A 57,671-nucleotide genomic window follows, 5' to 3' on the forward strand; every position below is an offset into this window, starting at 1 on the left:
CAAGATGAGATTTCCCAACTAGTAAGACCCCTTGAAGACGACGAGGTTGATAGGCTGGGGGTGGAAGTGCAGCAATGCATGGAGCTGACCAGTACTAATCGGTCGAGGGCTTATCCTAAATGTACCCCACAAAGTGACGTCAAGTCTAGGAAGCATATTCCGAGTACTTTGCGGGGACCCCAGTAACCACTGGGTAAACAAACATCGATCGCACGATGAATCAAGCTTTCATATCCAGTTTTGAGGGTGCAAGCCTTCTAGTTTACCGTTGATCTGTGAATGAGATCAAGGATGTTGGTTGACGTTCCCTGATAGCTCAGTCGGTAGAGCACTCGACTGTTAATCGAGTTGTCACAGGTTCGAGTCCTGTTCGGGGAGCCATTGCTCTCATAGCTCAGTCGGTAGAGTGCATCCATGGTAAGGATGAGGTCACCGGTTCGATCCCGGTTGAGAGCTCCATTTACAACATGGTTGGACAAGCAAATTTGTATGTGGCCCGTTGGTCAAGGGGTTAAGACACCTCCCTTTCACGGAGGTAACAGGGGTTCGAATCCCCTACGGGTCACCAAAATCCTTTTAATGATTATTCCAAAACCTTTTCGGAGAAACTATCCCTTATGGAGGATTAGCTCAGCTGGGAGAGCATCTGCCTTACAAGCAGAGGGTCGGCGGTTCGATCCCGTCATCCTCCACCATGCAGACTAATGGGGATTAGCCAAGCGGTAAGGCAACGGACTTTGACTCCGTCATTCCAAGGTTCGAATCCTTGATCCCCAGCCATTTTTCTCTTATGAGAGCCATTAGCTCAGTTGGTAGAGCACCTGACTTTTAATCAGGGTGTCGAAGGTTCGAGTCCTTCATGGCTCACCAGTTTTTTATTAAGATGCGCGTGTGGCGGAATTGGCAGACGCACTAGACTTAGGATCTAGCGGGCGACCGTGGGGGTTCAAGTCCCTCCACGCGCACCAGTTTTATTTCAAGCAACGAAATGATACATATAACCTACAAGTCCTTAGCCTTCGATGGCTAAGGACTTTTTTTTATTTACTTTACTTATCGTTAAGATATTTGTTCATCATTCGTGTTGACATTTATAAATGCTGCTATATAATTTAACTATCCTTTTTTACAAATATGAGAAAAATTTTCATTACGTATATAAATATATTTATTTATGTAAACGTTTTCTGTTTATTTATTATTTATTCTTTTTTAATCCATGCCGAATACAAATTAAATGAAGAATAAAAATATGATGAGGGATAGCTATGCTCAAACTGATGATAGTTGACGATGAGTTGTTAATGCGTATCGGAATTCGCTCCATGATCAATTGGGAGTGTTATGGCTTTCAAATTGCATCAGAAGCAGCAAATGGGAAAGAGGCTCTTGAAGCGGCAATAAACGTTCAGCCGGATGTTATTATTACAGATATAAAAATGCCTGTAATGGATGGGTTGCAGCTTATCCGTGAAGCTTCAAATATATTACCGTCCTGCAAGTATGTAATCGTAAGCAATTTTGATGAATTTGGGTACGTAAAGGAAGCGTTGCGGCTCGGTGCAGTTGATTATTTAATTAAAAGCGAAATTACGCCTGACACACTCATTGAGCTGCTTACAACGATTCGTTCAAAAAGTGAAGAACAACATACAGCGCTCTATCCTCCAATGCTGCAAGCAGATTTATCGCAAAGTCTTTCGCATTTGAAGGAAAGCTTCTTTAAAGACTTAATAAGCGGTTTATTAGACGAGAAGGATGCGATTGCGAAAAGCAAGCAATTACAGATCGCTGTTCGTTCAGAACGGTTGGCGATTATTAAATTACGGATCGATCAGTTCATTGCTGTAAGAAAAAAATATGTGGAAAAGGATGAACGATTGCTGCGCTTTTCAGTAGTAAATATATTGGAAGAAATTATTCCACGAAAATGGAGTAAAGAGATCGTTGTCGAAAGCTCCTCAGAGTATTTATTAATCATGAATATCCCCACAGATAACAACGAAGCAACGGCTGCAGATATAAGCAAGCTATGCAGCAATATACAACGAACGATGAGAGACTTCATGAATATATCAATTTCAATTGGAATCAGCACCTTTGCAGATGGCTTTCGTGCTATAAGAAATGCATATCATGAAGCGGACAAGGCCATGCACCACAGCTTTTTTGCAGGCAGTGGACATATTTTGTTTTATCAGGACATTACAGAGAACAAGGCTAGTGAAGCTAATGCAGCTAACATCATGAATGAGATTCAGCTATCGTATGCATTCGACAGCAATAATAAAGAATTGCTAACGGCTTGCTTTGAAAGCTTTCGCTTGGAGCTGCAGCAGAGGCAGGCTAATGAAAGGATGATTCGTGAGGCTTACATTCGTCTTACTGAACATATCAGCACGCATTTGCCGGCAAGCTATCAGCAAAGCGCGGCTCTGCCCTATGAAGCGCTGTTTGCAGCAGAGACCTGGGATACTGTCCATCATATCGTGTTGGATTATGCCCAAAAGTGTCTGCTTGCGGAATACAAAACGTCGGAGCAGCGCAGCTATACGGAATTAGCCGTAGATATGATTAACCGTTATTATGCAGAAAGTATTTCACTTCAAAGTGTAGCCAATCAAATTAACGTAAACCCTTCTTATCTTAGCCGGCTCTTCAAGCAGGAAACAGGGGAGAATTTTGTATCGTATTTGACCAGGGTTCGAATAGAGCGCGCTAAATCATTTCTCGAGAACAGTCAGTATAAAATATATGAGGTTGCCGATAAAGTCGGATATCATAACTACACGTATTTCAGCAAAATTTTTAAGAAAGTAGTCGGAGTCAGTCCAGAAGAGTACAGAGGCTAGCGCTATTTACCATAACAATGGGAGAAATGTGGATGGAGAATATAGTGAAGCGCAAGCGGTTTTCTTTTATAAGCATTAAAACGAAAATTTTAATCATTTGTTTAATCGTTGTTATTTTGCCGATATTCGTCATGACAGTTAACTCCTATCTCTCTTCCCAGCGATTATTAGAGCAAAAATATACGGAGCTGCTCATGGACATTGCCAATCAAACGAATGTAAGGATTGATGAATATTTAAAGGAGATTGAAAAAATTTCGCTAGTAGCCAGCTTTGGAATGAATAGCGGCGTAAAGGTGGAGAAAGAGGACAATTACCCATTGCAAAACTATTTGCGCAATGACAATGAAGAAAATAAAAATGCAGCGTACGCGATGCTGATGAATTATATGATGATGAAGGATCGAGAGATTTCATTCTACGTCTACAATTTGAACGGCGGCAAGGATCTATTTGTCGGCTCTGATCTTCCTTATGATTATAGCTATAATGCCAAGGAGGAAGAGTGGTTTAAGTTTTTCCAGGTGTCCAACAGCAAAATGATGACATTGGATACGCATGTCGATCAGCAAACGATGAGCAAAAAGCTTGCCATTGCCCACGCCAGAAAAATATTGGATGTAGATAGCGGAACGGTGCTGGGGATTATGGTTGTCCGAATTGATCTAGGTGTAATTGATGTCGTAAACAGCAGACTTCAGCAGGCTTTGCGTTCCCGCTTTACGATTGTTGATGAAGTGGACAATATTATTTACAATTCCGATACTAGCTTGATTGGGCTAAAATTTTCATCGATTCGCCCTGATCATAACACGAATATTATTGTCGAAAGCTCGTTTGAGCGGCAGCGCTGGACCACATACCTTTATATGCCGATGAGCGAGCTGTCGGCGGAAGGCGATATTTTGCGCAATAATGTGTATGTATTGGCGCTTCTCATGCTGTTGTTTCTCGTTATTATTTCTGCGTTTTTATCCAATATGATGACAAGACCGATTAAAAAACTGATGAGTAATATCCTTCAAGTAGAAAAGGGGCAATTCGAACAAGTCGAGGATATCGCCTCGCGTGACGAAATCGGATTACTTTCCACACGCTTTAACCGAATGTCTCATGAATTGAAAAGATTGGTCACGCAAATTCAGCAGGAGGAAAAGGAAAAAGCGGCTGCGGAGATTCGAGCACTGCAATCTCAAATTAACCCCCATTTCCTTTATAATACATTAGGCTCTGTAAAATGGATTGCCTCGATGCAGCGCGCCGATGCTATTGTAGAAATTACAGAAGCATTAATCGCAATGCTGCGTTATGCAGCTCGTGCCGAGGGAGCGATGGTGTCTGTTAGAGAAGAGCTTGATAATTTGAAAAACTATATGACGATTCAGCAGGTCCGCTACTACAATCGGATTAGAATGGATGTAATGGCCGATGAAGAGCTGCTTGACCAGTCAATGCCCAAGCTGATTTTGCAGCCGCTTGTTGAAAATGCGATCTTTCATGGCCTTGCTGAAATCGAAGAGGATGGTGTCGTGACAATTCGTGTGGCATGGGAAGCGAATAAGAGTGATGGATTTGTTATAGAGGTGCATGACAACGGAGTTGGGATGGATGAAGAGACGTATTTGCTAATAGAGGAGCTAATTTCAGGTGAGTCCAATTCTGGCAGCAGCATAGGCTTGTATAATGTGAAACGAAGAATCGAACTGCATTATGGCAGCAGATACGGCGTTGAATTTGAAAGTATCGAGGGTAAGGGCACTGCATTTCGAATTCATTTGCCAAGTGGAGAAAGAAGTAAAGGTGAAATAGTTTGATGATTAGAAGAGAGTGCTATTACCTGCTATATAGATGAACAGGCATAGCCTCTTTTTTTATTGTACTTTTTTATCAGCGAAGGGCATTATTTTTACTTTCATTTGGCGGATTTATATACCGGGTGAACATTTATCAAAAAAGGACAATTAACTAGTCAATTGCGTTAATTTATTCAAGGAACAGTATTTCTTATAATGAAGTCGTGGCAAGCAAACCATTGATAAATAGGGGGATTGACATGAATAAAAAGGGTATCGCAGTTTTGGTGACATTGATGATGGTTTTGTTGACAGCATGCTCAGGCAACGCAACTGGAACAGAAAATAAAACAAATGCCAATGGAGACAAGCCAGCACAGGCCGTTAATGAGAATGGTGAAATTGACTATGCATTTGGAGCTTATGATGAAACGGTGACGATTCATACAGTTCGGGCGGAGTACTCCTCAGCACAGTTCCCGAGCGGCGACGACATGTCGAATAATGTGTGGACCCGAGCGTATAAAGAAAGATTAAATATTGAGGTTGTAACCGACTGGGTTACGGATGAATATGACACTAAGCTCAATCTGGCGATTTCGTCAAATGAGCTGCCTGATGTCTTTCATGTAAATGCAACCCAATTGCAGCAATTGATTGATGCGGATATGATTATGGATTTGACAGAAATTTTCGACACGTATGCTTCAGATCGAGTAAAGGGATATATGGAAGCAGATACGGCCAGCTATGAATCAGGCAAAAGAGATGGCAAGCTTTATGGCATTCCACAAATGCACTGGGGATTTATTGATCAGCCTGACTTTATCTGGATTCGCAACGATTGGAAGGAAGAGCTGGGGCTGGAAGACCCGAAAACGATGGATGATATTAAAAACATTGCGCTTAAGTTTAAAGAAGCATACGGCGGCTACGGCATTGCAGTTGATCAGACCTTGGACTATTTGAATTTGCTCGCTATTGGCTGGGGAGCGCACCCTGATGTGTGGCTGCCAGGCGAGGATGGCAAGCTGGTATACGGCTCTGTGCAGCCAGAAATGAAGGATGCTTTGGCGGCATGGGCAGAATGGTTCAAGCTGGGCATCATCGATCCGGAGTTCCCGATTAAAGATTTCAGTGCGATGAATGCCGGTATCGTATCCGGCAAGGCAGGCGTGCAGCCTTACTATCAATGGTGGGGCTACAATCCTGGCGTAGACACGGTAACGAATCAAGGCACAGATGCAGTATTCTATCCATATTTAATTCCGACAGTAGATGGCGACATCGCTACCCAATCAGTCTTTTTTGCCAACGGAGCCTATACGGTCGTAAACAAAAAAGCTAAACATCCGGAGGCCGCAATTAAGCTGCTCAACTTCTATGCTTATATTTTGGATGAAGGTGCTGAAAATGAATCCGCCGAAACATTATCGGCAATGCTCGATAAAGATATCGCCCATGTAACAGGTGCTTTCAAAATTATTAATCCAATGACGGATTATGAGCAATTTGAACGAGTGAGCGAAGCGCTGCAGACCAATGACACGAGCAAATTTACAACGAGCGGCATGTGGCAGAAATATAATAACAGCGTTGAATTTATGAAAAATGGCACTCCTGCTGCAGTCGGTGATTATTTGCAGCAAGGATCGCCAAAGCCGGCATACGGGCAGGCAAAAACGATTCTCGACAACGAGCAATATATTAAAACGGCAATGTGGGGCGCGCCGCCTAAGGAGCTTGTTAAGTACGGCTCTACACTGGATGATATTTTAACGGAAGGATTTACGAAAATAATTATGGGCGCAGAGGACATTGATTATTTCGACGAGCTGGTGCAGAACTGGCATTTGGCTGGCGGAGAAGAAGCAACGGCAGCGGTTAATGCGATGTACGGTCAACAATAAGCCCAACGAGCAGGAAGCGGGTTGTCGCTCGCTTCCTTTGCTTTAATTTACAAACGGAAAAACGGAGGAACAGAGCATGTTAAAAAAACTGAAGCAACAAAAGGCGTTTCATTTGATGCTCATTCCAAGTATCGTTCTAGTGTTTATTTATAGTTATTTGCCGCTATACGGAATGATAATTGCATTTCAAGATTACAATCCTGGACTTGGCTTCAGCTCGCCGTGGGTTGGCATGGAAAACTTTGAGCATGTATTTAGACAGCCCAACTTTATCCGAACCATATGGAACACTCTATATATGTCCTTCTTCAAATTAATTGGCGGTGTCGTTGTGCCTGTTATTTTCGCGCTGCTGCTCAATGAAGTAGGCAGAACGCTTATGAAGCGAACGTTTCAAACGCTCGTATATATCCCGAACTTTCTTTCGTGGGTCATTATGGCCGGAATAATGGTAGATATTCTGAGCGCGGAAGGGATCGTCAATTCATTTTTAGGGCTGCTTGGCATGGAGCCGATTTCGTTTTTAGGTAATCCATCACTATTTCCGTGGACAATGATTATAAGCGATATTTGGAAGGGCTTCGGTTTTGGAACGGTTGTATATTTGGCAGCGCTGACAAGTATTGATCCCGGATTATATGAGGCCGCCTTAATTGATGGTGCGAAGCGCTGGAAGCAGACGATTTATATTACACTGCCGCTGCTTGCGCCAACGATCATTTTAATGACGGTTTTGGCGTTGGGCAATATTTTGAATGCCGGCTTTGATCAAATTTACAATTTGTACTCACCGGTTGTATACGAGACAGGAGATATTATCGATACGTATGTGTACCGGCTAGGAATTCAACAAGCACAATATTCTGTAGGGGCAGCCGTTGGATTTTTCAAATCAATCGTATCCTGCATACTTGTCATTTTGTCTTATGTGCTTGCTTATCGTGTCGCTGGCTATCGTATCTTTTAAGGAGGATTGCTATGATCCAAGACAAAAGCTTAGGGAGAAAGCTATTTAACATTCTCAATTTCTTAATATTATTGCTTACATCGCTGTTATGTGTGCTGCCGTTCGTTAATTTGCTGGCTGTCTCCTTTAGCAGCAGCGCGGCAGTATCAGCGGGGGAGGTTGCATTTTTCCCAGTAGGCTTTAATACGAAGGCTTACGAATTTGCCCTGGAAGGCGGAGAGTTTTTTCGTTCCATGTGGATCTCGGTACAGCGTGTTATACTCGGCACACTGGTGAATTTGGTTCTAATCGTGCTTACCGCATATCCGTTGTCCAAAACAAAAGATAAGGTGATGGGACGCGGCATCTATATGAGTTTCTTCGTGTTTACGATGCTATTTAACGGCGGTTTAATTCCAACCTACTTAATTGTCGTAAAGACTGGGCTAATCGACTCTATCTGGTCGTTAATTTTACCAGGAGCTCTGCCCGTATTCAGCATGATTATTTTAATGAACTTTTTGCGCGGCTTGCCTGAAGAGATTGAAGAGTCTGCCACGATTGATGGTGCCGGACCGATGCAAATTTTGCTGCGGATTATTTTGCCGCTATTAAAGCCGGCACTCGCTACAGTTGGTTTGTTCAGCATCGTAGGTCATTGGAATTCATGGTTTGACGGTATTATTTATATGAATGATACAGCGAATTATCCTTTGCAAAGCTACCTTCAGACGCTGTTGCTAAGCTTTGAGCAAATTATGCAACGGGCAAGCAATGACTATAATCAATTGCTGGCAATGATGAATGTGCGAACCGGCCGAGCTGCTCAAATGTTTTTAGGAGCAATTCCGATTTTGCTTATCTATCCGTTCTTGCAAAAATATTTTACAACAGGGCTTGTACTCGGAAGTGTCAAGGGCTAGGGAAGCGGGATAGTCCAGCAAGCACTGAAGCATTGCAGGAAGGCGAATATTAGGAGAAGCAACAGGGAAGGAGCAAAGCATTCCGAAAAACGCAAGTTGAGGAGAGCTTTGCTCCAAGCGCTGCAGAAGAATAGGCTCAGATTTGATTTAATAATAGGCTTGACTTTTTAAAATGCATCATGTATTCTATAAAGGTACTCAATTTTTTGGCGTGCGCGTGTGGCGGAATTGGCAGACGCACTAGACTTAGGATCTAGCGGGCGACCGTGGGGGTTCAAGTCCCTCCACGCGCACCAGTTATAAATTTGAGGACAAGCTAATCATGATTTGCAATGTGCGCGTGTGGCGGAATTGGCAGACGCACTAGACTTAGGATCTAGCGGGCGACCGTGGGGGTTCAAGTCCCTCCACGCGCACCAGTTACAAATTTGAGAACAGCTTAATCATGATTGCAATATGCGCGTGTGGCGGAATTGGCAGACGCACTAGACTTAGGATCTAGCGGGCGACCGTGGGGGTTCAAGTCCCTCCACGCGCACCAGTTACATAAATTCAAGTCATCAGTCGAACTGGTGGCTTTTTTTGCTATAGGGCGTAATGTTCAGTTATAATAGTGGTGATGAACATCATATAGTAAGGGAGAGAAAACGGATGTATGACGTTGCAGTAATCGGAGCAGGACCAGCAGGAGCAAGTGCTGCACTTTTTACGGCTAAGGCAGGTAAAAAGACGATTGTCATTGATAGCGACAAAGGAATGACGAAGCGCGCATGGTTTGAAAATCTCTATGGTGTGATGGAAGTATCTGGCCCTGAGCTTGTGGAGACAGGCATTAAGCAATTTCAGAAGTTTGGAGCAGAGTATAAAACGGATACGGTGAGCGATATCGAGTCCGTTGATGGCGGCTTGCAGCTAGCAACAGAAGCAGGAGAAAGCATTGTTGCCAAGCATGTTATTATTGCTTCAGGCATTCATGTTGACTTGGCCGAGAAGCTTGGCATTCCGACGAAGCCAGGCACAGAGCCGCGCATCAAGACCGTGCTTGATGTAGATGCGCAAGGGAAAACGAATATTCCAGGAGTGTGGGCCGCAGGAACCTGCACAGGCGTGAGCGTGCATGCGATCATTACAGCAGGTGACGGAGCTAAAGTTGCGATCAATGTCATTAGTGAGCTTAATGGCGAGCGCTATGTGGATCATGATATTCTAAAATAAAAAAGAAAATAAAGGAATTAAAAAAATATTTAAAAACCACTTGCATTTTGTTTTTAATAGTGTTATATTATTACTTGTCGCCGCGACAAATTGTGTCGCAGGACTGATGTAATTAAGTTTGCGGAAGTGGCTCAGCGGTAGAGCATCGCCTTGCCAAGGCGAGGGTCGCGGGTTCGATTCCCGTCTTCCGCTCCATTATTTGCGGCCTTAGCTCAGCTGGATAGAGCGTTTGACTACGAATCAAAAGGTCAGGAGTTCGAATCTCTTAGGCCGCGCCACTTAATTACTGCTATAACGGGATGTAGCTCAGCTTGGTAGAGCACCTGGTTTGGGACCAGGGGGTCGCATGTTCAAATCGTGTCATCCCGACCATTTTATATGCGGGCGTAGTTCAATGGTAGAACTTTAGCCTTCCAAGCTAATAGCGTGGGTTCGATTCCCATCGCCCGCTCCATAATGAATTGACGGACTTCGGCAGATCGAAGTCTTTTTTTGTATTTTCTGCACAAATGGGGCAAGCAAGAATTTGCACTTTCCTGCGCTGCCAATTTTTAGAGCGATATGCAGGGTGGCTTATATTTATACCTCTCCCATTTTCACTCTTTGACGCATCGTTTTTCCTTATTCGTTCAACAGCATGCAGCCGTCGCGCGATGAAATTGTTCAAATGAATTTACAGTATTCGTTGCATATAGATGGCGTGAATCCATACAACAGCTAAGCTTGTTATGTGCGAATACTAACAATATTGCCGATTGGCGAAGGGTTAGTTGTGAATTGAACACAATTCAATATGAATGTAATTATTTGTACTTATTTACATATCAGAAAGTTTCCTTTTTAAGCGTTTTCGATCTAAAAATGATGTAAATATCAGCGAAATTTTAGATTAATTATGTTTATAAGGCTTCTATGATGTTGCATTTTGTTGTATAATGGGTGAAGTGATTTTATGCGAATAACTGAGAGTAATCTTGCGAATATGATTTATAGCTTCTATTATTAAGCATGGTTTGTGAGTTTGCTGTACAGATCTGTAGGAGGAAGGGTATGTCGGATCAAACTGTAACATCAACAGCGACAAATCGGACGAATTCTAATAATTTACTTAGACGAGATGTCCGTTACCTGGGCAATATACTCGGAGAAGTGCTTGTACATCAAGGTGGTCGCGAGCTATTAGAGCTTGTAGAGCAAATTAGAGAGCAAAGCAAAGCGCTTCGTGCCCAATTTGACCCTGAATTGTTTGCCGAGCTTAAAGCTACGATTTCATCGCTAAGCTCAGAGCAGCGTCATCAGGTCATTCGTGCGTTCGCCATTTATTTTCAATTGGTTAACATTGCTGAGCAAAATCATCGGATTAGAAGAAAGCGTGACTACGAGTTTCTTGCTGGTGAAGAAGTGCAAAATGGCTCAATTGAAAGTGCGATCAAAGTTCTAAAGGATCATAATATCGCACAAGAGGACATTGAAGAGATGCTAGCGGGCATTTCCCTCGAATTGGTTATGACTGCACATCCAACAGAGGCAACTCGTCGTGCTGTTCTGGACATCCACAAGCGCATTGCTGAAGATGTCATGGAGCTGGACAATCCAACGTTGACCTATCGTGAACGTGAAAAGCTGAAAGAAAAGCTGATGAACGAGGTCCTTATTTTATGGCAGACAGATGAGCTGCGTGATCGTAAGCCGACTGTTATTGACGAGGTCAAGAACGGGCTGTTCTACTTCGATGAAACGTTGTTTGACGCGCTGCCAAATGTGTATGAGGAGCTTGAAAGATGCTTGACTAAATATTATCCGGACAAAAAGTGGCATGTGCCTAGCTACCTGCGCTTTGGCTCCTGGATTGGCGGCGACCGTGATGGCAATCCATCTGTAACCTCTGATGTAACGTGGCAGGCACTTACGCTGCACCGTCAGTTGGTCGTTCGCAAATACAAAGAGCAGCTTCGCGAAATGATGAAGATGCTAAGCTTCAGCACTAACCTTGTAACTGTTACGGATGAGCTGCTTGCTTCGATTGAGCAAGACCGTAAAACCGTCCAAATAAAAAATGCAGAGCGTTGGAGAAATTCAACTGAGCCTTATCGCATCAAGCTTGGGTATATGCTTGCAAAGCTTGCTAATACGCTTGAGACGAACGTTGCTTCAGAGCAAGTCGGCTATAACAGCCCGGCAGAGCTGATGGAGGATTTGCGTATTATTGACCGCAGCTTGCGCAGCCACTTTGCAGATTACTATGCCGATACGTACTTGGCTAAGCTTATGCGTCAGGTTGAGCTGTTTGGCTTCCATCTAATGACACTCGATATTCGTCAGCACAGCCAAGAGCATGAGAATACGATGACTGAGGTGCTTCATAAGCTGGGCATCGTTGACAATTACGGCGCATTGTCTGAAGAGGAAAAGATTCCAGTGCTAGTGAAGCTGCTGGAGGATCAGCGTCCGCTTACTTCCCATCATATTGAATATTCAGATTCAACTCGTGAATGTCTGAATGTTTATGAGGTTGTAGCGAAGGCGCAAAAAGAGTTCGGCGTTAACTGTATTTCAAGCTACTTAATTAGTATGACTGAAGCTGCCAGCGATATGCTTGAGGTTATGGTGTTTGCCAAGGAAGTCGGCCTTCTGCGTATTGACGAAAACGGCGAAGTCATCTGTACGATTCAAGCAGTTCCGCTGTTTGAAACAATTGACGACTTGCACGCTGCACCAGATATTATGAGACAGCTGTTCGCGATTCCGGTGTACCGCAAGGCAGTTGCTGCACGCGGCAATATGCATGAAATTATGCTTGGCTACTCAGACAGCAATAAGGATGGCGGCGCTGTTACTGCTAACTGGGAGCTGCGAATTGCGCTTAACAGCATTACAGAGGCAGGCAAAGAGCATAACGTTAAGCTTAAGTTCTTCCATGGCCGCGGAGGCTCGCTAGGTCGCGGAGGCATGCCGCTTAACCGCAGCATTCTTGCGCAGCCGCCTCATACGGTTGGTGCAGGCATTAAAATTACCGAGCAGGGCGAGGTGCTTTCCTCACGCTATTCGCTAGAAGGCATCGCGTATCGCTCGCTTGAGCAAGCGACCTGGGCGCTTATTACTTCGGCTCGTCTTGCCAGATATCCTGAGCAAGCACCGCAAGTGGAAAAGGAATGGGAAGACATTGCTTCGGCGATTTCAGAGGCGGCGCAGAAAAAGTATCAGGATCTTATTTTCCGTGATCCAGACTTCTTGACCTTCTTTAAGGAATCAACGCCGCTGAATGAGGTAGGCGAGCTAAATATCGGCTCACGCCCGTCCAAGCGCAAAAACAGTGATCGCTTTGAGGACTTGCGTGCGATCCCATGGGTGTTCTCATGGACACAAAGCCGCTACTTGCTGCCAGCATGGTATGCAGCGGGTACAGCAATTCAGCAGTATGTTGGCGACGATCAGCAAAAGCTGGCAACGCTGCAAACGATGTATGAGAAGTTCCCGTTCTTCCGCAGTCTAATCGATAATTTGCAAATGGCGCTGGCTAAGGCAGATATGAAGATTGCTTCGCAATATGCATCGATGATTAAGGATGATACCATTCGGGAGCGCATCTTCTCGCAGGTTGAAGCAGAATACAAGCTGACTTCTGAGCTTATTCTTAAAATAACGAATCAAAATGAAATTTTGGATAATGTGCCAGTTATTCAAGAATCGATTCGTTTGCGCAACCCTTACGTTGATCCACTAAGCTACTTGCAGGTGCAATTGCTGCAGGAGCTGCGTTCGATTCGTGAGGAAGGCGGCGATGATCAAGTGCTGCTGCGTGAAGTATTGCTTACGATTAACGGAATTGCAGCAGGACTTCGCAATACAGGCTAATAATCTGACATATAAAAAGCCTGCTCTGTTGGGGTGAATCCCTCCAGAGCAGGCATTTTTTGTTATTACTAATCGCATACACTTTACTGGTTTGACTGTCCGAGCAGCAATTCAGTCGCTTGATCCAGCAGCCAGTCCAGCGTCAGCGGATCATTTTGCGCCCAGCGCTGATCGACTACATAGGCATGGCCGTTTTGAAAGGCGGGCAAAGATGTCCAGATCGAGCTGTTCAGCAACTCCTGTCTGTCCGCAGTTTGTGCTTCATCATTAGACAAGTCAACAAAAAACACTCTGTCTCCAGCATAGTCCGGCAGCACCTCTAATGAGATCTCCTTCCATAGCTCGGATTCATTGCCTGCGAACAGCTCTGTGACCGATTGCGGCTGCTTGAGACCTAATGCATCGTATAATGTAGGTCCAAGCCGTGAATAGCCGTAAACGTACAGCTTTTGATTGCTGTGCAGGATGAAGGCCGATGCGGTTTCACCTTCTTTTAATTCGTCCTGCAGCAGGCTGCGTTTTTCTGCCGCCCTTGCTTCATAATGAGCAATCCATTGCTCTGCTTTATCCTCTACGTTCAAGAGCTGGCCGATTTTTAACAGCCGCTGGAACGGCTCCTCCCCATAGTCAAGCACTACGGTTGTAGTGATTTTCTCCAGCTTGGCAACCGCTTCTTCATCTAAAAAGTTTGGTATAATAATAAGATCAGGAGAGAGTGCCAGTATCGCCTCCATATTGACACCGACACCATCACCGCCAATTTCTGCAATGGAAGCGAGCTGCTGTTCGCTGAGCGATATTTTAGCGTTAATATGATTGGTGCCGATCAAATTTCCTTCCAATGCTGTCACTTCAGAAGCGAAATAATGGGCAACGACTCGTTCAGGCCGCGCGGGCAGCTCGACGGTTCGTCCGTAGGCATCGGTAAAGCTTCTAGTGCCTTGAGCTTCGTTCTCTGTCTGCTGCTCGACTTGCCCTTGTTCTTGGTGATTGCTTGCAGGCGTAGGGGACGCAGTGGTTTGATTGCTTTGATTACCACATGCCGAAGCAGCTAGCATGATGAATATGATGCATAATAACGAAGCAATTTTTGCAGGCTTCATGTAAAGACCTCCTAATTGAGAAAGATTATTATTTGCAATCACATTTTAGCATCGGCTCAACACTCCGTCCATGGAGGTTTTTAGAGCGGACTTGGATTAATTTTGTATCGTAGAAAGGGGCTTTTGTCATTTGCCGCGCCGTTTTCAATATATGAGCGTTCCAGAAACGCCTGTAATGGCCTTAACGGCCTTAATCAGCTTACCGTTGCCTAGCAGCTATATGCCTCTCAATTTAAAAGAGCTGCTTGACGCAAGCCTGATGCCAGCTAATTCATCCGAAGAAGAGCTGTATGTATGCTATGCTCTGGCGGGCGATGAAGGAGTATTGCTTCCAACAGAAAAGAACCGACGGCATGAGCAGGGCTACTGCATGATCGTTCCTTCCCGCACACCGCTCTTCTACCTCGGTGGAGAAAATACACTGACTTGTCTCTTGTTTAAAAATTGGAATCGAGCAGCTAGACCGCCGCATGATTTCTACAATGCATCCTTATCGCTTAGACAAGATGTTTTGAAGCATATTGACCATATTGCAAGCTTAATCAACCGCAGCAATTCGTTCCACGCTGCCGAAGCGCAGCAGCTATTCCAACAGCTGTATTGGCAGGTGGTGCAGGGGAGCGAGTTGCAGGATGAGGGGCGTAATGAGCTACATGAGGCAGTCGAGGCAGCAATCGTTTATATGAGTCGAAATTATCATCAAGCGATATCGTTCTCTGCGCTGGCGAAGCAGCTTGGCTTGCCGCACTGGAAGTTCGGTGCAGAATTTAAAAAGCTTACGGGCAAAACGCCGATTGATTATTTGACAGCTCTGCGCATTCAGCTATCCAAGCAGCAGCTGCAGTCCGCTTTAGCTATTCGGGAGGTTGCCCAGCAGGCCGGCTTCCGTGACGAGTTTTACTTTAGTCGCAGGTTCAGACAAGCAACTGGACACTCACCCACTGAGTATCGTGCCTCGCCCGCAGATCCGCCTCGAATCGTCTGTTTGCAATATGCTGCGGAGCTGATTACGCTTGGTGTGCGTCCAGTAGCGACGAACTTGCATATGCTTGACGTGCTTGACGAGGATGATCAAGACGTTGTGAGGATTGATTATTCTGCAACAAGCGAGCAGATTATGCAGCTGGCTCCGACTTTAATCATTTATCCAAGCTATATGCCGCTTGTCCGACTTGGCCATTTGCTGCATGCGGCTCCATGCTTAACGATTGACTGGGAGGATGATATGTATACACGCTTGCGCAAGCTTGGGGCAGTGCTGGGCCGGGCCAAGGAGGGCGAGGCATGGATACAGTCCTATGAGCATTTGGCACAGAGCTGGAGGCATCGCTTGCGCGAGCAAATTGGCGATGGCGAGACCGCAGCTGCATTTATCGTACATAGCGGTCAGCTATACGTATATACCGATCACCATGCAGGGCATGTGCTCTATTACAGCTTGGGCTTTAAGCAGCCAGCTGCCCTGAAGGACCTGCTGAGGCAGACTACAGGAGTAAAATGGATTGCGATCCAGCCTAAGCAGATCGGGCAATTTGCCGGGGACCGAATCTTTATCGTCCAGCCGTCCGATCCGCAAGACGTGCAGCAGACAGAGCGACTGATGCAAAGCAGTTACTGGCGCGAGCTTGAGGCGGTCAAGCAGGGAAGGGCATATATCGTCGCGGAATCTCTTATGCATTACACTCCGATTATAGTGGAAAAGCTGCTGGGCGAGATCGGTCAAAGGCTGCTGTCACAGCAATGAGAAGGGCTTCATCGTATTCGTTGATGAGCTTTCTCTAATAGAGATAAGTTTTATGTAGCTTTATAACTGCCTTAAGATTGCTTTAAGGTGCGACCTTCATGATAAGAGTATCAAGTTGCTCAGTTAACGTTAAAGAGCAGCAACGAATGAAGGGAGCAGATTATGATGAGTAACTATACTGAAATGAATAATAATATGATGCCACAGCAACCGGAAGGCGAGGAGAAGTTCGAAGCTTATTACCGCGAGCTTGAAAAGCTGCCTCCGCTTAAAGAGAAAAAGAAAAGATCCTTTATGCCATTTATGTCGGCTTTTCTCGCAGGCGCGATCGTAATCGGCGGCCTAAGCTTCGCGGCAGATCGCTTGAATCTGTTTACAGGAGGGGGAACGAGCCAGATTGGCAGCAATAGCTCTGGCAGCAGCTACGTCGGGGCAGGCTTAACTACTGTATCTCAATCGACAGCAGCGCTTTCTCCCTCCGATGTCTACACATCCGCCTCGCCTGCTGTCGTAAAAATCGAGAATTATACGGAGCCGCAAATGTCTAGTATGTTTGACGATCCTGGCATGTGGCAATTTTTCGGAATGAGTCCGCAAGCGGGAGGCGGCCAAGGAAGGGGCGGACAATATTATGAGCAAGGCAATGGCTACGGAGATGGAGGAGTAGACAGCGGATCTGAGGCGGACCAGTCACAAAGCGATGATGCAAATCTGCAGCTTAGCGGAACAGGTACGGGCTTTATTATCGACAAGTCAGGCTACATCGTTACCAATGAGCATGTAGTCTCAGGCGCGAAAAAAATTAAAGTATCTGTGGAAGGCCTGGATGAGCCGCTTACGGCAACCGTGGTCAGCAGCAGTGCTGAGCTTGATATTGCGCTGTTGAAGGTTGAGGTTCCATCTGGTGCCGAGCTGACAGCCTTGTCATTCGCCGACTCTGATCAGCTTGTGATCGGCGACTGGGTGATGGCCATCGGCAATCCGTACGGCTACGACTATACGCTAACGCTTGGCGTCGTTAGCGCCAAGGAGCGTCCGATTACGATTCAAAATGAGAGTGGTCAAGAACAGGTCTATGAGCATATGCTGCAAACCGACGCCTCGATTAATCCGGGCAATTCCGGCGGTCCTTTGCTGAATGAAGCGGGACAAGTGATCGGTATGAATACAGCAGTCAGCGCCGAGGCGCAGGGTATCGGCTTTGCGATTCCTTCTAATATTATAGTGCAATATCTTAACAGTGTTACTTCTGCACTGGGTAGCATTAGCAATACATGAAATTTTCTATAAATTTTTCTTCAGATTCGAGTCTCCAAGACTCGAATCTTTTTGAATTTTAGGATAATATATAATAATGATGATCAGACGTACCCAAGAGACGTTTGGAGGAATTGTGGAGTGAATTTATTGGAGAGTCAGCTCGTTAAGCTGGCATTAAAGGGCGATCAAGCGGCATTTGCCGAGCTTGTTGAGCTATATCAGGAAAAGCTGTACCATATGGCCTACCGCATGCTGAACAATCGGCAGGAGGCGGAGGATGTGGTGCAGGAAACATTTTTGCGCGTTTTCAACAATTTGGAGCGCTACAATGATTCGATGAAATTTTCTACCTGGATTTATCGTATTGCGACCAACCTGTGCATTGATCGACTTCGCAAGCGTAAGCCTATCTATTCATTGGATGCCGAATCGACAGAATATGAGGGCCTTGACGGCTACTCCATGATTCCGAGCGACGATCGTACGCCAGAGTCAGAGCTGCTGTTGTCGGAAACTCAGCGCATTATTCATCAGGCAATTGATACATTGCCGCCCAAATATAAAACGGTTATGATTTTACGTTATATTCATGAGCTTTCGCTGCAAGAAGTAGGAGATATATTGGATATGCCCGTGACGACGATCAAGACAAGGGTGCACCGCGGACGCGAATTTCTGAGGAAAAAGCTGGAGCATCGCCTGTAGGTTGCAGGTTCCAATAATTAGGTAATATTCTTTTGAAACATATTTAAGAATATTACGTATCTCTATTGTATGGCTAAAAAGCATGACCATAAGACGGAAAGAGGGCTGGCTGCTATGAATTGTAAGGTTGCGATTGAATTTATTCATCAATACCTAGACGGTGAGCTAGATAGTAAACAATTTGAACAGCTTCAAACGCATTTGCAGCAGTGCGAAGGCTGTATGAAAACATATGAGCAATTAGAACGTACGGACGCATTGTCCCGCTTTGCCTTGCAATCCTCAATCGTAAATACCGGGCGCAGCGAGGCTGATGTCAACCAGTTGAAGCATTCCATTATGGCAAATTTGCCAAAGCATAGGCATGCGCCCTCCAAGGCGAGATTTGTGCGCTGGTTGTACCGTTACCCAGGCTTAACGGCTGCGGCTGTATTTCTTGTTGTAATGGTATTCAGCTTCTTTGCTTCATGGGATCATGATGCCAAGCTGATTATATCGGGATCGCAGGATGATTTGCAGCATATTGTCATTAACGGAAATACTGTAATTGTGCCAGAAGGCGTCGAGCTGACTGGCGATTTGGTTGTAGAAAATGGTATAGTTGAGGTGAAGGGTGCTGTTAGCGGAAATGTTACCGTAATTGATGGTCAGATGGTACTAGCCTCGACTGGACATATCGCTGGTCAAAGCAAGGTCATCGATCAAGCCTTGGACTGGTTCTGGTACAAGGTAACCTCATCATTTTCCGAAGTGATTCCACAGTAATCGACAAAGCTCCCCTTTATTGACAGGGGAGTTTTTATTTTGCTGACGGTAAAGGAGATCGCTCCGGCTACAGCGAAAGCTTACATAGGCTTTTTGTTCTTCAGCTTGAGTCTTATAGGCAGTTGGGGGTTGAATAATGAATTATTTCACAGATTCCACATGGCAGGACTGGATTAAAGATATAATTGATGTAGGGATCGTAGCCTTCATTATATATAAAATGATGGAGCTTGTTCGCGGCACACGTGCTGTCCAGCTGTTGAAGGGAATATTGGTGCTCGTTGCTACATGGGCAATCAGCACATGGTTTGACTTGTATACCTTAAAATGGCTAATGAATCAAATGTTTACTTTTGGTATAGTAACCGTATTGATTATATTTCAGCCAGAGCTTCGGCGCGTCCTGGAGCAGCTGGGACGAGGCAAGCTGTTTTCGCGAAGCTCATCATTTGAAGGAACTGGACTAAGCGAGCAAATCGATGAAATTATTCGCGCAGTACGCTTCATGTCCAAACGCAAGGTTGGTGCGCTAATTGTATTTGAGCGTAAAACAGGCGTGACGGAAATGATTGAGTCGGGGATCGCCCTGGAATCAAAAATTTCCTCCGAACTGCTCATTAATATTTTTACGCCAAATTCGCCGCTGCATGATGGAGCGGTTATTATTCGCGGCAATCAACTTATGGCGGCAGGCTGTTATTTGCCGCTCTCGGAAAATCCATTTATTAGTAAAGAGCTTGGCACGCGGCATCGTGCGGCGATCGGCGTGAGCGAGGTGAGTGATGCAATTTCGCTCATTGTGTCCGAGGAGACGGGGCAAATTTCACTGTCGATGAACGGCCTCATTGTGCGTGATATTAATGAAGAGTCGTTAATTTCCAAGCTGCATGAGGAGCTATCGCCTGATAAGGAGTCCAACAAAAAAGAATTTAACTGGTTTAAACGCAAAAAGGAGGAAAAGCATGGATAAGCTATTGAATCATCCTACCTCCTTGAAAATTTTAGCTGTTTTAATCGCGGTATTAATTTGGGCTGTTGTACATATCGATCCTGAAACCTCACCGCAGTCGGCAACGTCTAATACAGATACAAAGGTAATCGAGGCCGCCGCTATTGTTCCGGAAGGACTGGATACGGACAAATATGTACTAACAGCAATGGAGCCTACAGTAGCAAGGCTAGTCGTTGAAGGCAGAATATCCAGCTTGTATAAGGCGACCAATGATGATTACATTGTGAAGCTTGATCTGAAAAATGTTGAGCCGGGCATTCAGGAGCTGCCACTAACCGTAGAGCTTCCTTCAGGCATTAAAGAGGTGGAGCTATCGCCGCGCAAAGTAACAGTTCAAATTGAGGAGCTGGAAACACAGACACGCGAGGTACAGGTCATCACGGAAGGACAGCCTGCAGAGGGCTATCTGATTGGCGAGTCGTCCATTGTTGGCGATACCGGCAATGTGGTTGAGGTTACGATGCCTAAGGATGACTATGCAAGATTAGACAAGCTTGCCGTAACCGTTGACGTTACAGGAGCGGATTCCACGGTGACGAATAAGAAGGCGAAGGTTATTGCCTACGATACGCAAGGCAATCCGATGGAGAACGTCACGATTGTGCCGGATACGCTAACTGCCGAGACTCAAATTACATTGCCGTCCAAAGAGGTGCCGATTCAGCTCAGGTACACTGGAACATTGCCGGACGGATTCAGCCTGGTGTCAATTGGCACTGACGTTGAAAAGGTGAGCGTTAACGCGCGCAGCGAGCAGCTAGAGCAAATCGCCATATTTGACGGCTTTATCCTCGATTTGTCCAAGGTAAAGGCGTCTGGCGAGGTTATGGTGAAGGCGGAGCTGTCCGACGGCATAGCGGCCGTTACGCCTGCGGAAATACCAGTCGACGTTGTGATAGAGGCTACGGAGAGGCGAACGATGAGTAACGTTCCTGTCACGATAACAGGACTTGCTGACAACATGAAGGTCAACATCAATGATTCCAGCAATGGTCGAATCGACGTGATCGTCAAGGGAGCGTCCAGCCTGTTGCAAAAGCTGAAGCTGTCGGATGTTAAGCTGTCCCTCGATGTAACAGGTTTGCAGGAAGGGACGCATGAGCTTACGCTTGATGCAGAGCTTCCTGCCTACTTGCAGGTTGAAGAGAGTGAGGGCTATTCACTCACGGTTAATGTAAAGCTGAGTCGGGCCGAGCAGGACGTTGATACGATAACCCCTCCAGATGATGGAGGTACGGACGGCTCGGGCAACGGCGGCAATCAGCCCTCCGGCAATGGGAGCGGCGGAACGAATAGCTCATCTGGTGGAGGAGGCGATTCCTCGTCAGGGAATGGCAATTCCGGTTCAAGCGATAATGGCTCTAACAATTCATCGCAAGAGGATCCGGATTCCTCTCCATCAGACAATGACGCTGGCAACAGCGAAGAAGATACAGGTGGCGAAGAAGGCCAGAATAGTTCCGCAGCTTAAAAATAGTTATTGCTTGCTAGCAATTAGCAACGAAAAGCAAGGATTTGAATACGTTATTATTAAAACTATAGCAAATATCGTTATGAAAAAGGGAGATCAGCAATGGGGAAATACTTCGGAACAGATGGTGTACGCGGCGTAGCTAATACAGAGCTTACACCGGAATTAGCATATAAAATCGGGCGTTGTGGAGGCTATGTGCTGACGCGCACTGCAGCCAAGCCTAAAGTGGTTATTGGCCGTGACACGCGCATTTCAGGTCAAATGCTGGAAGCGGCTTTAACGTCAGGCTTGCTGTCTATTGGAGCAGATGTTATTCGTGTTGGCGTCGTATCGACACCGGCAGTAGCCTATCTAACGAAGGAATTGAAGGCGGATGCAGGCGTTATGATTTCGGCGTCCCATAATCCGGTACAGGATAATGGCATCAAGTTTTTTGCAGGCGACGGCTTCAAGCTGTCCGATGAAACAGAGCTTGAAATTGAAGCGCTAATTGATGCTGAGGTTGACGAGCTGCCTCGCCCAATTGGCGGCGATGTTGGCTCGCGCGTAGACGGTCGCGAGCTGGCACAAAAATATGTGGAGTACTTAAAAACAACGGTGAAGAGCGAATTTAGCGGCTTGAAAATCGTGCTTGATTGCGCGCACGGCTCGGCCTATGAGCTGGCTCCGCAAATTTTCAGAGAGCTTGGCGCCGAAATTATTACAGTTGGCGCAGAGCCAGATGGCAAAAACATTAACGATGGCGTAGGCTCAACTCATCCGCAATATTTGCGCGAGCAGGTGCTGGCGCATGGTGCGGATCTGGGCTTGTCCTTTGACGGTGATGCTGACCGCTTGATTGCGATTGACGAGCTCGGCGAAGAGGTCGATGGCGACTTTATCCTGTGCATTATTGGCGACCGTTTGAAGCGGGAAGGCAAGCTGAAGCATGACACAGTGGTCACAACGGTTATGGCTAATATTGGCTTTTTTAAAGGTGCGGAGCAGCTTGGTCTGAAAACCGCTCAAACCGCTGTTGGCGACCGTTATGTGATGGAGGAAATGCGCCGTGGCGGCTATAATTTGGGCGGTGAGCAGTCCGGGCATGTTATTTTCCTCGATTATATTACGACCGGCGACGGTATATTAACAGCGTTGCAGCTTGTTGATACGGTGAAGCAAGCAGGCAAAAATCTGTCTGAGTTGAAAACGATTATGCGCAAATTCCCGCAAAAGCTGGTTAATGTGCGCGTAGCAGACAAGAGTCTGTATCAAGGCAATCAAGCGATCCAGCAGGCAGTGGCTGAGGTGGAAGCTGAGCTTGGCGACAACGGTCGCGTGCTAGTCCGCCCGTCTGGTACTGAATCCTTAATTCGCGTTATGGCGGAAGGACCTGAGAAGGAGCTTGTTGAAGCATACGTCGATCGTATTGCTGCTGTCGTTAAGCAGCAGTTAGGCTAAGGCATGTCTTGATTTTGCAACAGGGCAGCCTGAAGCTGATCGGGACGGGCTGCTCTGTTGCTTTCCAGACATTTTCATTAAAATTTTCATATTTAAGTTGCGTTCAGACCTGAAAATGAATATGATTAGTATTATGATTCAAGAAGGAAAGCGAGGATAGAGGTTGTAAAGCAATATAAGCGCCAGAGCTTAACGAGCGGAGAACGGGCAAGCATCGCTTGCAGCGTTAATGTTAAGCTGACGAGGTAAAGGTGTTCGAATTATTCGGCGGGGACCTTTCGGTAATCCAGACAACCGTAAGCTAGACTGCAAACCAATTGGGCGACTGATTGAACAAACAGCTAGCTGTCTGCTAATGAATGTTAATTTTAACTAAAAATAGAATGTGGTCGTTCAAATCTAGCTGCTGCTTACTAGGGAGAGTAGGTGGTTGCTGGATGGGGGCTGGTTTCAACACGCCCATTTCACGAACAATCACCTACATGATCTCTGTATGAAGCGAGTCCAGGCTTGAAAAGCTTATTGGCTGAGACATGCTGCTCATAAGCTGGATGAGAGCGGGGCACAATACGGAGGATAATATTATGTGTGGTATTGTAGGATATATTGGTAACGGAAATACGCAAGAAATTTTATTGTCAGGCTTGAAGAAGCTGGAGTATCGCGGATACGATTCAGCGGGCATTGCTGTTTTTACCCAGCAAGGACTGGAAGTGAAAAAAGCAAAGGGTCGGATTGCCAATCTTGAGGAAAGACTAGATGGAGCGCCTTTGCAGGGCAATGCTGGAATCGGGCATACACGCTGGGCGACACATGGCAAGCCGTCTGATGTCAATTCGCACCCGCATACAGACAATTCGCATCAATTTTCGGTCGTTCATAACGGTATTATCGAAAATTATTTGGATCTTAAAGAAGAGTTGATCGCGAAGGGTCATGTATTCGTATCGGAGACAGATACAGAAGTTGTTTCTCATTTGATCGCGGATGAATATAAAGGCGATATTGTTGAAGCAGTACAGCGTGCAACCAAGCGCATGAGAGGCGCTTATGCATTAGGCGTACTAACTTCACATGAACCGAATAAGCTGGTAGCTGTACGCTATGCGAGTCCGCTTATTATCGGTGTTGGTGAAGGCGAAAACTTTATCGGCTCTGACATTCCTGCGATTTTGGAATATACACGCAATGTTTACATTTTGGATGACGGCGATATGGCTGTATTGACAACTGATGGCGTGGAGCTGTTTAACTTGAGCGGCGAAAGCATCTCCAAAAATATGGTGCATATCGATTGGGATTTGGTAACAGCAGAGAAAGCCGGCTTTGACCACTTCATGCTGAAGGAAATTTACGAGCAGCCGAAGGCATATCGCGAAACGATGCTTGGCCGTATTGCTGAGGATGGCCAATCGGTTAATTTGAGCAAAGAAATTGAAATGAGCGACGACTATGTAAAGTCGATCTCCAAAATTCATATCGTAGCATGCGGAACAGCATACCATGCTGGACTTGTCGGCAAAACAGTAATCGAATCATTGGCGCGCATTCCAGTTGAAACGGATGTAGCATCTGAATATCGCTACCGCTCTCCGATCATTACGCCAGATACGCTGGTGATCGTGGTGAGCCAATCCGGCGAAACAGCTGACACATTGGCGGCAATGCGCGAGGCACAGCGCAACGGCGCTCGCGTACTCGCTGTAACAAACGTTGTCGGCAGCTCAGTAGCTCGCGAAGCGAATGATGTACTTGTTACCTGGGCAGGACCTGAAATTGCCGTTGCTTCAACGAAAGCTTACTCTTCACAGCTTATTGCATTCTACTTGCTAGGTCTTCACCTTGCACGTGTACGCGGTACACAAACGACAGAGCAAATGACTGAAATCATTCATGCTCTAACTGCTCTCCCAGAGCAAGTTGAATCGATTCTGGAGCAAGCTGCAGTATTGAAGCAAGTAGCAGAATCAATGTCCCATCACCAAAGCTTGTTCTTCATCGGACGCGGAGTGGACTACGCAGTTGCACAAGAGGGTTCCTTGAAGTTGAAGGAAATCTCCTACATTCACTCTGAAGCCTATGCAGCAGGTGAGTTGAAGCATGGAACATTGGCGCTGATTGAAGACGGCATTCCGGTTATTGCGCTAATTTCTCAAGAGGATCTGTATGAGAAAACGCTAAGCAATATTAAAGAAGTGAAAGCACGCGGCGCTCATGTGCTAGCTGTAACGAACCAAGGCTTTGAGGCCGAGGTAGCTAAATCAGTCGATGAAGTGTTCTCGATCCCGAAAACATTGCCAGTGCTAACACCAGCTCTGTCGGTTGTGCCACTGCAATTGATCAGCTACTACGCATCGCTTGCGCTAGGCCACGACGTGGATAAACCGCGCAACCTTGCGAAAAGTGTTACGGTTGAATAACATCATGATTCCATTCGGGGCTGCCTTCGGGCAGCCCTGTTTATTTTGGATGAGAGGTGAAGGCAAAATGACAACTCATATGCTTTACATACGAAACAATCATTGTTAAATGCTTTTTTCAATCAGATGTTCTGACCACCCGAGACCTCGATTCTCTGCGCATTAACCCAGCGATTGTCGGGTCCAAGCAGGTTGGCGACTGCAGGACCAATGTCCTCGGGTACGCCGACTCGACCAAGGGCAGTCATTGAGGCAAATGTGTCATTGTAAGCAGGTACGTCGCGCACAGAACCTCCTAGAAAATCAGTTTCGATTGCTCCAGGTGCAATGGTATTAGCGGTAATACCTCGGTGACCAAGTTCTTTGGCCATATAGATGGTTAAAATCTCGACCGCGCCCTTTGCTGCAGAATAGGCGGAGAATCCCGGAAAAGAGACGCGAGTGAGTCCCGATGAGAAGTTCACAATACGACCACCATCAGCAAGAAGCGGCAGAAGGGCTTGAGTCAAGAAAAATACGCCTTTGACATGCACATTAAACAGGCTGTCGAACTGCGCTTCTGTAGTTTCGGTAAAGTTTATCATTTCTCCGTGGCCGGCATTATTCACCAAATGATTAAAGGTGGCACTATCCCAAGTAGAGCGCAGTGTCGAACGAACTGTCTCAACAAAAGCCGCAAAGCTGGCAATATTTCCAACATCAAGTTGTAATGCCACTGCTTTACGACCCAGAGATTCGATCTCAGCAACAACAGACTTTGCTTCTTTTGCTTGGCTGCGATAGGTCAAGATGACATCACCGCCATGCCGCGCAATACTGATGGCAGTATTGCGACCAAGTCCACGGCTACCACCAGTGACGATTGAAATACTCTTCATTGTAAATTCATCCTTCCAGAGCTCATTTTTAATTACATTGTTATCATAGATTATAAAGTTCACTTTAAGTCAACAGTTTTTTTGTTGAAATTAAAGAGTATAATGAAACAGTGGAATATTTGAATTCATCCTAGTTTTCTATGCTTTCTCGACGTAAATTTGGATTTATAATTAGATATGACAAAAAAAATCGATTAAAGTGTACTTTAATAGGAGGCGATGAGCTTATTTATGTTGACTATAAGAAAAGTTACTGAATTGACAGGAATAGCGGCTCCCACACTTCGATATTATGAAAAAGAGGGGTTGCTTCCACATGTAAAGAGAGATGAAAATGGGAAGCGGTTATATGACGAAGATGATTTAAGCTGGATTCACTTCGTTACCGCGCTTAGAGCAACAGGAATGCCGATTGCTCAAATTCAGAAGTATGTATACTTGTATAAAGAAGGGGATTCGACGATTTCGGAACGAAAAATGATGATGCTCCATCATAAAAAAGATATTGAGAATAGCATAAGGGAGCTATATTTTAACTTGGATAAAATAAACTATAAACTTGCTCTATATGATGTGTTAGAGTCTCAGATTGAACGAACTAACATCAAAATATGATTATGCCCAAATACAAGTCGCTAATTAGCGACTTGTATTTTCAATTAAATAATAAAACTCAAAAATTAAATAAACGTGCTTGTATACGTTATCATATTGGCACGTATTAATATACGTGTTATAATATATTTAAAAGGAGGGAAGCAATGAGTGAAAGGACTATCATCTAAAGCACTTATAAAAATCATTGAGCAGGATGGTTGGGAACTAGTACATACAGTTGGAAGTCACCGACAATACAAGCATCCAACTAAAAAAGGACGAGTGACAATTCCTCATCCTAACAAAGACTTACCAACAGGAACAGTAAACAGTATCCTAAAGCAGGCAGGGCTAAAATAGCCCTTCCTTGCTACGGATTAAACATATATATTTATTAGAATTTTACTTAAACTATGGATTAATAATAATGATTTAAATTTAATTCATCCAAGATGTGATTATGCCCAATTTTACTTAATCATTTTCTAAGAGCTTGATGCATACTAATGCGTAGACTGAAATTTATCCCTTATATTTAAGCTAGATAACTTTAAGATTTATAATGAGGTGAACTATGAATATTAACCAAAAAGATCGCTATGTATATCCGGCCATTTTTGACTATTCCGATGAAGGGATTTCTGTAGAGTTTCCTGACTTACCTGGCGCAATTACTTGTGGAGATAATGAGGAAGAAGCCTTGCGAATGGCACGTGAATGTATGGCGTTACACTTATATGGGATGGAGGTAGATAATGAACCGATTCCTGCTCCTTCTCGGGTTATGGATTTGAAAGTAGAAAAGAATCAAGTGATTGTTTTAATTGAAGCTTGGATGCCTCCTTTCCGCGATGAAATGCAACAGAAGGCAGTGAAAAAGACTCTTACCATTCCAAAATGGCTTGATGATCTAGCTGTTGAAAATAACGTCAATTTTTCTCGAGTACTCCAGGAAGGGCTAAAATCCTACTTAGGAGTAAACGATCCTAAATAATCTAGAATTAAACAAAAGCCCCGCACCATTATGGTAGGGGGCTTTTGTATTATGGATTATCCGAATATTTCCTAGTTATTAGCTGCTGTTTGTCTTCCGTATTCATTAAATGCTATATCCCGATTAAATTCATTAATTTTAGTATTTACTAAAATTAATGAAAATGATAATATGACCTTGTAAAGTACAAAATAAATCATAAAGTGAGGTAATCTTTATGAATAATGAATTATTAGAAAAAGTAATGACTAGAGATGGTTGTAATATCCATTATTGGGTTTCAGATAACGGGAAAAATCCATGGTTAATATTTTTACATGGTGCTGGTGCTGATCACAAGATGTTTAATGAACAATTACCAATAGTAGATAAGGAGTTTAATCTCTTGCTTTGGGATGCGAGAGGTCATGGTTTATCAAGACCAATGAGTGATAAGTTCAGCATAAAATTATTGATGGAAGATTTAATAGAGATAATGAATAAAGAAGGTATAGAAAAGGCGACGTTTGTTGGTCAATCAATGGGCGGTAATACAGCACAAGAGATGGCATTTTATCACCCACATAAAGTAGAGAAACTTGTATTGATTGATTGTACTTGTAATACGATGAAATTGACTGGTTTAGAGAGGTTTTATTTAAATTTAACCCCATTTATCATTCGGATGTATCCATGGAGCTTCCTGATTAGTGCAAGTGTGAAAGCCAGTGCGTTAAAACCGCATGTACAAGACTATTTAAAGAAAGTATTTAATCAGATAGGGAAAAAGGATTTTATTAAAGTGTTTTTAGCAACTGCAGCTTGTTTACATTACGAAGAAGGATATAAAATTAATAAACCGATCTTGCTTGTTTATGGAGAACATGATCAAACAGGGAATATTAAAAAAATTGCTTCTTCGTGGGCATCTAGTGAACTAGATTGTAGGTTGGTTGAAATACCTAATGCAAGTCATTGTGCTAATCAGGATAATCCTTTACAGTTTAATGCTGTTTTTAGGGAGTTTTTGAATGCACAATAGATAAGTAAAAAAGTGAGGTAATATTCAGTCATGGACGTTAAAGAGCTGGAGTACAATGAAGAAAAACAAGTGTTTGTCGAAAAGTTAGGTATTTATTATGAGGATTATGGAATTCCACGAATTGGCGGAAGAATTTTAGGATTAGCATTAGTTGCTAATCAGCCTATATCAGCTGAACAAATGGCTAATCTTTTAAAGGTTAGCAGAGGGAGCGTTTCGACAAACGTGAGACTCCTGGTTTCTATGGGATTGTTAGAGAAAGTATCAGCTATTGGTGATCGAGCAGATTATTACTCCGTTAGTGAGTCCATATGGGATAATGCCATCAAAACGAGGATTGATGGTTTTAAAAACTTGAAAAAAATTGTAGAACAAGGTTTAAACGCAGTAGAAGGGAGCTCTAATGCGAATAAAAAATTTGTTGAAATGCTCCTTTGGGTCGATAATATGATCTCTAGTCATGAAAAATTGCTTTTAGAGTGGAGGCAAGAAATAAAAGATTGAATCAATTCCCCCAACCAACCAATCTAGCAATACCTTATTATTGAAAAAAATAAACGATCATTTATTATTGATTCATGAGATATAGAGATGATAATAAAGTCGAAGCAATATTCGACGCGACCATACAGCTAATTAATGAGATTGGTTTCTCTGATACGTCAATATCAAAAATTGCCAAAAGAGCCTGTGTATCGGCAGCGACGATTTATATTTACCATGAGAACAAAGAGGATCTGCTCTATAAGACCTACTTGAAGATTAAAGGCAAGATGAGCGAGAAAATGTTTCAGGGAGTGGATCATACCCGAACAGTTTACGAGCGATTTGAGGCTATCATCCGCAACTATGTTGATTTTATTCAATCCTTTAAAGAATATTTTTTGTTTCTGGAGCAAATAATGAATTCTCCTTTGCCCCAGAAATGGTGCCTAGACGATACGGCAAGTCAGTTTCAACCGATCTACGAGCTGTTTGAAGCCGGCATCCGACAGGAGCTGTTGAAGAAGGAGGATATTAACATGCTAGTTGTTTACTCCATCTTGCCAATAGCCGAATTGTTGAAAGCACATTTGAAGAACGGGACCATCTTGAATAGTAAGCAATTAGATTCTGCCATCAAGATGAGTTGGGACGCTATTAAGGCATAGCAAAATATTTTTAAGCGATGCACAGCATCGCTATTCTTTTCACAATTAATAAATGAACATTCACTTATTAATTGACCAAGCGATCAATAAGGGACATACCGTAAAAGCTTTTGTACGTGCCGCAGATCGAATCCCGTTTAACCGGAGTACATTATGACTTTCAAGGATTATGACAGACAGCGCACTAGTGTTTTATGGAGAAAATTATGGTTAGAGAGTGACATCACTGACAACACCGATACGTTGCACGAGTTCATTCCGTAGAAGCGACCGGCTAATCCCTCGTGCTTTCGATTCGTCTTAGTTTTTGGGTATCCCGAGCTGGAGATGAACCGAAAAAACGGGAGTATTCTCGGTTAAACTGCGAGGGACTCATATAGCCAACCTGATATGCGGCACTGGCTACTGTATAGCCCTCAAATGCAATGAGATTTCTAGCCTCCAAAAGTCTTAATTGCTTTTGGAATTGAATCGGACTTAACCCCGTTGCTCGTTTAAACTGACGGTGAAACGTATTTACAGCCATACCAAATTTTGATGCCAACTCACCGATGTCTATAGACCTCGTATAGTTGTCGCGAAGCCATTGGACAGTCTGAGAAATCCTGGAGAAATTGCTCTCTCGCTGGCCAAGTTGCCTTAGATACCATCCTTGAGGTCCCATCAGAACGCGATAAAGAAGTTCGCGTTCATAAGCTGGTGCAAGAGCTGGAATATCTCTAGGGGTTTTCGTTAATCGTAATAGGCGTAGCCACACCTCCATAAGTTCAATGTCCATTTCACATGCTGCAAATAAATGTTCAGAAGCGGTTGGGATTAGATTCTCAGGAAGATCTCGTAATAAAGGTTGAAGAACATTTTGATTCAATTCAAGACCAAGGGACATGTAAGGATGACCATCACGGTCTGGATGTACGTTCGCCGAAGCGGGAACATGTACCGGTATCACGTAATATGAAGGCCCCACCAGATTCGTGCTGCACTCCCCAATTGACAGAATCTTTGTTCCTTTAACAGTAAAACCAATCGTTGGCTTGTAGAGTGCTGTGAGTTGGTGTGTGGGAATGTCTCCCTTAATCATGCTTAGCCCCGGTACAACGGTTTCAATTGGTCGAGTGTTTGCCCCTTCCATTAAATCAATAATTTCTTGTATTATTTTTCTCTTATTCATGCGCCTATTTTATCATACGCCCTTCTTTCTTCACAACATGACTCCGTAATCTTCAGGCATTTATAGGCTTTTTTTTGACGAAACCATCAGGTTAATTGGGTTATTTTAAATCATCGTTGGTGGTTTTAGGCAATTAAAAGGCATCATTAAATCTAGATTATATCAGCAGAACTAACTAAAATAAAACTCAGATCGAACGAAAAAGGAGTGATATCTCATGAAAATTGCAATCGTAACAGGCGGAAGCAACGGGATTGGAAGGGCGACTGCTCTTGAGCTTGGCAAACGCGGAATTAGCGTCATTCTCACATACAATTCCTATAAGGAACGAGCAGAAGCAGTCGTAAAGGAACTTGAGAAGAATGAGGGCGTTCGTGCTATAGCATTGAAATTGGATTTGACTCAATTATCAACGTTCGATGGTTTTGTTCAAGAAGTGAAGACGAGCCTCAATCAAATTTGGAGCCGAACGACATTTGATTACTTAGTCAATAATGGCGGTGTTGGTGGGCCAATGATGTTAGCAGATATGAGCGAGGAGTACTTCGACAAAATCCTTAATACGAACTTCAAAGGACCGGTTTTTTTAACTCAACACCTCATCCGATTCATGAATGATGCTGGAGCCATCGTAAATACCACGAGTTCATCCAAAAATCAATCGTTTCCAGGCTACTCTGTCTATGGCTCGTTAAAAGCAGCCTTCTCATCTTGGACTCGCTATATCGCCAAAGAACTTGCTCCTCGCAAAATTCGGGTCAACGCAGTTTCTCCTGGCCCTACACACAGCAATTTTGGAGATGGAGCATTTGATAAACATCCTGAATTCATCCGTCCTTTGGCAGAACAAACGGCATTCGGAAGAATAGGCCAACCCGATGATCTTGCAAAGGTCATTGTGAGCTTGTTGTCTGATGATTTCGGCTGGGTTACAGCCCAGGACATTGAAGTTTCTGGTGGACATTTGCTATAAAAAAGAAGGACAGGGACGCTCAACCCTGTCCTTTCTTAATAGATACGGGTAACCATGCTGAGTCGAAGATTTAAGCAAAGCTTACAAATCAACCTTCCAATTGCCCATCATCTTGGCGACCTCCGGATCGCGGTACGATAAGAAAAGACTTTCCCGCGTATCGAGAGTGGAAATCTGTTCGATGTCATCAGCGCTCAGCTCAAAATCAAAAATGTTGAAGTTTTCGGCAATCCGTTCTTTTTTTACCGACTTCGGAATAACAACTACTTCTCGCTGAACAAGCCAGCGAAGCACAACTTGTGCGATGGACTTGTTATGTTTTTCTGCGATCGAGGCTAGCACTTCATTCCCAAACAGGTTGTTAAGTCCTTCAGCAAAAGGCGCCCACGACTGGTGCTGAACTCCCTGCTCCTTCATAAAAGCTGCGCTCTCAATCTGGTGGTAGAACGGGTGCGTTTCGACTTGATTGACAGCGGGCACGATTTCGTTATGCACAATAAGGTCCATCAAACGGTCCGGCAGAAAATTGCTGACCCCAATCGCCTTAATCTTGCCTTCGCGGTATAGCTCTTCCATTGCACGCCAAGCACCGTAGTAATCGCCGAACGGCTGATGAATAAGGTATAGATCCAGATAATCGAGCTGGAGTTTCTTTAAGGATTTGGCAAACGCCAGCTTGGCACTCTCATAGCTTGCATCCTGAACCCATAGCTTGGTCGTGATGAACAGCTCCTCACGTGGTATACCGCTTCGCTTAATTGCACGTCCAACTGCTTCCTCATTCAGATAACCGGCGGCGGTGTCGATGAGGCGGTAACCGGTCATCAGTGCTTCATATACGGCGTTCTCGCATTGTTCCGCATCAGGAATTTGGTAAACACCAATCCCGATAATCGGCATTTTCACTCCGTTGTTCAATGTTACGGTTTGCATTATAATTCCTCCCATTTTTCTACATGTATAAAGGCAAACAGCACGCATCCTGGATACTCGGGGGCTATAGCAGTGGGGGATTCCACTTGCGGCTGACTTGCATTACAATAAGCTTAGAACCTTCGTGTTACACGAAGTCAAGACACTTTGCAAAAGTTATTTTCTCAAGGGGGATTTCGTATGTATACGGTCAAAGAAGCCGCCCAGATAACGGGACTCACCGAGCATGCCATTCGTTTTTACACAGATAAAGGCCTGGTGCCAAGCGTGCAGCGCAATGAGAATAATATCCGAATGTTCGACGAAGAATCGATCAACTGGCTGCATGGCGTCAAATGCCTCAAGCAATCCGGAATGCCGATTGAGGTTATTAAACGGTACGTTGATCTCTGTCTCGAAGGAGATACTACCATTCCACAACGCTATGCGCTTATTATGGAGCATAAAGAAGCGGCGCTCGCCAAGCTCGAAGAAGCCAAACGGCACATTGATCATCTGGAGCAAAAAACGGTCCTATATCAGGCGATTCTGGAGCATCGCATGCCAGACACGACCAATCCCGGCAATTGGGACAACATTCTGCATATGCATGGTGACGTATTTTACTCGCCTTCTGCTCGCAAGGCATAAGAGTGAGAATGGCAGGCTGGTTTTCCTTCAAGGTGGTTGACTATGACGTTAGGTCATAGTGCATAATGATCGCTATAAACTACTTGGAGTGATTGAAAATGATTATAAAAGCTTTACGCTCAGATCGCATTTATCGAAAGGTAGCCTTAGCTTCGCCTGAGGACAAGCTTGAATTGTTCCGAAACGACATGATGGCTCCTTTTATGAAACAATGGCAAATTCAACAAATTCCGTTTAAAGCGGAAGAGGAAAATGGCTTTGACGTTATTGTGTTTAATAGTATGATGCACCGCTCCCCTGATCAGATTACCCAGCAGCTCTCATCTGAAATCGAGTTGATTTCGTCAGATTCATTTTGGTCAGAGTGTGAGGAAGCTGTGCGGATAAGCCTCCAGCAATTTATAGAGCACGGAATTAATCTCCCTGTATCCGAATATTTGTTCACCCTGCAATTAGGGAATCCGCAAAACCGTGCCCTCACAATAAACGAAGGATATAGCGGCTTTGGGGGTATTCCCGGGTTTATCTGGGGAACACTTTTGCCCAATGAGTACACGATTCCGCGAATGAAGGCAGCGCTAGCCCATGAATGCAACCATAATGTGCGCTATCAATTTATTCAGTGGGATCACACCGTGAATTTGGGAGAGCTGATTGTAAGTGAAGGGCTGGCTGAAAACTATGCTACGCTTATGTTTGGAGAAGAATTGCTCGGCCCTTGGGTAACGAAAACAGATGCCGAAACATTAAACAAACGCATAAAGCCTGTGCTGAGAGAGCATTTGCAATTAACAGGCTTTGACAAATTTGCTCCGTATCTTTACGGTGACGAGATCGCAAAACTGCAAAACTTCGAACCGGTCAATATGCCTTATAGCGCCGGTTACGCATGCGGATATTATTTAATCCAATATTACTTAAAAAATACAGGTAAAACGATCTTTGAGGCAACGATAACGCCTGCTGCTCAAATACTAGACGAAGTAGAAGGATTTTGGGATGAAGAAACCATTATTAGCGGTTAAAGATATTGTCCGGATTACAGGCATTACAGCTCGGACCTTGCATTATTACGACAGAATTGATCTGTTTAAACCGACGCATCTGACGGAAAAAGGGTATCGCCTATATGATCTAAGCAGCTTGGAAAAACTGCAAACGATTTTGTTCCTAAAGGAGTTGGATTTTTCCTTGAAGGAAATTGCGGACATCGTAAAGCTGACCAAGCAAGAGCAGAAGCGGCTATTAAAGCAGCAAAGCCAAGCCTTATTATTGAAAAAACAGAGGCTGGAAACGATTATGACAGCTCTCGACGAGTACGTTTTGGGCAGTGATATAAGTAATTTGCAACTCTTCAACAATACATCGGTTTTGCCATTGAAAGAACAATATGCCAATGAAGCGAAATTCGTTTATGGCGAAACAGAGGCGTATAAAGAATATAATGAAACGTTAGAACAATTATCTATGGATGAAAAAGAGGAAAGCTTCTCCGAGATGGAGGAAATATTCAAGCAAATTGCATCCTGTACCAATCAGCCTTACACCTCCGATGAAGTGCAGCAATTAATCGAGCAATGGAAAAAGCTTTTAATGCAATTCATGACATGTGATGCAGAGCTGCTGGCTTGCATTGCCAACATTTACCAATCTGATGCACGGTTTAAAGAATACTTTAGCCAATATAGCAATGAGGACTTTGCAAATTTTCTTTACAGAGCAATTATGTACAATATCAACCGATGGGGCGATTTGCAAAATTAGTATGTGCACACAAAAATTGAGAAAATGAAGGTGAGAGATTGAACCTTGTGTTCGTTAAACGATTATTAATAGTAGCAGCAGCAAGCTTAGGTTTATGGTTTATCATTCATACTGCTTTCATCGTAATAGATGGGGTAAATGATGAATTGAAGCCTGTTGACGTTGCTGTAGTGTTGGGAAATAAAGTAGAAGTTAATGGACAGCCTTCTGAGCGGTTAAAAGCAAGATTGGATAAAGCGGTAGAGCTTTATAGCAAGGGCCACTTTACGTTTATTATTGTAAGTGGTGGGATTGGCAAGGAAGGCTTCGATGAGGCACAGGTTATGAAATCTTACCTAATAGATAACGGGATACCGGCAGAAAAAATTATAGAGGATAATAACGGCTACAACTCCTATATGACCGCCCAAAATACAAGCAAAATTATGAATGAGTTAGAGCTAGACTCCGCCATGATTATTACTCAATATTTTCATATTTCCAGAACAAAATTAGCGTTTAGAAAAGTGAATATTGCAGAAGTATATTCAGCTCATGCCAACATTTTTGAAGTTAGAGATATTTACTCAATAATCCGAGAATTCCCGGCTTATTATAAATATCTGTTGAAATAGCTAAGAACAAGGCGGTGTAAACATGATGCGAGTCTACAAAATTTATCTTATCGTGTTTGCAGTGATCATTATTGCTGCAATTGCGATTGGGACAATCGGGATCAATAAGCAGAAAACCCATATATTTGTGATGCCAAATGGATATTCAGGTTGGGTTCGAGTTGTGTATGAGCAACAAGACAGCCCAGCACTGCCCATGGAAGGAAAAGCTTTTTTACATGAAATTCCGGAAGAGGGGATACTTTTCACATCCAGTCCACCAACATCTGGCCTTATGCTGTTCTATGTTAAGGATAAGCACGGTACGCGGACTGAAATAGGAACAGATATGATTCAAGGCCAATCTATGGGAACAAAGACGATAAAGTTTCCCGATGGCACGACTAAAGATGCCGAGGTTAATTCCTTTTTTGTTGGCACGGAACAACAGTACAACGATGAAATCGAACAATGAAATGAACATGTTCTTTACCCTTTGCATTAATTACTTTACTAGATATTAGAGAAATAAAAGAGGAATTAGGGGTTGATATCGTTATCGATAAGCTGTTCTATAAATATAACTTTAACGGGTCTGAAGAATACTATTTTATAGCAACAATAATAGGCGGAGATTTTGGCACGGGGAAAGGTGAGGAATTTTCTTCTGTTGAAAAGGGAAAGTACATTCCTACTTGGGTTAATATTAAGGAAATTCCTTTTATGGACAATATAAAACCGTTAGAAATCGCCCAAAAACTTATTGAACAATATAAGAGTGGATCTTAGTAATGCTGTTTCTCTTACAGAGCTCAAAAAGCACAGCTTCGCTACTGCACAATACGCTGCTAGCAAAGCCATGCTTTTTGAACAATGATTTACGGCGCTTGCACGGGAAACTCCATAACTGCTACCAGCCCTTTCTGCTCTGGGCTGCTATCCAGCATTAAGCTGCCATGATGCGCCCTTGCAATTCTTGCAACCATCGGCAGCCCTAGACCATGCCCGTTGTGGACAGGCTTCTTTCTTCTTGATGAATAAGGCAGCTCAGTGATCTCAGCCAGCTGCTCTTGCGGGATGCCGCGTCCCGTATCACTTACGATGAGGCGATATCGGGCACGGTCCCTGGATAAAGAGGTTTCCAGCATGATGCTGCAGCCTTGCGGGTTATGATTTACACTGTTCTGCACAAGATTGCTGATTGCTCTAAGCAGCAATTTCTCATCTCCATGAATCTGAATCTCCTCATCGGCCAGCTTTATGTCGATCTCATATCGCTCATCCAGCCCATTATTCAAGAAATCTGCGACAACCTGCTTCGCCAACACTGATAACCGAACGGGCTTTATATGCAACGGCTGCATGTCGTACTCGAGCATGGAGACCAGGTTCAGGTCGCTCACCAGAGAGCGCAATTTTTCGCCTTGGCTTCGTATTATGCCTGCTTGCTGTCTCTGTTCGCTTGGCAGCTCAGGATTGTCCTCCATTTCACTTGCGTAGCCAAGCACCATCGAAAGCGGCGTACGGATATCATGCGAAATCCCGGCGATCCAGTTGGAGCGTGCTTCATCCCGTACTTTTAAAGCAGCCGTTTTATGCTGCAGCACGGTCGACGTCTTATTAATGCTTTGAGCTAAATCGCCAAATATTCCTTTGCTGTCCAACTGAACCTCCTGCTCTCTTGCAAGTTTGTGGACGCCATCCAAAAGAGGGCGCAGCCTCCTTATAAGCCGCGTTCCAATTACGATAGAAACAAGCAACGCCACTGCTATATTAATGAGCAGCAGCCAAAGCAGCCGCACCGGTAATGAGCTAATCCACTCGGAAAGAAAGTTTAATTGATATTTTACGTAGCCGCTTTTTGGATATCCCACCACGATTAAGCCGCCTTCATGCTCCCATATATAGACCGGATAATCCATCAAATAGTAGCGCGAAAATTTGGCTACATCGATCAAGTTATAGGCTCGCGGGACATCATCAGGCAGCTGATGCTGCCATTGCACGCGGCCATCCTCCCCAAGCAGCATGGCCCACGCCTGATTGTCTTGCAGCAGCTTTGCGGCATCGGCATCCAAGCTGTAGCTGCCTCCCTGCATCGTTAAGCCTTTTGCTACCTTGCCAACAACTCCTTCTGGAGAAGGTCGCTGATTAATTTCCGCAAATACTAGCGTACCCAGCAGTATAAAGTTGAAAATTAGCAGAAATATCGAGATCAAGATGGTCGCTGCAACAAAACGACGCAATATGCGAATTATTCCATCCACTTAACGATTCTCCTTCACCAGCAGCTTATAGCCCAGTCCTCTGACAGTGAGGAGATGGGTTGGGTTAGAAGGCACAGACTCGATTTTTTCGCGTACCCGCCTTATATGCACCATCAATGTATTTTCATAGCCGTAGCTGTCGTCACCCCAAACAGCCTGACATAAGGCGTCATTGGTGACGATTCGATTGCGATTTTCGTACAGCTTGGCGAGAATGGCATGCTCCTTTGCCGTTAGTGGCAGCTCCTCCTCATCCTTTCGCACGATAGCACTATCCAGATCGATCGTCAGCTCCCCTAATTGGAAGACAGCCAAACGCTCCGCTAAGGGAGAGGAGTAGACACGCTTTAGAATAGCTGTCAATCGCAGCAGCAGCTCGCGCGGCAGAAAAGGCTTCACGATGTAATCATCTGCTCCCAAGCCCAGCCCCAGCAATCGATCTTCATCTTCTCCTCGGGCAGAAAGAAAAAGCACAGGCATTTGCGAAAACTGTCTGATCGACGACAGCAGTGAAAATCCGTCTCGATCGGGCAGCATCACATCAAGAATGGCGATATCCGGTTTATCTGCACGGCAAATCGACAAAGCTGAAGCACTGTCGATTGCGGTATATATGCGAAAAAAGCCTTCTTTTCTAAGAAATCGTTCAACCATCATTCTAATTTCCGGTTCGTCATCAACGATTAATATTTTTTTGTTTTTTATATTTTCCATTTGCGTCACCCACTTTTATTATACATGAACAAAAGGGCGCTCTGCGTTTTAGCAAATCAATTTAAGGTTGCTGTAAGGTTGTCTTTAGATAGCGGTAAGGCACATCCATTACAGTTTAACTCAAGGGAAACGATATTAAATGACTGGAATGGAGCTGACTTTTCGGATGAGTGATACTGCAATTGTGCAAACCAAAAGCTTAACTAAAACATACGGAGATAAAAACCGCGTCAATAGGGTTGATCTTCACGTGGAGGAAGGAGAAATTTACGGATTTTTAGGCCCTAACGGAGCGGGTAAAACTACAACATTAAAAATGCTGCTCGGATTAATCAAGCCGTCTGAAGGGTCCATTAAAATTTTCGGGGAAAGTCTCAGTAAAAGCCGACCATCTATTTTAATGCGCACCGGGTCGCTAATCGAATCACCTTCCTACTATGGACATCTGACAGGGCTTGAAAATATGAGGGTGATGCAGCGTCTGCGGAACGTGCCAGATCGCAATGTAGATGAGGCGCTGCGGATTGTACGGCTCGAAAATCATAAGAACAAAAAAGCGGAGCAATATTCGCTCGGAATGAAACAGCGGCTAGGCATCGCAATGGCCCTGCTTGCTTTCCCCAAGCTGCTCATTCTTGATGAGCCGACAAATGGTCTCGATCCTGCGGGCATTGGTGAAATTCGGGAGCTGATTAAATCGCTGCCTGCACGCTACGGAATGACGATATTGCTGTCCAGCCACCTGCTTACGGAAATTGAACAAATTGCTACCTCAGTCGGCATTATTAGTGACGGAAATTTGATGTTTCAAGGCAAGCTGGACAGCCTGCGTGCAAAAGGCAGATCCTCGATCTATCTGAAAACGGGTGACAACCTTACAGCACATCGGCTGCTGCTCGCTCAAGGCTATAGCCCGGCGAAAGGCGACAACCAGCTCGATTTTGATTATCTTGAGGATGATGACGTGGCGGAGATCAATCGGCTGCTCGTCACCTACGGCATCCCTGTCACCCGGATCGGAGAGAAAAGCAAAAATCTGGAGGATATTTTCCTGGAGCTAACGGGAAAGGAGCGAAGCCTGTGATCAAAACATTTGGACTGGAGTACTTTAAAATCCGCCGCAAAAAGATATGGATTATGATTCTTCTTTTTCTTGCTGCCGAGATGATGTGGGCCTTCCTGTCGACCAGCATGTCGATAGCCCGCAATTCGGATCATGCCGTCTGGGAGTCGATCATATTTAGTATAGCCTCGATGAACGGCCTTTTTATGCCCATTATATCGGCTATTGTCGTCTCCCGAATTTGCGATATGGAGCATAAAGGATCAACTTGGAAAATGCTTGTTGCGACCAATGTGAGCCGTGGCCGTCTCTATGCAGCGAAATATTTATGCGCCAACAGCTTGCTTTTATACGGCATTCTTGCGCAGACTTTGCTAATGATTGCCTTTGGACTAATTAATCATTTTCCAGGTGGTCTGCCTGTTGAAGGGCTAATCCACTTTATTGGCGGGACGATGCTGGCGACACTTGCAGTTACGGCACTTCAGCAGTGGATATCTATGGCTGTCAAAAACCAGGCCTTTGCGCTATGCCTTGGCATGCTGGGCGGTTTTATTGGCATGACCGCCGGATTATTTCCTTCAGGTATACGGCATTTATTTATTTGGTCCTACTATACTGATCTGAACCCGGTTGCCTTTCAATACGCCGAAAGCTCCAGCTCTTATATTACACAGCCGATGAACTCAGGGCTTGTGCTGGCTGTACTCGGGATGATCGTACTGTTCTATATCGCCGGAAATATCCATGTGAACCGGCAGGAAATCTGAGGAGGAAAGCTGATGAAACAAAGTATTTCCGCTGAATGGCTTAAGCTTCGGCATTCCCGAATTGTTCTTGTGCTCGCAGTGCTTCCGATCATAAGTCTGCTGATCGGCTGTGCCAATTATTATTTCAATCAGGAGGCTCTGCAAAATGGCTGGTATAGCCTGTGGACTCAGGTCAGTCTGTTTTATGGCGAGTTTTTCCTGCCCATCCTGATTGCGATTTGCTGCTCCTATATGTGCAGGCTCGAGCATCTAAATCGCAATTGGAATATTGTGTTGACTGCGCCTGTATCGATCTCCAGTGTATTTCTTGCCAAATTGTTTGTCGTCAGCATGTTAATCCTTTTTGCGCAAGCGCTGTTCATGGGACTTTACTGGATTGCAGGCATCTTGTTCTCGATACCGGAGCCCTTTCCTTTAGAAACGGTAGGCTGGGCTTTGCGCGGATGGTTTGCTTCCCTGTCTATCGGAGCACTGCAATTGGGCTTGTCATTGCGGATTCGCAGCTTCGCAACGCCTATCGGCATAAGCTTGTGCGCGGTGTTTGTTGGGCTAGGCATGTACATTATTAAAGTAGGTCTGTTTTTCCCGTTTTCGCTGCTAACGATAGGAATGGGTGTGCTGAGTCAGGATAAACTGACAGACACGCAAAACATACTGTTTTGGTCGATGAATGTGGTCTTTATTATTCTGTTTTCTTCAATGGCTATACGCCGCTTAAAGGTTAAAGGAGCCGCGGCATCCTAATTTATTTAAGGGGGAATTGCAACATGAAAAGAACAATATTTGCGATTTTGGGGCTTGTGGTCATTATAGTAGCATCGCTGTGGATGTTCTTCTTTACACCGGATAAACTGACACCTGAAAATCCCGCAGGAAAGAAAATCTATTATACGGTGGTCGCTGGTCAAGGCGTGCAGGATACGAATGGACGTTATGGCTACGAATTGACGGCCTATAACGAGAAAGGCAAGGAAAAGAAGCTGGAGTTTTCAGCAGGCAAGCAACTGCGGGAGGGTGCATATATTCAGCTCTATCATACGCTGCTGCGGGGTGTTACACATTGGGAGGAAATAAGCTTTGAGGATTTGCCAGCAGATGTTCGGCAGCAGCTGCAATAATAACGAAGACAGTACCTTAGTTCTTATCCAACTTAAGGTACTGTTTTTTGCATCGCAACAATTATGAGATTGCTTTTAGTACTATATATCCTTTTCCCTCGCTACCAACAATTGATACAATATTAAAAAAGAGTAGCTTGGACAGAAGTCTGTGAGGTGAACAACAGGCATATGTTATGTAGAGGCTACAATAGTAATGAATCGGGGTGAGTCTGCTGAGTTATTTTGACCCAGTAATGGACGATGCAATAGAGCGAAATGATGTGGAAGCGGTAAAATCTCTACTAGCAAACGGGTTTGATCTTACACCTGTCCCTGGTCAGGGGACGTATCTTTCCCGCGCATGGACCTATCGCAAGAAGTACAGCTTTGAAATCGTAAAACTATTTATTGAACATGGCGAGAGCTTAAATTATCCCGGTCATCCGTCTATTGTAATGGCGGCTATGCGTGGGAAGCTTCATGAAATCCAATATGTGCTTGATCGAGGGGCAGATATTAACGCAGTCACGCATACAGGGGTGTCTGCGCTATGGACGGCAGCGTACGATAACAATAAGAAGGTCGTTGCGTACTTGTTGAGCGCAGGGATCGATTTGCAGGCTCACGGAGGAACAGCGCTGCAAACGGCAGCGTTTCATGGCAATTTGGAGCTCGTAAAAATGCTGGTCCAAGCTGGGGTCAATATTAACTATCAAAGCTTTGATGATCACCCTGATTATTCGTATACACCGCTTCATAAGGCAGCCTATGGGCATTTGTCGGTCGTCCAATATTTACTTGAGAATGGCGCCGATACCCGCTTGAAAAATCATTACGGAGAAAGAGCCGTACATATTGCCAGAGTCAATCATAAGGAGATAGCGGAGCTTATCTCATCCTATGAGCCGGAGGACTTGCATAATTATGATGCCAAAATAGATGAGCTTAAGCGCATGAAGCTCCCGAAAAGCATCATTCAAGATCTTGGGGAAGAAAGACAGAGGGTAGAGCTAGCCGACTCGAAGCACCTCGATTATGTGGTTTACTGCTCTGTTCATGATGTGACGGAGGCAACCTTTGCTGGATTACGCCTTATCAACTTGCTGGCAGATACAGACGGGTATGATTCTTACGGCATGCTGGTGTGGGTTCCAGCTAAAAAAGCTCTCGGCACATATGATGTTGAGCATCGTACACTCGCCATATTGAATAAAGTAACCTGGAAAGCATTCCGCAAATCGCCAGGCAAGTACCTTGATATGATACTGGATGGCGAGTACGACCCAGTCGAAGAGCTTGATTAGAGAGTGAGAGGCAGGTAGAGCGAGTGGATAAACAGTTAGAAATTAGAAAGGCAATCAACGGACTATCCTTGCAGGAAGCACAGCAGCTGCTTACAATCATCAAGCTGCAGCTGGATATGGTGGAAGCGAAAGGTGAAAAAGTAGATCTCTATACAAACTTAAGAGAGTTGTATGAGAAGCTGCTAGTTCCTCATCCTCGCGTCTCGATATGGGAGCCAAATGAAACTGCTGAGCAGGTGCATATCGTGTTCGGTGATTCTGCTGCCGGCAGCTTGAAGATGGCGATCAAGCAGCTGGGATTAGCAGATACGAATAAAATGATCGTGTTTCGAGAACAATTTTCTATCGGTCCTCTATGGCAGCTTCATGAGGAGGCGGGCAGGGCCTATAGAGCGGAATGGTTTCGAGATCATATCAACATTGAGGTCGATGTCGATGATTATGATTCCGTCTACGATCAGAAAATAACGGAGCAAATCAATCGTATTCCGGCTGAGGCAACGATTGTTGTATGGAGCGGGAACAATGCGCATGAGCAGGCAGGGCTGCGCTATGCTCTTTATTTGCTGCGGGATAAACCTAATCGCATCGTCCTGTTTAATGCAGCCGCAGCATGTGAAGCAACATTTAACACTGCTGACCGGTACATCAATTATTTGCATGCAGGCGAAATTCCTCCGGAAAAGCTGCAAGCTGTTTTTCGGGAAATCGCCAATATCGAAGCAATAACCTTAGAAACGAGACAACTGCTGGAGCATGAATGGTTAACGCTCGCCAATCATCGGGATGTGCTGCGTATATGGGATGGCGAACAGATACGAAACGTCGACGAGCATTACTACGATGCTTATTTGCTGGAGACAGTGGACAAGCTGCATGCCTCTCGGCAAAATCGTGACTTTATTAAAGCAGCAAGAGTAATTGGCGAGGCGCTCGGATACTGTGATCAGTATGTGGGCGACCTTTACTTTGAATACAGACTACGAGAGCTCATATATCGTGGAGCTTTGGCAATCCAAGGTGTGCCACGCGCAATGAGGTATTACAGCGTAAGGCGCAAATAACATACTGATAATTGAAGCACAAAAAAACGCATGGTCCTGATCACGGACATGCGTTTTTTTGTGCTTTTTAGCGCTGCCTGCTTGGATTTTGCTGCATATCATCAAGTGACTATTCGAGCAAGTAATGACTATTTGCCGTAATTGGCAGCAGGAATAGCCTTTGTCCAGTGAGATGAACAAGTGAGGACTATCGACGGTAATCGATGCCTTCGCTATGATGGGGCTACAGTTCCAGAAATATGCTGGGAATACGAAAGGAAGGAAGCGAAATGTTAAAAAGTATGAAGGCTCGGGCCATGCGAAACACGGCGGCGTCACCGTCGATCCTGCTCGGCAGACTGATCCGAAACCGATGGCTGTATATTATGCTGCTCCCGGGGCTATTGTATTTTCTTATCTTCAAATATTGGCCCATGTACGGAATATTTATCGCATTTAAAGACTATCAGCCCTTTCTAGGATTTTGGGACAGCCCATTTGTTGGACTGAAGCATTTTGAACGGTTATTTAACGATTCTAATTTTTGGATGCTGTTTCGCAATACACTTATTCTGGCAACGTACAACATATTGTTTTTCTTTCCGCTGCCCATTATTATCGCGCTTATGCTGAATGAGCTACGGTTTGAATTTTTGAAGCGAACGATCCAAACGCTGGTCTACATTCCTCATTTCATGTCTTGGGTCGTCGTTGTTGGCATCGCCTACATCTTCTTAACGACGGAAGGCGGAATTGTAAATGAGCTGCTTGTACGGCTCGGCGGCGAAAAAATCAATTTCCTGATCAGCAATGACTGGTTTAGGACCGTAGTTACATTAGAGGTGATATGGAAGGAAACAGGCTGGGGCACAATTATTTTCCTGGCAGCGCTTGCCGGCGTTGATCCGCAGCTGTATGAAGCGGCTCGGATTGACGGGGCGAATCGTTTGCGCCAGCTATGGCATATTACGCTGCCTGCAATCCGCAGCACAATTATTATTTTGCTCATTTTAAGGCTGGGAAGCTTTCTTGATACCGGCTTCGAGCAAATTTTCCTGATGCTCAACGCAATGAATCGCGATGTCGGAGAGGTATTCGATACGTACGTCTATTCTGTAGGGATCAGCCAGGGGCAGTACAGCTTTAGTACGGCGGTCGGGTTGTTCAAGTCAATTATAGGGCTGTTCCTTGTCGTTGTATCCAACTACCTGGCTAAAAAATTCGGAGAAGAAGGCATCTATTAGAAGTGGAGGATGAATGAACATGCACATTAAGTCTGGCTGGGGCAGCCGAATTTTTGATACCTTAAACATCTCGCTGCTGATTGCTTTTGCATTGGCTACCGTGATCCCGTTTATTTATGTCATTGCCGGGTCGTTCGCCACTCAGAAGGAGCTGCTGCTGCGTGGATTTATTTTATTCCCGACAGAGTTTACGCTCGATGCCTACAAATATATTTTTTCTACCCAGACGCTTGTCAGAAGCCTGGCGGTAACGATATATATTACAGTCGTGGGGACGCTGATCAATATTTTCTTTACTTGCTTGATGGCATACCCGCTGGCGCGAAAGGATATGGATTTTCGCAAGCCGATTTTGCTAATGGTTGTGTTTACGATGCTGTTTAGCGGCGGGATGATTCCTACCTTTCTTGTTGTCAAGCAGCTAGGGATGATCGACTCGTATTGGTCGTTAATGATTCCAGGCGCAATCAGCGCCTTTAACCTCATCATTATTAGAAACTTTTTTCAGCAGCTGCCGGACGGGCTGGAGGAGTCTGCCAAGATCGACGGCTGCAACGATTTAGGCATTTTTATTCGCATTGTACTGCCATTATCGATGCCGGCGATTGCTACATTCTCGTTATTTTATGCCGTCGGTCACTGGAACACCTTCTTCAACGCCATTCTGTACATTAATGACAATACAAAATGGCCGATTCAAGTTCTTCTTAGACAAATTGTCATCCTGGCCTCAGGTGGAGTTGGAGATTCTACCGCAATGGAGGCTGATTACGTCACCCCGCCAGAGCAGTCTGTCAAAATGGCTGTGATCGTGGTATCTACTCTGCCGATCCTGCTGGTATACCCATTTTTGCAAAAGCATTTCGCCAAAGGGGTACTGCTGGGCTCGGTTAAGGGTTGATCATATAAAGTAAAATGATAAGGGGAGGATTTAAGATGAAAAAGTCGATTGGAAAAGTAACCGCCTTGCTAGTTGTCTTAACGATGCTAGCAAGCGCTTGTGCGCAAAAGGAACCTGCAGCGGGTGGCAATGAGGGAGCGAAGCAAGGGAAGCTTGAGCTCACGATGATGCTGCCATCCTACAATCCAGAGCAGATGCCTGCTAACAGCTCCGTGCTTCAATTGCTGGAAGAAAAAACGAATACGGAGCTAACGGTGTCCTGGGTGCCATCATCTACCTATACCGACAAGCTTAGCGCCACCATTGCATCCGGCGAGCTGCCGAAAACATTTGTTGCGCTTGAACCGAAGGCTTCCTATATTGTGAATGCAGTCCGCTCGGGCATGTTTTGGGAGATCGGACCTTACCTGGAAAGCTATCCGAATCTGAGCAGAATGTCTGATGTCGTCTTGCAGAATGTGTCGATTGATGGAAAAGTTTACGGCGTGTATCGGGAAAGGGATCTTTCGCGCTTTGGCCTAATGATTCGTCAGGACTGGCTCGATAATTTGGGTATGCAGCCGCCTAAAACAATTGACGAGCTGTACAATGTGCTGAAAGCCTTTACAACAGATGATCCAGACAAAAACGGCAAGCCGGATACGATTGGCTTGGCAGTAGGGATGCAAGGAAACAACATAGCCGGGTTTAAAGACATTCTGGTTTATATGGGCGGCCCTAATGAATGGGAGCTTATAGACGGACAGCTGGTGCCAGCTCATATGACGGAAGCTTATATGGAGACGATGAAGTTTTACAAGCGATTGTATGATGAGAACATTATGAATAAAGATTTTGCCATTGTTCAGGATGGACGTTCGGTTATGAATAAAGGCCAGGCCGGCCTATGGATCGACAATATGCTGGACGGCAAAGGCATTGAGGACAACATTAAGAAAATTATGCCGGACGCGAAAATCAATTTGCTTAATCGCATTGCAGGACCGAAGGGCGAGCGAGCACGGGCTGGCGCTGGATTTTTGGGCATGTATATGATCCCGAAAACGAGTGTGCAAACAGAAGATGAGCTGAAGCAAATTCTCGCTTATTTCGACCGTGTTTCCGAGGAGGACATTCAAAATCTGATGAAATACGGTGTTGAAGGCAAGCAGTTTACGATTGAAAACGGAACGTATACCCCTAGCGAGGATCAGAAGCTAAGAGCCGAAATTACAGACGGCAATCAGTTTATGGTGCTGCAGGATAAGGTGGTCAACTACGGAACAGAGCTGGAGCAGCTAAGTACACAGCTGTTTATTGACAATGCCACAATTGCAGTCTCCAACCCTGCTTCGCCGTTTATTTCCAATACCGAGATCGAGAAAGGTAAGGAAATTTCGAAAATTATTGCAGATGCGACGGTAAAATTCATTATGGGTCAAGTAAATGAACAGGATTGGGAGCGCGAGGTCGACAAATGGCTGCAAAGCGGCGGCAGCAAAATTATCGAGGAAATGAATGCGGAATACGCCAAATTAGGACAGCAATAGGTTGAAATGATTGTTTACAACTTGATAGCTCCTGACGGTCAACGAAAATAACTCAAGCTTCCTGCCACAATAAGCTGAAGACAATATCGTTAGGCGCAAGGGCCGGCATGCAATAAAAAATGGATGGTTAGCAATCCCATTTTCATGTAGACTTGTATTATTATCGTGAATAACGATTGGGAGGGGCTATGAGTTTTCGTTCTTCGTCCTACTTATTAAGGTTAATGATACTGTCGATCGTAATCGGCACGATTCCCGTCTTGCTGCTAGGGACATTTGCTTATTATAATTCCTCTCGCATCGTACAAGCGAAAGTAAACGAGAGCAATACGCAGCTGCTGCAGCAAACCCAGCTGCGAGTCGAGCAGACGCTTAGAACAATCGATAATTCAGCTACACAGCTGCTGCAATCTCCGGTTGTGACAAGCGTGTTCGACAAGGAGATCACCAATGAAGATTTTCAGCTGGTGCATGAGCTGTACAATGGAATCTCCTTGATACAAACCTATGAGCGCGGCATTAAGGATGTGTTTCTTTACAGCTTAAGCAAGCAATGGATCATTTCGAGCAGTGGGGTTAACGACTACAGCTTGCCTGCATTCAAGCCACAGCTTGAAGCCTATGCCAAATTCGCCGCAGGCTCATTCTGGACGAGTGAGCCGGGTCATGCAGTTGGAAATGAGCATGCGATCTACTTTATAAAAAAATATCCCTTCAATTCGCCAAATCCAACAGGCGTGATCTGTGTAGTCCTTTCTTCTGATGCCCTGCGAGAGCTTAACGGAGTAATCGACGGGAATTTGGGAAGCGCTTTTATAATGGACGATCGGTCGCAGGTTATTATACATGGCGATCAGAATCTGGTTGGAACGAGCTTGGCGGAGCAGCCTTATTTGCAGAAGCTCCTCCACTCGCAGGAGGCGACCGGACAGTACACAGCGAGGTTCGAGGGAGAGAAGGTTACCGTTACCTATCGGAAGTCGTCCTATAATAGTTGGTATTATGTTTCGATTGCCTCCAATGAACTGATCAATAAAGAAAATAGAATAATAGGCTGGTTGACGATCTTCGTCTGCTTGGGGATTATGCTGGTCACGCTCATGCTGGCCTGGTTCGGCTCAAAAAAAATGTACGGACCGATTCAAACGATTTATCACAAGCTCATGGGCATGCCTTCTGTAGCTGACGGAAGCAAGCCAAGCGGAGAACTGCAGGTCATTGGCGAAGGCGTTAATTATTTGATCCGCAATCAATCGATTATGCTGGATGAGCTTAAAGGGCAGCAGGCGCAGCTGAAGGAGTTTTTCGTGCAAAAACTGTTTAGCGGCACGATTAAGCCGACCGCATTTGAGGAGAAGCTTGGCTTGTTCGGCTTGGAGCAGCCTTGGCGCTCTATGTGCGTCGTTGCAATTCAAATCGACAGTCTGAAGGATACGAGATATGAAGAGGCCAATCGCGATTTGCTGATGTTCGCGGTTAACAATATTGTTGGTGAGCTCGTGCCTGTGGAACAAAGGCTGGTGCCGATTGTAAAATCGGATAGCCAGGTGACAATCGTCGGCTCGTCAGTGGACGGCTCGGCATTCAAGCACCATATCTTTTCCCTCGCTGATCAGATTCAAAAGGCGATTCTTCAATATTTGGATATTAGAGTGAGCATCGGCATCAGCCGAACGTTCAGCTCCTTCGAGGAAACGCAGCAGGCGCAGCATGAAGCGATGACAGCGTTGAAGTACAGGGTCGGGCTTGGCCAGGAATCCATTCTATTTATCGAGGATGTGCAGCCGCAGAAGGTCGACTGGTACCGATATCCTTATATGGGCGAGCAGACGCTGCTCGACGCGATCAGATCGGGGAGTGTGTCGCAGGCTGAGCAAGCCTTGCGCCAATTTATCGAGGAGTTGTTCCAGCCGCAAAAGCAGCATCGGGATTACCAGCTGTCGTTAATGCGTCTATTCGTAGATCTTCTTAAGTTTGGTCAGGAATTAAGCCTTCCGATGGACAACATTTCGCAGGATGAAGCCTCTTTGCTGCAGTCCTTGTCCAAGCTTAGAAATATTGAAGAGATCGAGAGCTGGTTCTGGACGCATTTTGTACATCCGTATGTTCAGGAGCTGGGCAAGCGGCGAGAGTGTCAATACAAGCAAATTTCGGAAGCAATTATCGATATGATCACAAGAGAGTTTGACTCGGAGCTAACGCTCGAAGAATGCTCCGCCCGCATTAATTATCATCCGCACTATGTGAGTCGTGTTTTCCGGCAGGAGACGGGGATTAACTTCGGAGAGTATTTGATGCAGTATCGGATCGATATCGCTAAGAAATGGCTAAGCGAATCCGATATGAAGGTTGCCGATATTGCCGAGCGCTTGCAGTACAATAACTCCGCCAATTTCATTCGCTCCTTCCGCAAGCAGGTTGGCATGACGCCGGGCCAGTACCGGGAAGAACGGAGATAAGACGTGAAAAAACGAAAGCCCGCCTAAGCTGGGGACTTTCGTTTTTTGTTTGTGATACGCCAAAGTTTAATCTATTCAACAACAATGCTGACATGCTATAATCAACGCAGCAATAGAATAGGCTTATTTGGGCGGTCGGCTACCTCTCTACAGAAGGGAGGGATGCCTGATGACAGTTTTTGAAGCACTAATATTAATGCTTACCTTTGGTACGCTTATTGTGATGATACTGTCCTCGAAAGACAAATAGACCGCCCCAGGAAGGAATCGGTCTATTTGATCTATATTCCAGATTAAAGCCTACCGCCCTTAAAAGCGGCTATTGCAGAGGGAGTCGTGTTACCGCACGGCTCCTTTTTGCAGTATACGCAAAAGTACGCTATGCAATTCCATAAATATAATAATATATTTATTTACATATAGATAATAACATTTATGGCTTTATATTTACAAGAGCTTTCGCTCATATTGTTTGCTCAGCCATTTCTGGGGTGTCTAGCATTATCGTTTATTTTCCTGCATACCTATTGAATTTTATAAAGCTTCCACTGTCCGTCTGTTTTAATAAACACAAAGTCGAAAGAAGATGAGCTTTCTCCATCTGTGCTGGAGGTTAGCATTGTAATTTTCACAATTTCAACATCAGTTGAAATTTCAGATAAGCTGTACTCATCAATGACAGCAGATAGGCGCGATTGATCTGCTTCCAGCTTGGTCACTGCTAAAATATATGGCCCAATAAGCGATAAATCGGCTGTGCTTGGATCGTACATAAACGCGGAATGAGCCTCATAGTCGTTGGCTTCCACTGTCTTGAACAAGGAAATGATCGTCTCAACAAGCTCATCCTCCACGCCTGCAGCCTCAATATTGTCCCAATCCAGCTTTCCTTCTCTTGGTTTCCTATGCATGGAATGGCGCATTTTGAGCAGAGCAAGCCCCAATAAGCAAGCTCACTAAAGTAAGAAGCATTATAGCAATTAAACGATTCATCTTTTTCACATCCTAAGCTTTCTATAAACTAGAATAGCCTAATTTTTGCTAGAAAGAAACTAACATTAGCTAGCTTTTTGTCTTCATAAATTTTCATAAGATCTTAGCTATGTTAGTATGAGAGGTATAGCGTTCCAGGACAGAAATTGGTTAAGGTGGTAAAGGGATGAATCGCGATTCGTTAATAACGTTAAAGAAAATATCGAAGCGATATGGCAGTCGAGAGGTTTTGTCTAATATTTCACTCAGTCTTAGGCAGGGTGAGTGCATCATGATTAGAGGGAGCAACGGCTCAGGAAAAAGCACGCTGCTAAAAATTGTCGCTGGCTTAATTCCGTTTACCGCAGGCGAAAGGCAACTGGCACACGCCAAGCTTGTAATCGGCTATGCTCCCGATCACTTGGCTAGGCTGCGCATGACATCAACGGAATACTTGACTCATATGGGCAGATTATCGAGGATGCCGAAGGAGCAGCTGCAGACTCGTATTGAGCAGCTTCATGCATTTTTCAATTTGGAGCAGAGCAAAAGCTTGAAAATGACGCATTTTTCAAAAGGGATGCTGCAAAAGGTCAACCTCATGCAAGCTACGCTTCACGATCCCGAGCTGTTAGTGCTGGATGAGCCACTATCAGGCTTGGACAAGGAATCCGTGCAGCATCTGCTTTCTTCTTTACAGCAAATTAAAGCAGCAGGCACGTCAATTTTAGCTGCCGTTCATGACACTCTGCTTGCGAGCGAGCTGGGAGGCACGACCTTTTGGATTAAGCAAGGACGTCTGGAGAACTCGAACATGCAAGCAGCAGCACTACATTCTTCTCAGCTTTCCTCAGTGGCTGCGGCTCAAAAGTCAGTAGAGAAAGGCGCTGTATTTGAACTGCTTCTCGAGCTCTCTGAGCAGCAGCTTCAGCATCTTACGCATCTATTTCCAGAGGTCGTCTGGAGCAAGGAGCGCCATGGATTAATGACAGCTATCGTGCTGCAAAAGGACTATTATTCATTGATGAGCGAAATGGTGCAGCAGAAAATCGAAATGATTAGCTTGCAGCGAAAGGAGGTTGCCAAGTGATCGCGTTACTTTCCTATTTGCATTCCTGCTATATTCGTTCATATCGCTTTGGCCCGCCTGTGTTTATTTTTCTTTTTGGCATTACCTTTATCTATATGGTTGTACCAAATCCGGTAATGGAAAGCTATTCGTTCTCGATATCTTTTCTATTTGTTATTTCTGCTGCGATAAGCTACAGTATGATGGATATTGAAGCTCCGAGCCAGGAGGCTGTAACTATGCTGCATGCCGGCAGCTTTATACGTACAACTTTCGGCAAGCTGCTTTATAGCTGGCTATTTACGTTGCCGCTTGCGTTATTTGCAGTGCTGTATCCTGCTTTGTTTAATAAGTTTGATAGAGTCGCTGGATTGGACGAGCTCACGTTGTCACTTTTATATCATCTTGCAGGCAGTTGGCTTGGCATTACACTTGCCTGCTGGTTTAGCTCCAAGCTGGTACGCTCACGCACGACTTCTTTTTTATCACTGAGCCTTGTGATTGTAGTTGCTTTTTGCGTAAGTCCGCTTGAAAAAGAGCTTCCTGATAGTTTGAAGCCGCTCAAGTGGCTGCTTCCTCCTTTGGATGAAATCATTCAGCTTCTGTTTCATTTTGAGGACGCAACGCTCGCTTCAAAGCTGCTTGCGCTTGCAGCTCCGTTACTATATGGCACTATTTTATGTGCATTATTTTTAATGCTGTTAAATAAGCGGCGTTTGGATTCGCTATAAAGGTCTTAGGAAGGAGGGAGTGTCATGAAGCAGCTTGCAATAAGAGTATGCACCGAAGCAGATTTGGAAATGCTGGCTGTTCTTAATAAGCATCTAATTGAGGATGAGCAGCATGATAATACGATGAATGCGGCACAATTGAAGGAAAGAATGCGATCTTTTATAGCAAATGACTATATTGCTTATACGTTTGAGGATCGGGCTGTGGTCATTGGCTACGCGCTAGTTGATCATAGCAGGCAGCCGCTCTATTTGAGACAATTTTTCATTTGCAGAGAGCACAGACGAATGGGCTATGGAACGGCAGCTTTTGAAAGCTTGCTTAATCATTTAAATAGTGAGAGCCTTGATATTGAGGTTTTGCATCATAATGAACGCGGCTATCAGTTTTGGAAGTCCCTTGGTTTTGTAGAGCGAAGCGTATATATGAGACGCAAAAGCGACTAGAAGAAATCGTTACTCGGAGCTGCTGAATAATCACAAACAAAAAAGAAGGCTTGTTCAAATTGTCAGCATTCACTGACTTTCTGGACAAGCCCTTTTTTCTTTTTGGCTTATTATTGTAGCGTACAGACTGCTTCATCAAGAGCCAATATGGTAGCGGCCTTTAGGTACGACTAAAGGGGAGCCTGATAGCGGGTCCTCAATGACGGTGCAGTCAAGCCCGAAAATGTGTTTAACCATGTCGCTTGTAATGACCTTGGAAGGCTCACCCTCTGTAACAAGCTTGCCTTTATCGAGTGCGAATATATGATCTGCGTAGCGAGCTGAAAGATTAATATCATGCAGCACCATTACAATAGTCGTTCCGTGTTTGCGATTCAAGTCGGTAAGCAGGTCAAGAATTTCGACTTGATACGTAATGTCGAGAAAGGTGGTTGGCTCATCAAGAAATAAGATGTCGGTTTGCTGAGCGAGCGCCATTGCGATCCATACCCGCTGTCTTTGCCCGCCTGACAGCTCGTCAATGTTATGATTCGCAAACTCTGTAATGTTCATAATCGCCATTGCTTCGGCAACCGCTTCTGAGTCTTTTTTCGTCCAGCCTCTTAGTAATGTTTGATGAGGAAATCTGCCTCTCCCCACCAAATCCGCAACGGATATACCCTCAGGAACGATTGGCGATTGAGGCAGCAGTCCAACAATACGTGCCAATTGCTTGGGTGGAATTTTGCCGATAGCTTTACCATCTAGCGTTATTTTTCCTGATATCGGTTTAATAAGCCGTGCCAATGTTTTAAGAAGGGTAGACTTGCCACAGCCATTGGCGCCGATAATAATGCTGATTTTATTGCTGGGAATGACAAGGTCGATCCCTTGGATAATCGTTTTATGATCATAGCCGGCAACGAGCTGCTCCGCTTGAAAAACATGAGTAGGTTTCATTATAATTCTCCTTTTCGATTCATCCGGATTAGCAAATAGATCAAATAAGGTGCACCAAGTATCCCCGTTATAACACCGACCGGGAATCTATACTCAAATGCAAACTGCCCGATTAAATCTGCTGCCAACACCAAATTTACGCCAACAAGACCTGCAGGAATAAGATTGGAGAAGCCGATTCCTACTAATCGATTTGCGATTGGCCCTGCAAGAAAGGAGACAAATGCTATTGGTCCAGTAGTAGCAGTTGCAATAGCAATCATACAGACAGAGCTTACAATAAGCGCCACTCTTGTTTTATCTGTAGCCACACCAAGCGAGGATGCAGTTTGCTCCCCAAGCTCAAGAATGCTGAGCTGCTTTCCTAGTATAACTAAGAAAGGAGTAAGCATGCAGACCGCGATAACTAGAGGCAGAAGCTCCTTCATCTGAGCGCCGTTAAGACTGCCGCTGAGCCAACGGATTGCGGCTGGCAAATCCTGCTGCGAGCTAATCAGTAATAGATAGGAGATGACCGCATCAAGCATCGCCTGTATGCCAATCCCGATAAGAATTAATCTTCCTATTGAAAAGGCTTTGCCTCTCGAAAATAGATACATAACGACAACTGTTACGAGTCCACCAACTACTGCGGCAACAGAAACAAGCGCTCTGCTTGAATGCAGCACCGTAATAAAAAATACTGCTGCGGCGCTTGAGCCGGAGGTAATGCCAATTACATTAGGGTTGGCAAGCGGATTGCGCAGCATCGTTTGAAACACATAGCCAGCAATACCAAATGCAAAACCAGCAAAGAGTCCAGCCAGCATTCTTGGCAGGCGTATCGTATTAATGGCAAAAGATGCACCCTTTAGCTCTTCACCAGAAAGAACGCGGATCACATCTTTAATAGGATAGATGGTATTGCCAAGCAGAAGCATCGCACAGCAAAGCATGCAAGCCATCACTAGCAAAACGCTGGTAACAAGGACCCATCGGCGACGTCTTTGACGTCTGCCTGCGGCAATAATTGCTAAAGTTTCATTTGTCATAATGAACGCACTTTCGATTTAATAGCTAATAGGATTAGAATTGGAGCTCCGATAAAGGCTGTAACAATGCCAACCTCAACCTCTCCTGTATTACCGATCAGTCTGCCGCATACATCGGATAACGTCAGAATGATTGCGCCAGCCAGCGCTGACATCGGAATTACATAGCGCAAATCAGGCCCCAGCATAAGACGGATTACATGGGTAGACAGAAGGCCGATAAACCCGATAGGCCCAGCTAATGCTGTAGCTGCGCCGCATAAAATGACGCCCCCCAGAGCTGCTACAAGCCGCAGCACTCCCGTACGTACGCCAAGTCCGCTTGCGGCTTCATCGCCAAGCGCTAGTGCATTTAATGCCGGAGCTGTAATGACGGCTATCAATATTCCAATCAATAAAAACGGAATGAACGTGGTGATGCTGCTCCAGCTAGCTGAACCAACACTTCCCACCTGCCAAAATCTCATTTGATCCATCGCATAGGCGCGAGGAATTAAGATGGCGGATACTAGAGAAGACAGTGCGGCGCTTGTGGCTGCTCCAGCAAGTACAAGCTTGATAGGTGTTGCACCACCGCGACCCATCGAGCCAATTCCGAATACGAATACAGCCGTAATGCCGGCGCCTAACAGCGCCAGCCATATATATTCATTGGCAGTCGTAATGTTGAACAAGGCGATTCCGCATACAACGAATAAAGAGGCGCCAGTATTGACGCCTAGTATGCTTGGATCGGCTAATGGATTGCGTGTGACGGACTGCATAAGCGCGCCGGATACGCCAAGCGCCGCACCGCAAAATAAGCTGAATATCGTTCGGGAGACTCTTTTCCGAACTACATTAGCTCCAAAGGAATCTATATTTGGATTAAATAAACCATCAATAAGCTCATTCCAGCGAATGACGCGCGCGCCAAAAAGCAAGGATGCGACTGCGCATACCCCAAGCAGCACAATACCAATGGTTAACACCAATGTAAAATGCTTTGGGATATGCGAGCCTTGATGATGGTGTGAGGTCGCAGAACTATTCATTGATCTTGTCTATAGCTTCCCCGATTAGTGCTAAATACTCGTCAATCGTATAGGCAATGGAAAGCGGGTTAGGCGTGCCGGCAGCGACTAATGGCGTATCGCTAGTAATGAAAGCAACAGAGCCTCTTTCGATAGCTGGAATTTTACCGATGACCGTATCAGCTTTAAGCGTTTCATACAATTCATCATTGCCGTATCCGACAATTAAATCAGCATCATACAGCGCTTCGATATTTTCCGCACTTAGCTGTAAGGAATAGCTTTTCGGATCAGTGATTTGACTTGTAATGCTTTCAGGATATTCCATGCCTAATTCATAAAGGAAGGAAACCCGTGAATCGATCGGCGTATAAATGTGCAGCTGCGACAGATCCTGTGCAGAGAAGTTCACCCAAACAACCTTTTTGCCTTCAATTTGCGGGTATTTAGCCAGCTTCTCTTGAATCAAAGCTTCGGTATCTTTAATCAACTGCTCTCCTTCTGCTTTCATGCCCATGCCGGTAGCGTTATATGTAACCTGCTCACGCCATGTCGTTGCCCACGGAGCTGTTGGATACGGTACTACTGGGGCGATTTGGCTAAGCAGATCGTAATCCTCTTGCGTGATGCCAGAATAAGCGGCGAGAATGACATCCGGGTCAGAGTCGGAAATCGCCTCGAAATCAAGTCCGTCTGTATCCTGATATACATTTGGGTCAGTTACGTCCAGCTCGGCAAGCTTTTCAGCAGTCCAAGGCAAAAGTCCGCTGTCATCCTGAACTCCGAAGTTGGCAGCAGAGAAACCAACAGGAACAACGCCAAGCGCAAGAGCGATATCATGGTTTGCCCATTGAATCGTCGCTACGCGCTCAGGCTTGCTGTCAATAACCGTTTCGCCCAAAGCATGCTTAATAATAATTGGATATTCTGTATTTGATTGCTCAGCATCAGTC

At 44.9% G+C, this 57,671-nt stretch carries 52 protein-coding genes, 14 tRNA genes and 1 rRNA gene (1 of these 67 running past the window's edge); 56 read left to right on the forward strand and 11 right to left on the reverse strand.

Annotated features, from left to right (window positions below; all coding sequences use genetic code 11):
* The 22 genes from KJS52_RS23850 to ppc all read left to right on the forward strand — a co-directional run.
* A 23S ribosomal RNA gene (locus KJS52_RS23850) occupies window positions 1-118 on the forward strand; the annotation flags it as partial.
* Window positions 119-305: 187 nt separating this feature from the next.
* A tRNA-Asn gene (locus tag KJS52_RS23855) sits at window positions 306-381 on the forward strand.
* A gap of 2 nt (window positions 382-383) precedes the next feature.
* A tRNA-Thr gene (locus tag KJS52_RS23860) sits at window positions 384-459 on the forward strand.
* A gap of 34 nt (window positions 460-493) precedes the next feature.
* Window positions 494-568: transfer RNA gene (locus KJS52_RS23865), tRNA-Glu, on the forward strand.
* Window positions 569-619: 51 nt separating this feature from the next.
* Window positions 620-695, forward strand: a tRNA-Val gene (locus KJS52_RS23870).
* Window positions 696-705: 10 nt separating this feature from the next.
* Window positions 706-780, forward strand: a tRNA-Gln gene (locus KJS52_RS23875).
* A 14-nt stretch (window positions 781-794) separates the two neighbouring features.
* Window positions 795-870, forward strand: a tRNA-Lys gene (locus tag KJS52_RS23880).
* Between the two features lie 15 nt (window positions 871-885).
* Window positions 886-968, forward strand: a tRNA-Leu gene (locus KJS52_RS23885).
* A 300-nt stretch (window positions 969-1,268) separates the two neighbouring features.
* The gene (locus tag KJS52_RS23890) at window positions 1,269-2,852 is read left to right on the forward strand and encodes a helix-turn-helix domain-containing protein (RefSeq protein WP_213519816.1); all 1,584 of its coding nucleotides are present in this window, start codon (window positions 1,269-1,271) and stop codon (window positions 2,850-2,852) included.
* A 32-nt stretch (window positions 2,853-2,884) separates the two neighbouring features.
* Window positions 2,885-4,666, forward strand: coding sequence for a cache domain-containing sensor histidine kinase (locus tag KJS52_RS23895; protein WP_213519817.1), 1,782 nt, complete (start codon window positions 2,885-2,887; stop codon window positions 4,664-4,666).
* A 239-nt stretch (window positions 4,667-4,905) separates the two neighbouring features.
* Entirely contained in the window at window positions 4,906-6,555 is a 1,650-nt protein-coding gene (locus KJS52_RS23900) for an extracellular solute-binding protein (protein ID WP_213519818.1), read from the forward strand.
* A gap of 76 nt (window positions 6,556-6,631) precedes the next feature.
* Window positions 6,632-7,522 carry an ABC transporter permease gene (locus KJS52_RS23905; RefSeq protein ID WP_213519819.1) on the forward strand — a complete coding sequence of 297 codons (891 nt, stop codon included), beginning with the start codon at window positions 6,632-6,634 and terminating at the stop codon, window positions 7,520-7,522.
* Between the two features lie 11 nt (window positions 7,523-7,533).
* Window positions 7,534-8,424, forward strand: a complete 891-nt coding sequence (locus tag KJS52_RS23910) for a carbohydrate ABC transporter permease (protein WP_213519820.1) — start codon at window positions 7,534-7,536, stop codon at window positions 8,422-8,424.
* Window positions 8,425-8,637: 213 nt separating this feature from the next.
* Window positions 8,638-8,720 (forward strand) — tRNA-Leu (locus tag KJS52_RS23915).
* Between the two features lie 40 nt (window positions 8,721-8,760).
* A tRNA-Leu gene (locus KJS52_RS23920) sits at window positions 8,761-8,843 on the forward strand.
* Window positions 8,844-8,882: 39 nt separating this feature from the next.
* Window positions 8,883-8,965: transfer RNA gene (locus tag KJS52_RS23925), tRNA-Leu, on the forward strand.
* 110 nt (window positions 8,966-9,075) lie between these two features.
* Window positions 9,076-9,639 carry an FAD-dependent oxidoreductase gene (locus KJS52_RS23930; protein WP_213519821.1) on the forward strand — a complete coding sequence of 188 codons (564 nt, stop codon included), beginning with the start codon at window positions 9,076-9,078 and terminating at the stop codon, window positions 9,637-9,639.
* 120 nt (window positions 9,640-9,759) lie between these two features.
* Window positions 9,760-9,834, forward strand: a tRNA-Gly gene (locus KJS52_RS23935).
* Between the two features lie 6 nt (window positions 9,835-9,840).
* A tRNA-Arg gene (locus tag KJS52_RS23940) sits at window positions 9,841-9,917 on the forward strand.
* A 17-nt stretch (window positions 9,918-9,934) separates the two neighbouring features.
* Window positions 9,935-10,011, forward strand: a tRNA-Pro gene (locus KJS52_RS23945).
* Window positions 10,012-10,019: 8 nt separating this feature from the next.
* Window positions 10,020-10,093 (forward strand) — tRNA-Gly (locus KJS52_RS23950).
* Between the two features lie 596 nt (window positions 10,094-10,689).
* Window positions 10,690-13,494 carry a phosphoenolpyruvate carboxylase gene (gene ppc / locus KJS52_RS23955; protein WP_213519822.1) on the forward strand — a complete coding sequence of 935 codons (2,805 nt, stop codon included), beginning with the start codon at window positions 10,690-10,692 and terminating at the stop codon, window positions 13,492-13,494.
* Window positions 13,495-13,577: 83 nt separating this feature from the next.
* Here ppc and KJS52_RS23960 read toward each other — a convergent pair whose 3' ends face one another.
* On the reverse strand, window positions 13,578-14,597 hold the full coding sequence (locus KJS52_RS23960; RefSeq protein WP_213519823.1) for an ABC transporter substrate-binding protein: 1,020 nt from the start codon (window positions 14,595-14,597) through the stop codon (window positions 13,578-13,580).
* Between the two features lie 151 nt (window positions 14,598-14,748).
* On the opposite strand from KJS52_RS23960, the gene KJS52_RS23965 reads away from it, so the two are divergent.
* From KJS52_RS23965 to glmS, 8 genes are all read left to right on the forward strand, one after another.
* A complete protein-coding gene (locus KJS52_RS23965; protein WP_213519824.1) occupies window positions 14,749-16,341 on the forward strand; it encodes an AraC family transcriptional regulator in 1,593 nt (530 codons plus the stop codon).
* Between the two features lie 165 nt (window positions 16,342-16,506).
* Window positions 16,507-17,619, forward strand: a complete 1,113-nt coding sequence (locus tag KJS52_RS23970; RefSeq protein WP_246563904.1) for a S1C family serine protease — start codon at window positions 16,507-16,509, stop codon at window positions 17,617-17,619.
* A gap of 120 nt (window positions 17,620-17,739) precedes the next feature.
* Window positions 17,740-18,306 (forward strand): RNA polymerase sigma factor SigW, encoded by a 567-nt coding sequence (gene sigW, locus KJS52_RS23975; RefSeq protein ID WP_213519826.1) that lies wholly within the window; start codon window positions 17,740-17,742, stop codon window positions 18,304-18,306.
* 69 nt (window positions 18,307-18,375) lie between these two features.
* Window positions 18,376-19,071 (forward strand): zf-HC2 domain-containing protein, encoded by a 696-nt coding sequence (locus tag KJS52_RS23980; protein ID WP_246563905.1) that lies wholly within the window; start codon window positions 18,376-18,378, stop codon window positions 19,069-19,071.
* Between the two features lie 136 nt (window positions 19,072-19,207).
* Window positions 19,208-20,041: a diadenylate cyclase CdaA gene (gene cdaA / locus KJS52_RS23985; protein ID WP_213519827.1), complete on the forward strand. Its 834-nt coding sequence runs from the start codon at window positions 19,208-19,210 to the stop codon at window positions 20,039-20,041.
* On the forward strand, window positions 20,034-21,554 hold the full coding sequence (locus KJS52_RS23990) for a CdaR family protein (RefSeq protein WP_213519828.1): 1,521 nt from the start codon (window positions 20,034-20,036) through the stop codon (window positions 21,552-21,554). Before cdaA ends, KJS52_RS23990 begins: the two co-directional genes overlap by 8 nt.
* A gap of 102 nt (window positions 21,555-21,656) precedes the next feature.
* Window positions 21,657-22,997, forward strand: coding sequence for a phosphoglucosamine mutase (glmM, locus tag KJS52_RS23995; RefSeq protein ID WP_213519829.1), 1,341 nt, complete (start codon window positions 21,657-21,659; stop codon window positions 22,995-22,997).
* 584 nt (window positions 22,998-23,581) lie between these two features.
* Window positions 23,582-25,417: a glutamine--fructose-6-phosphate transaminase (isomerizing) gene (gene glmS / locus KJS52_RS24000; protein ID WP_213519938.1), complete on the forward strand. Its 1,836-nt coding sequence runs from the start codon at window positions 23,582-23,584 to the stop codon at window positions 25,415-25,417.
* 122 nt (window positions 25,418-25,539) lie between these two features.
* Here glmS and KJS52_RS24005 read toward each other — a convergent pair whose 3' ends face one another.
* Window positions 25,540-26,295 (reverse strand): SDR family NAD(P)-dependent oxidoreductase, encoded by a 756-nt coding sequence (locus KJS52_RS24005; protein WP_213519830.1) that lies wholly within the window; start codon window positions 26,293-26,295, stop codon window positions 25,540-25,542.
* 219 nt (window positions 26,296-26,514) lie between these two features.
* Between KJS52_RS24005 and KJS52_RS24010 the strand changes: the two genes are divergently transcribed.
* From KJS52_RS24010 to KJS52_RS24035, 6 genes are all read left to right on the forward strand, one after another.
* Window positions 26,515-26,910 carry a MerR family transcriptional regulator gene (locus KJS52_RS24010; RefSeq protein ID WP_306433595.1) on the forward strand — a complete coding sequence of 132 codons (396 nt, stop codon included), beginning with the start codon at window positions 26,515-26,517 and terminating at the stop codon, window positions 26,908-26,910.
* A gap of 150 nt (window positions 26,911-27,060) precedes the next feature.
* Complete coding sequence (locus KJS52_RS24015) at window positions 27,061-27,252, forward strand: type II toxin-antitoxin system HicA family toxin (protein WP_213519831.1); 192 nt, start codon at window positions 27,061-27,063, stop codon at window positions 27,250-27,252.
* 214 nt (window positions 27,253-27,466) lie between these two features.
* The gene (locus KJS52_RS24020) at window positions 27,467-27,886 is read left to right on the forward strand and encodes a type II toxin-antitoxin system HicB family antitoxin (RefSeq protein ID WP_213519832.1); all 420 of its coding nucleotides are present in this window, start codon (window positions 27,467-27,469) and stop codon (window positions 27,884-27,886) included.
* Window positions 27,887-28,103: 217 nt separating this feature from the next.
* Window positions 28,104-28,907 carry an alpha/beta fold hydrolase gene (locus tag KJS52_RS24025; protein WP_213519833.1) on the forward strand — a complete coding sequence of 268 codons (804 nt, stop codon included), beginning with the start codon at window positions 28,104-28,106 and terminating at the stop codon, window positions 28,905-28,907.
* Between the two features lie 30 nt (window positions 28,908-28,937).
* Window positions 28,938-29,411 (forward strand): GbsR/MarR family transcriptional regulator, encoded by a 474-nt coding sequence (locus KJS52_RS24030; protein ID WP_213519834.1) that lies wholly within the window; start codon window positions 28,938-28,940, stop codon window positions 29,409-29,411.
* Window positions 29,412-29,485: 74 nt separating this feature from the next.
* A complete protein-coding gene (locus KJS52_RS24035) occupies window positions 29,486-30,058 on the forward strand; it encodes a TetR/AcrR family transcriptional regulator (RefSeq protein WP_213519835.1) in 573 nt (190 codons plus the stop codon).
* Window positions 30,059-30,332: 274 nt separating this feature from the next.
* On the opposite strand, the gene KJS52_RS24040 is transcribed toward KJS52_RS24035, so the two are convergent.
* Window positions 30,333-31,229 (reverse strand): AraC family transcriptional regulator, encoded by an 897-nt coding sequence (locus tag KJS52_RS24040; protein WP_213519836.1) that lies wholly within the window; start codon window positions 31,227-31,229, stop codon window positions 30,333-30,335.
* A 217-nt stretch (window positions 31,230-31,446) separates the two neighbouring features.
* Between KJS52_RS24040 and KJS52_RS24045 the strand changes: the two genes are divergently transcribed.
* The gene (locus KJS52_RS24045; RefSeq protein ID WP_213519837.1) at window positions 31,447-32,202 is read left to right on the forward strand and encodes an SDR family NAD(P)-dependent oxidoreductase; all 756 of its coding nucleotides are present in this window, start codon (window positions 31,447-31,449) and stop codon (window positions 32,200-32,202) included.
* Between the two features lie 81 nt (window positions 32,203-32,283).
* Here the strand turns inward: KJS52_RS24045 and KJS52_RS24050 are convergent, their stop codons facing one another.
* Window positions 32,284-33,135 carry an aldo/keto reductase gene (locus tag KJS52_RS24050; RefSeq protein WP_213519838.1) on the reverse strand — a complete coding sequence of 284 codons (852 nt, stop codon included), beginning with the start codon at window positions 33,133-33,135 and terminating at the stop codon, window positions 32,284-32,286.
* Between the two features lie 180 nt (window positions 33,136-33,315).
* Between KJS52_RS24050 and KJS52_RS24055 the strand changes: the two genes are divergently transcribed.
* From KJS52_RS24055 to KJS52_RS24075, 5 genes are all read left to right on the forward strand, one after another.
* Window positions 33,316-33,765: a MerR family transcriptional regulator gene (locus KJS52_RS24055; RefSeq protein ID WP_213519839.1), complete on the forward strand. Its 450-nt coding sequence runs from the start codon at window positions 33,316-33,318 to the stop codon at window positions 33,763-33,765.
* Window positions 33,766-33,863: 98 nt separating this feature from the next.
* Window positions 33,864-34,790, forward strand: a complete 927-nt coding sequence (locus KJS52_RS24060) for a DUF2268 domain-containing putative Zn-dependent protease (RefSeq protein WP_213519840.1) — start codon at window positions 33,864-33,866, stop codon at window positions 34,788-34,790.
* Entirely contained in the window at window positions 34,765-35,529 is a 765-nt protein-coding gene (locus tag KJS52_RS24065) for a MerR family transcriptional regulator (RefSeq protein ID WP_213519841.1), read from the forward strand. The genes KJS52_RS24060 and KJS52_RS24065 overlap by 26 nt, the downstream gene beginning before the upstream one ends.
* Before the next feature lie 47 nt (window positions 35,530-35,576).
* A complete protein-coding gene (locus KJS52_RS24070) occupies window positions 35,577-36,143 on the forward strand; it encodes a YdcF family protein (protein ID WP_213519842.1) in 567 nt (188 codons plus the stop codon).
* 22 nt (window positions 36,144-36,165) lie between these two features.
* The gene (locus KJS52_RS24075) at window positions 36,166-36,597 is read left to right on the forward strand and encodes a DUF6843 domain-containing protein (protein WP_213519843.1); all 432 of its coding nucleotides are present in this window, start codon (window positions 36,166-36,168) and stop codon (window positions 36,595-36,597) included.
* A 403-nt stretch (window positions 36,598-37,000) separates the two neighbouring features.
* Here KJS52_RS24075 and KJS52_RS24080 read toward each other — a convergent pair whose 3' ends face one another.
* Complete coding sequence (locus tag KJS52_RS24080) at window positions 37,001-38,389, reverse strand: sensor histidine kinase (protein ID WP_213519844.1); 1,389 nt, start codon at window positions 38,387-38,389, stop codon at window positions 37,001-37,003.
* Window positions 38,390-39,103, reverse strand: a complete 714-nt coding sequence (locus KJS52_RS24085; protein WP_213519845.1) for a response regulator transcription factor — start codon at window positions 39,101-39,103, stop codon at window positions 38,390-38,392.
* Window positions 39,104-39,269: 166 nt separating this feature from the next.
* Here KJS52_RS24085 and KJS52_RS24090 point away from each other — a divergent pair, with 166 nt between their 5' ends.
* From KJS52_RS24090 to KJS52_RS27955, 11 genes are all read left to right on the forward strand, one after another.
* The gene (locus tag KJS52_RS24090) at window positions 39,270-40,187 is read left to right on the forward strand and encodes an ABC transporter ATP-binding protein (protein ID WP_213519846.1); all 918 of its coding nucleotides are present in this window, start codon (window positions 39,270-39,272) and stop codon (window positions 40,185-40,187) included.
* Window positions 40,184-40,936 (forward strand): ABC transporter permease, encoded by a 753-nt coding sequence (locus KJS52_RS24095; RefSeq protein ID WP_213519847.1) that lies wholly within the window; start codon window positions 40,184-40,186, stop codon window positions 40,934-40,936. The genes KJS52_RS24090 and KJS52_RS24095 overlap by 4 nt, the downstream gene beginning before the upstream one ends.
* 12 nt (window positions 40,937-40,948) lie before the next feature.
* The gene (locus tag KJS52_RS24100) at window positions 40,949-41,680 is read left to right on the forward strand and encodes an ABC transporter permease (protein WP_213519848.1); all 732 of its coding nucleotides are present in this window, start codon (window positions 40,949-40,951) and stop codon (window positions 41,678-41,680) included.
* Window positions 41,681-41,703: 23 nt separating this feature from the next.
* Entirely contained in the window at window positions 41,704-42,054 is a 351-nt protein-coding gene (locus KJS52_RS24105) for a YxeA family protein (RefSeq protein ID WP_213519849.1), read from the forward strand.
* 206 nt (window positions 42,055-42,260) lie between these two features.
* Window positions 42,261-43,340 carry an ankyrin repeat domain-containing protein gene (locus KJS52_RS24110; RefSeq protein WP_213519850.1) on the forward strand — a complete coding sequence of 360 codons (1,080 nt, stop codon included), beginning with the start codon at window positions 42,261-42,263 and terminating at the stop codon, window positions 43,338-43,340.
* A gap of 23 nt (window positions 43,341-43,363) precedes the next feature.
* Window positions 43,364-44,404: a DUF1835 domain-containing protein gene (locus KJS52_RS24115; RefSeq protein ID WP_213519851.1), complete on the forward strand. Its 1,041-nt coding sequence runs from the start codon at window positions 43,364-43,366 to the stop codon at window positions 44,402-44,404.
* Between the two features lie 269 nt (window positions 44,405-44,673).
* Entirely contained in the window at window positions 44,674-45,627 is a 954-nt protein-coding gene (locus KJS52_RS24120; RefSeq protein WP_213519852.1) for an ABC transporter permease, read from the forward strand.
* A gap of 19 nt (window positions 45,628-45,646) precedes the next feature.
* Window positions 45,647-46,528: a carbohydrate ABC transporter permease gene (locus KJS52_RS24125; protein ID WP_213519940.1), complete on the forward strand. Its 882-nt coding sequence runs from the start codon at window positions 45,647-45,649 to the stop codon at window positions 46,526-46,528.
* A gap of 35 nt (window positions 46,529-46,563) precedes the next feature.
* Window positions 46,564-48,057, forward strand: a complete 1,494-nt coding sequence (locus KJS52_RS24130) for an extracellular solute-binding protein (RefSeq protein ID WP_246563908.1) — start codon at window positions 46,564-46,566, stop codon at window positions 48,055-48,057.
* A 188-nt stretch (window positions 48,058-48,245) separates the two neighbouring features.
* Entirely contained in the window at window positions 48,246-50,516 is a 2,271-nt protein-coding gene (locus KJS52_RS24135) for a helix-turn-helix domain-containing protein (RefSeq protein ID WP_213519854.1), read from the forward strand.
* A gap of 169 nt (window positions 50,517-50,685) precedes the next feature.
* Complete coding sequence (locus KJS52_RS27955; RefSeq protein WP_373871388.1) at window positions 50,686-50,766, forward strand: putative holin-like toxin; 81 nt, start codon at window positions 50,686-50,688, stop codon at window positions 50,764-50,766.
* 274 nt (window positions 50,767-51,040) lie between these two features.
* Here KJS52_RS27955 and KJS52_RS24140 read toward each other — a convergent pair whose 3' ends face one another.
* Entirely contained in the window at window positions 51,041-51,427 is a 387-nt protein-coding gene (locus KJS52_RS24140) for a hypothetical protein (RefSeq protein WP_213519855.1), read from the reverse strand.
* A 248-nt stretch (window positions 51,428-51,675) separates the two neighbouring features.
* On the opposite strand from KJS52_RS24140, the gene KJS52_RS24145 reads away from it, so the two are divergent.
* The 3 genes from KJS52_RS24145 to KJS52_RS24155 are packed head-to-tail and all read left to right on the forward strand — an operon-like array spanning window position 51,676 to window position 53,735.
* The gene (locus KJS52_RS24145; RefSeq protein ID WP_213519856.1) at window positions 51,676-52,578 is read left to right on the forward strand and encodes an ATP-binding cassette domain-containing protein; all 903 of its coding nucleotides are present in this window, start codon (window positions 51,676-51,678) and stop codon (window positions 52,576-52,578) included.
* On the forward strand, window positions 52,575-53,288 hold the full coding sequence (locus tag KJS52_RS24150) for a hypothetical protein (protein WP_213519857.1): 714 nt from the start codon (window positions 52,575-52,577) through the stop codon (window positions 53,286-53,288). The genes KJS52_RS24145 and KJS52_RS24150 overlap by 4 nt, the downstream gene beginning before the upstream one ends.
* A gap of 24 nt (window positions 53,289-53,312) precedes the next feature.
* A complete protein-coding gene (locus tag KJS52_RS24155; RefSeq protein WP_213519858.1) occupies window positions 53,313-53,735 on the forward strand; it encodes a GNAT family N-acetyltransferase in 423 nt (140 codons plus the stop codon).
* 135 nt (window positions 53,736-53,870) lie between these two features.
* Here the strand turns inward: KJS52_RS24155 and KJS52_RS24160 are convergent, their stop codons facing one another.
* The 4 genes in view from KJS52_RS24160 to KJS52_RS24175 are tightly spaced (each overlapping or abutting the next) and all read right to left on the reverse strand, a layout consistent with a single transcriptional unit that may run on beyond the window.
* The gene (locus KJS52_RS24160) at window positions 53,871-54,674 is read right to left on the reverse strand and encodes an ABC transporter ATP-binding protein (protein ID WP_213519859.1); all 804 of its coding nucleotides are present in this window, start codon (window positions 54,672-54,674) and stop codon (window positions 53,871-53,873) included.
* Entirely contained in the window at window positions 54,674-55,705 is a 1,032-nt protein-coding gene (locus KJS52_RS24165; protein ID WP_213519860.1) for a FecCD family ABC transporter permease, read from the reverse strand. Before KJS52_RS24165 ends, KJS52_RS24160 begins: the two co-directional genes overlap by 1 nt.
* Window positions 55,702-56,739 carry a FecCD family ABC transporter permease gene (locus KJS52_RS24170; RefSeq protein WP_213519861.1) on the reverse strand — a complete coding sequence of 346 codons (1,038 nt, stop codon included), beginning with the start codon at window positions 56,737-56,739 and terminating at the stop codon, window positions 55,702-55,704. Before KJS52_RS24170 ends, KJS52_RS24165 begins: the two co-directional genes overlap by 4 nt.
* Window positions 56,732-57,671, reverse strand: partial view of an iron-siderophore ABC transporter substrate-binding protein gene (locus tag KJS52_RS24175; RefSeq protein ID WP_213519862.1) — the 3' portion only. 149 nt of this gene lie beyond the right edge of the window; only the last 940 of its 1,089 coding nucleotides appear in the window; its start codon lies beyond the right edge, outside the window; the stop codon is at window positions 56,732-56,734. Before KJS52_RS24175 ends, KJS52_RS24170 begins: the two co-directional genes overlap by 8 nt.

It is taken from the genome of Paenibacillus montaniterrae (assembly GCF_018403185.1).
Classification (GTDB): domain Bacteria; phylum Bacillota; class Bacilli; order Paenibacillales; family Paenibacillaceae; genus Pristimantibacillus; species Pristimantibacillus montaniterrae.

What these genes read in the sequence shown, in the direction of transcription:
- KJS52_RS23890 (WP_213519816.1), top strand. Translation starts at nt 1,269, where the DNA reads ATGCTCAAACTGATGATAGTTGACGATGAGTTGTTAATGCGTATCGGA.
- KJS52_RS23895 (WP_213519817.1), top strand. Translation starts at nt 2,885, where the DNA reads ATGGAGAATATAGTGAAGCGCAAGCGGTTTTCTTTTATAAGCATTAAA.
- KJS52_RS23900 (WP_213519818.1), top strand. Translation starts at nt 4,906, where the DNA reads ATGAATAAAAAGGGTATCGCAGTTTTGGTGACATTGATGATGGTTTTG.
- KJS52_RS23905 (WP_213519819.1), top strand. Translation starts at nt 6,632, where the DNA reads ATGTTAAAAAAACTGAAGCAACAAAAGGCGTTTCATTTGATGCTCATT.
- KJS52_RS23910 (WP_213519820.1), top strand. Translation starts at nt 7,534, where the DNA reads ATGATCCAAGACAAAAGCTTAGGGAGAAAGCTATTTAACATTCTCAAT.
- KJS52_RS23930 (WP_213519821.1), top strand. Translation starts at nt 9,076, where the DNA reads ATGTATGACGTTGCAGTAATCGGAGCAGGACCAGCAGGAGCAAGTGCT.
- ppc (WP_213519822.1), top strand. Translation starts at nt 10,690, where the DNA reads ATGTCGGATCAAACTGTAACATCAACAGCGACAAATCGGACGAATTCT.
- KJS52_RS23960 (WP_213519823.1), bottom strand. Translation starts at nt 14,597, where the DNA reads ATGAAGCCTGCAAAAATTGCTTCGTTATTATGCATCATATTCATCATG.
- KJS52_RS23965 (WP_213519824.1), top strand. Translation starts at nt 14,749, where the DNA reads ATGAGCGTTCCAGAAACGCCTGTAATGGCCTTAACGGCCTTAATCAGC.
- KJS52_RS23970 (WP_246563904.1), top strand. Translation starts at nt 16,507, where the DNA reads ATGAGTAACTATACTGAAATGAATAATAATATGATGCCACAGCAACCG.
- KJS52_RS23980 (WP_246563905.1), top strand. Translation starts at nt 18,376, where the DNA reads ATGGCTAAAAAGCATGACCATAAGACGGAAAGAGGGCTGGCTGCTATG.
- cdaA (WP_213519827.1), top strand. Translation starts at nt 19,208, where the DNA reads ATGAATTATTTCACAGATTCCACATGGCAGGACTGGATTAAAGATATA.
- KJS52_RS23990 (WP_213519828.1), top strand. Translation starts at nt 20,034, where the DNA reads ATGGATAAGCTATTGAATCATCCTACCTCCTTGAAAATTTTAGCTGTT.
- glmM (WP_213519829.1), top strand. Translation starts at nt 21,657, where the DNA reads ATGGGGAAATACTTCGGAACAGATGGTGTACGCGGCGTAGCTAATACA.
- glmS (WP_213519938.1), top strand. Translation starts at nt 23,582, where the DNA reads ATGTGTGGTATTGTAGGATATATTGGTAACGGAAATACGCAAGAAATT.
- KJS52_RS24005 (WP_213519830.1), bottom strand. Translation starts at nt 26,295, where the DNA reads ATGAAGAGTATTTCAATCGTCACTGGTGGTAGCCGTGGACTTGGTCGC.
- KJS52_RS24010 (WP_306433595.1), top strand. Translation starts at nt 26,515, where the DNA reads ATGAGCTTATTTATGTTGACTATAAGAAAAGTTACTGAATTGACAGGA.
- KJS52_RS24020 (WP_213519832.1), top strand. Translation starts at nt 27,467, where the DNA reads ATGAATATTAACCAAAAAGATCGCTATGTATATCCGGCCATTTTTGAC.
- KJS52_RS24025 (WP_213519833.1), top strand. Translation starts at nt 28,104, where the DNA reads ATGAATAATGAATTATTAGAAAAAGTAATGACTAGAGATGGTTGTAAT.
- KJS52_RS24030 (WP_213519834.1), top strand. Translation starts at nt 28,938, where the DNA reads ATGGACGTTAAAGAGCTGGAGTACAATGAAGAAAAACAAGTGTTTGTC.
- KJS52_RS24035 (WP_213519835.1), top strand. Translation starts at nt 29,486, where the DNA reads ATGAGATATAGAGATGATAATAAAGTCGAAGCAATATTCGACGCGACC.
- KJS52_RS24040 (WP_213519836.1), bottom strand. Translation starts at nt 31,229, where the DNA reads ATGAATAAGAGAAAAATAATACAAGAAATTATTGATTTAATGGAAGGG.
- KJS52_RS24045 (WP_213519837.1), top strand. Translation starts at nt 31,447, where the DNA reads ATGAAAATTGCAATCGTAACAGGCGGAAGCAACGGGATTGGAAGGGCG.
- KJS52_RS24050 (WP_213519838.1), bottom strand. Translation starts at nt 33,135, where the DNA reads ATGCAAACCGTAACATTGAACAACGGAGTGAAAATGCCGATTATCGGG.
- KJS52_RS24055 (WP_213519839.1), top strand. Translation starts at nt 33,316, where the DNA reads ATGTATACGGTCAAAGAAGCCGCCCAGATAACGGGACTCACCGAGCAT.
- KJS52_RS24060 (WP_213519840.1), top strand. Translation starts at nt 33,864, where the DNA reads ATGATTATAAAAGCTTTACGCTCAGATCGCATTTATCGAAAGGTAGCC.
- KJS52_RS24065 (WP_213519841.1), top strand. Translation starts at nt 34,765, where the DNA reads ATGAAGAAACCATTATTAGCGGTTAAAGATATTGTCCGGATTACAGGC.
- KJS52_RS24075 (WP_213519843.1), top strand. Translation starts at nt 36,166, where the DNA reads ATGATGCGAGTCTACAAAATTTATCTTATCGTGTTTGCAGTGATCATT.
- KJS52_RS24085 (WP_213519845.1), bottom strand. Translation starts at nt 39,103, where the DNA reads ATGGAAAATATAAAAAACAAAAAAATATTAATCGTTGATGACGAACCG.
- KJS52_RS24090 (WP_213519846.1), top strand. Translation starts at nt 39,270, where the DNA reads ATGAGTGATACTGCAATTGTGCAAACCAAAAGCTTAACTAAAACATAC.
- KJS52_RS24100 (WP_213519848.1), top strand. Translation starts at nt 40,949, where the DNA reads ATGAAACAAAGTATTTCCGCTGAATGGCTTAAGCTTCGGCATTCCCGA.
- KJS52_RS24105 (WP_213519849.1), top strand. Translation starts at nt 41,704, where the DNA reads ATGAAAAGAACAATATTTGCGATTTTGGGGCTTGTGGTCATTATAGTA.
- KJS52_RS24120 (WP_213519852.1), top strand. Translation starts at nt 44,674, where the DNA reads ATGTTAAAAAGTATGAAGGCTCGGGCCATGCGAAACACGGCGGCGTCA.
- KJS52_RS24125 (WP_213519940.1), top strand. Translation starts at nt 45,647, where the DNA reads ATGCACATTAAGTCTGGCTGGGGCAGCCGAATTTTTGATACCTTAAAC.
- KJS52_RS24130 (WP_246563908.1), top strand. Translation starts at nt 46,564, where the DNA reads ATGAAAAAGTCGATTGGAAAAGTAACCGCCTTGCTAGTTGTCTTAACG.
- KJS52_RS24135 (WP_213519854.1), top strand. Translation starts at nt 48,246, where the DNA reads ATGAGTTTTCGTTCTTCGTCCTACTTATTAAGGTTAATGATACTGTCG.
- KJS52_RS27955 (WP_373871388.1), top strand. Translation starts at nt 50,686, where the DNA reads ATGACAGTTTTTGAAGCACTAATATTAATGCTTACCTTTGGTACGCTT.
- KJS52_RS24140 (WP_213519855.1), bottom strand. Translation starts at nt 51,427, where the DNA reads ATGCATAGGAAACCAAGAGAAGGAAAGCTGGATTGGGACAATATTGAG.
- KJS52_RS24145 (WP_213519856.1), top strand. Translation starts at nt 51,676, where the DNA reads ATGAATCGCGATTCGTTAATAACGTTAAAGAAAATATCGAAGCGATAT.
- KJS52_RS24155 (WP_213519858.1), top strand. Translation starts at nt 53,313, where the DNA reads ATGAAGCAGCTTGCAATAAGAGTATGCACCGAAGCAGATTTGGAAATG.
- KJS52_RS24160 (WP_213519859.1), bottom strand. Translation starts at nt 54,674, where the DNA reads ATGAAACCTACTCATGTTTTTCAAGCGGAGCAGCTCGTTGCCGGCTAT.
- KJS52_RS24165 (WP_213519860.1), bottom strand. Translation starts at nt 55,705, where the DNA reads ATGACAAATGAAACTTTAGCAATTATTGCCGCAGGCAGACGTCAAAGA.
- KJS52_RS24170 (WP_213519861.1), bottom strand. Translation starts at nt 56,739, where the DNA reads ATGAATAGTTCTGCGACCTCACACCATCATCAAGGCTCGCATATCCCA.